Origin of the sequence: Xanthomonas cassavae CFBP 4642 (genome assembly GCF_000454545.1) — a bacterium.
In the GTDB taxonomy this organism is placed as follows: domain Bacteria; phylum Pseudomonadota; class Gammaproteobacteria; order Xanthomonadales; family Xanthomonadaceae; genus Xanthomonas; species Xanthomonas cassavae.
The window spans coordinates 4,401,171-4,456,748 of the sequence record NZ_CM002139.1 but is presented as its reverse complement, the minus strand read 5'-3'; the positions used below and the strand labels follow the sequence as shown (position 1 = coordinate 4,456,748).

51 protein-coding genes, 1 other RNA gene and 1 pseudogene (2 of these 53 running past the window's edge) are annotated in these 55,578 nt (G+C 64.9%); 21 read left to right on the top strand and 32 right to left on the bottom strand.

Features of this window, described 5'->3' with window-relative positions; genetic code table 11:
• From atpG to XCSCFBP4642_RS0119745, 4 genes are all read left to right on the top strand, one after another.
• Positions 1–727, top strand: partial view of a F0F1 ATP synthase subunit gamma gene (atpG, locus tag XCSCFBP4642_RS0119765; protein ID WP_029221297.1) — the 3' portion only. It extends 137 nt beyond the left edge of the window; the window shows 727 of its 864 coding nt (coding positions 138–864); the start codon falls outside the window, past its left edge; its stop codon occupies positions 725–727.
• Positions 728–870: 143 nt separating this feature from the next.
• A complete protein-coding gene (gene atpD, locus XCSCFBP4642_RS0119760) occupies positions 871–2,277 on the top strand; it encodes a F0F1 ATP synthase subunit beta (protein ID WP_029221296.1) in 1,407 nt (468 codons plus the stop codon).
• Positions 2,278–2,419: 142 nt separating this feature from the next.
• The gene (locus XCSCFBP4642_RS0119755; protein ID WP_002814084.1) at positions 2,420–2,842 is read left to right on the top strand and encodes a F0F1 ATP synthase subunit epsilon; all 423 of its coding nucleotides are present in this window, start codon (positions 2,420–2,422) and stop codon (positions 2,840–2,842) included.
• A gap of 230 nt (positions 2,843–3,072) precedes the next feature.
• The gene (locus XCSCFBP4642_RS0119745) at positions 3,073–3,660 is read left to right on the top strand and encodes a chorismate mutase (RefSeq protein ID WP_029221295.1); all 588 of its coding nucleotides are present in this window, start codon (positions 3,073–3,075) and stop codon (positions 3,658–3,660) included.
• Positions 3,661–4,056: 396 nt separating this feature from the next.
• Here XCSCFBP4642_RS0119745 and XCSCFBP4642_RS0119740 read toward each other — a convergent pair whose 3' ends face one another.
• Positions 4,057–4,440: a GtrA family protein gene (locus tag XCSCFBP4642_RS0119740; protein WP_029221294.1), complete on the bottom strand. Its 384-nt coding sequence runs from the start codon at positions 4,438–4,440 to the stop codon at positions 4,057–4,059.
• A 146-nt stretch (positions 4,441–4,586) separates the two neighbouring features.
• Between XCSCFBP4642_RS0119740 and glmU the strand changes: the two genes are divergently transcribed.
• Positions 4,587–5,951: a bifunctional UDP-N-acetylglucosamine diphosphorylase/glucosamine-1-phosphate N-acetyltransferase GlmU gene (glmU, locus tag XCSCFBP4642_RS0119735; protein WP_029221293.1), complete on the top strand. Its 1,365-nt coding sequence runs from the start codon at positions 4,587–4,589 to the stop codon at positions 5,949–5,951.
• 314 nt (positions 5,952–6,265) lie between these two features.
• Here glmU and XCSCFBP4642_RS0119730 read toward each other — a convergent pair whose 3' ends face one another.
• The 7 genes from XCSCFBP4642_RS0119730 to XCSCFBP4642_RS0119700 form a co-directional block, all read right to left on the bottom strand.
• Positions 6,266–7,612 (bottom strand): sensor histidine kinase, encoded by a 1,347-nt coding sequence (locus tag XCSCFBP4642_RS0119730; RefSeq protein ID WP_029221292.1) that lies wholly within the window; start codon positions 7,610–7,612, stop codon positions 6,266–6,268.
• 8 nt (positions 7,613–7,620) lie between these two features.
• Positions 7,621–8,958, bottom strand: coding sequence for a sigma-54-dependent transcriptional regulator (locus tag XCSCFBP4642_RS0119725; RefSeq protein WP_029221291.1), 1,338 nt, complete (start codon positions 8,956–8,958; stop codon positions 7,621–7,623).
• A gap of 147 nt (positions 8,959–9,105) precedes the next feature.
• Positions 9,106–9,510, bottom strand: a complete 405-nt coding sequence (locus XCSCFBP4642_RS0119720; protein ID WP_033899430.1) for a hypothetical protein — start codon at positions 9,508–9,510, stop codon at positions 9,106–9,108.
• Positions 9,511–9,632: 122 nt separating this feature from the next.
• On the bottom strand, positions 9,633–10,859 hold the full coding sequence (locus XCSCFBP4642_RS0119715) for an ABC transporter permease (protein WP_029221289.1): 1,227 nt from the start codon (positions 10,857–10,859) through the stop codon (positions 9,633–9,635).
• Between the two features lie 55 nt (positions 10,860–10,914).
• The gene (locus XCSCFBP4642_RS0119710; protein WP_029221288.1) at positions 10,915–12,216 is read right to left on the bottom strand and encodes an ABC transporter permease; all 1,302 of its coding nucleotides are present in this window, start codon (positions 12,214–12,216) and stop codon (positions 10,915–10,917) included.
• A gap of 11 nt (positions 12,217–12,227) precedes the next feature.
• Entirely contained in the window at positions 12,228–12,947 is a 720-nt protein-coding gene (locus XCSCFBP4642_RS0119705) for an ABC transporter ATP-binding protein (RefSeq protein WP_029221287.1), read from the bottom strand.
• Between the two features lie 37 nt (positions 12,948–12,984).
• Positions 12,985–14,256: an efflux RND transporter periplasmic adaptor subunit gene (locus XCSCFBP4642_RS0119700; RefSeq protein ID WP_029221286.1), complete on the bottom strand. Its 1,272-nt coding sequence runs from the start codon at positions 14,254–14,256 to the stop codon at positions 12,985–12,987.
• A 206-nt stretch (positions 14,257–14,462) separates the two neighbouring features.
• Between XCSCFBP4642_RS0119700 and glmS the strand changes: the two genes are divergently transcribed.
• The 3 genes from glmS (at position 14,463) to XCSCFBP4642_RS0119680 (ending at position 18,502) form a co-directional block, all read left to right on the top strand.
• A complete protein-coding gene (gene glmS, locus XCSCFBP4642_RS0119695; protein WP_029221285.1) occupies positions 14,463–16,292 on the top strand; it encodes a glutamine--fructose-6-phosphate transaminase (isomerizing) in 1,830 nt (609 codons plus the stop codon).
• Positions 16,293–16,677: 385 nt separating this feature from the next.
• Complete coding sequence (locus XCSCFBP4642_RS0119690) at positions 16,678–17,151, top strand: hypothetical protein (protein WP_029221284.1); 474 nt, start codon at positions 16,678–16,680, stop codon at positions 17,149–17,151.
• Between the two features lie 217 nt (positions 17,152–17,368).
• Positions 17,369–18,502, top strand: coding sequence for a hypothetical protein (locus tag XCSCFBP4642_RS0119680; protein WP_029221282.1), 1,134 nt, complete (start codon positions 17,369–17,371; stop codon positions 18,500–18,502).
• Positions 18,503–18,636: 134 nt separating this feature from the next.
• On the opposite strand, the gene XCSCFBP4642_RS28905 is transcribed toward XCSCFBP4642_RS0119680, so the two are convergent.
• The 6 genes from XCSCFBP4642_RS28905 to XCSCFBP4642_RS0119650 form a co-directional block, all read right to left on the bottom strand.
• The gene (locus XCSCFBP4642_RS28905) at positions 18,637–20,508 is read right to left on the bottom strand and encodes a peptidoglycan-binding protein (protein ID WP_029221281.1); all 1,872 of its coding nucleotides are present in this window, start codon (positions 20,506–20,508) and stop codon (positions 18,637–18,639) included.
• 106 nt (positions 20,509–20,614) lie between these two features.
• Entirely contained in the window at positions 20,615–21,373 is a 759-nt protein-coding gene (locus XCSCFBP4642_RS0119670; protein ID WP_029221280.1) for a hypothetical protein, read from the bottom strand.
• Positions 21,374–21,719: 346 nt separating this feature from the next.
• The gene (gene gloA, locus XCSCFBP4642_RS0119665) at positions 21,720–22,244 is read right to left on the bottom strand and encodes a lactoylglutathione lyase (RefSeq protein WP_029221279.1); all 525 of its coding nucleotides are present in this window, start codon (positions 22,242–22,244) and stop codon (positions 21,720–21,722) included.
• A gap of 253 nt (positions 22,245–22,497) precedes the next feature.
• Positions 22,498–23,658: a copper resistance protein B gene (locus XCSCFBP4642_RS0119660; RefSeq protein ID WP_425480202.1), complete on the bottom strand. Its 1,161-nt coding sequence runs from the start codon at positions 23,656–23,658 to the stop codon at positions 22,498–22,500.
• Between the two features lie 257 nt (positions 23,659–23,915).
• Positions 23,916–25,697: a copper resistance system multicopper oxidase gene (locus XCSCFBP4642_RS0119655; protein ID WP_029221277.1), complete on the bottom strand. Its 1,782-nt coding sequence runs from the start codon at positions 25,695–25,697 to the stop codon at positions 23,916–23,918.
• Positions 25,698–25,919: 222 nt separating this feature from the next.
• The gene (locus tag XCSCFBP4642_RS0119650) at positions 25,920–26,357 is read right to left on the bottom strand and encodes a CopL family metal-binding regulatory protein (RefSeq protein ID WP_029221276.1); all 438 of its coding nucleotides are present in this window, start codon (positions 26,355–26,357) and stop codon (positions 25,920–25,922) included.
• Between the two features lie 92 nt (positions 26,358–26,449).
• Here XCSCFBP4642_RS0119650 and XCSCFBP4642_RS0119645 point away from each other — a divergent pair, with 92 nt between their 5' ends.
• From XCSCFBP4642_RS0119645 to XCSCFBP4642_RS0119635, 3 genes are all read left to right on the top strand, one after another.
• Entirely contained in the window at positions 26,450–27,553 is a 1,104-nt protein-coding gene (locus XCSCFBP4642_RS0119645; RefSeq protein WP_029221275.1) for a PLP-dependent cysteine synthase family protein, read from the top strand.
• Positions 27,554–27,649: 96 nt separating this feature from the next.
• Positions 27,650–29,674, top strand: a complete 2,025-nt coding sequence (locus tag XCSCFBP4642_RS0119640; protein ID WP_029221274.1) for a M3 family metallopeptidase — start codon at positions 27,650–27,652, stop codon at positions 29,672–29,674.
• A gap of 181 nt (positions 29,675–29,855) precedes the next feature.
• Complete coding sequence (locus tag XCSCFBP4642_RS0119635) at positions 29,856–30,494, top strand: SH3 domain-containing protein (RefSeq protein ID WP_053329602.1); 639 nt, start codon at positions 29,856–29,858, stop codon at positions 30,492–30,494.
• A 3-nt stretch (positions 30,495–30,497) separates the two neighbouring features.
• Here XCSCFBP4642_RS0119635 and XCSCFBP4642_RS27645 read toward each other — a convergent pair.
• From XCSCFBP4642_RS27645 to XCSCFBP4642_RS0119615, 5 genes are all read right to left on the bottom strand, one after another.
• A non-coding RNA gene (locus XCSCFBP4642_RS27645) (sX9 sRNA) lies at positions 30,498–30,573 on the bottom strand.
• Positions 30,574–30,802: 229 nt separating this feature from the next.
• Complete coding sequence (locus XCSCFBP4642_RS0119630) at positions 30,803–31,258, bottom strand: GIY-YIG nuclease family protein (protein ID WP_029221272.1); 456 nt, start codon at positions 31,256–31,258, stop codon at positions 30,803–30,805.
• A gap of 80 nt (positions 31,259–31,338) precedes the next feature.
• Positions 31,339–34,155 (bottom strand): peptidoglycan-binding domain-containing protein, encoded by a 2,817-nt coding sequence (locus XCSCFBP4642_RS25985; protein ID WP_029221271.1) that lies wholly within the window; start codon positions 34,153–34,155, stop codon positions 31,339–31,341.
• Positions 34,156–34,181: 26 nt separating this feature from the next.
• A complete protein-coding gene (locus XCSCFBP4642_RS0119620; protein ID WP_029221270.1) occupies positions 34,182–35,015 on the bottom strand; it encodes an ankyrin repeat domain-containing protein in 834 nt (277 codons plus the stop codon).
• A gap of 356 nt (positions 35,016–35,371) precedes the next feature.
• Positions 35,372–36,274 carry an ankyrin repeat domain-containing protein gene (locus XCSCFBP4642_RS0119615; RefSeq protein ID WP_029221269.1) on the bottom strand — a complete coding sequence of 301 codons (903 nt, stop codon included), beginning with the start codon at positions 36,272–36,274 and terminating at the stop codon, positions 35,372–35,374.
• Positions 36,275–36,435: 161 nt separating this feature from the next.
• Between XCSCFBP4642_RS0119615 and XCSCFBP4642_RS0119610 the strand changes: the two genes are divergently transcribed.
• Positions 36,436–36,615 carry a hypothetical protein gene (locus XCSCFBP4642_RS0119610; RefSeq protein ID WP_029221268.1) on the top strand — a complete coding sequence of 60 codons (180 nt, stop codon included), beginning with the start codon at positions 36,436–36,438 and terminating at the stop codon, positions 36,613–36,615.
• A 119-nt stretch (positions 36,616–36,734) separates the two neighbouring features.
• Here the strand turns inward: XCSCFBP4642_RS0119610 and fabB are convergent, their stop codons facing one another.
• Both fabB and fabA read right to left on the bottom strand, forming a co-directional pair.
• Positions 36,735–37,943, bottom strand: coding sequence for a beta-ketoacyl-ACP synthase I (gene fabB, locus XCSCFBP4642_RS0119605; protein WP_029221267.1), 1,209 nt, complete (start codon positions 37,941–37,943; stop codon positions 36,735–36,737).
• Complete coding sequence (fabA, locus tag XCSCFBP4642_RS0119600; protein WP_033899422.1) at positions 37,943–38,458, bottom strand: 3-hydroxyacyl-[acyl-carrier-protein] dehydratase FabA; 516 nt, start codon at positions 38,456–38,458, stop codon at positions 37,943–37,945. The genes fabB and fabA overlap by 1 nt, the downstream gene beginning before the upstream one ends.
• Before the next feature lie 343 nt (positions 38,459–38,801).
• On the opposite strand from fabA, the gene dinB reads away from it, so the two are divergent.
• Both dinB and XCSCFBP4642_RS0119590 read left to right on the top strand, forming a co-directional pair.
• Entirely contained in the window at positions 38,802–39,878 is a 1,077-nt protein-coding gene (gene dinB / locus XCSCFBP4642_RS0119595; protein ID WP_029221265.1) for a DNA polymerase IV, read from the top strand.
• A gap of 124 nt (positions 39,879–40,002) precedes the next feature.
• Positions 40,003–40,662: a phosphoglycolate phosphatase gene (locus XCSCFBP4642_RS0119590; RefSeq protein ID WP_029221264.1), complete on the top strand. Its 660-nt coding sequence runs from the start codon at positions 40,003–40,005 to the stop codon at positions 40,660–40,662.
• Between the two features lie 280 nt (positions 40,663–40,942).
• Here XCSCFBP4642_RS0119590 and XCSCFBP4642_RS0119585 read toward each other — a convergent pair whose 3' ends face one another.
• Positions 40,943–41,335 (bottom strand): TfoX/Sxy family protein, encoded by a 393-nt coding sequence (locus XCSCFBP4642_RS0119585; protein ID WP_029221263.1) that lies wholly within the window; start codon positions 41,333–41,335, stop codon positions 40,943–40,945.
• Positions 41,332–41,814: a GAF domain-containing protein gene (locus XCSCFBP4642_RS0119580; RefSeq protein ID WP_029221262.1), complete on the bottom strand. Its 483-nt coding sequence runs from the start codon at positions 41,812–41,814 to the stop codon at positions 41,332–41,334. Before XCSCFBP4642_RS0119580 ends, XCSCFBP4642_RS0119585 begins: the two co-directional genes overlap by 4 nt.
• A gap of 302 nt (positions 41,815–42,116) precedes the next feature.
• Between XCSCFBP4642_RS0119580 and bioD the strand changes: the two genes are divergently transcribed.
• Positions 42,117–42,791 carry a dethiobiotin synthase gene (gene bioD / locus XCSCFBP4642_RS0119575; protein ID WP_029221261.1) on the top strand — a complete coding sequence of 225 codons (675 nt, stop codon included), beginning with the start codon at positions 42,117–42,119 and terminating at the stop codon, positions 42,789–42,791.
• Between the two features lie 343 nt (positions 42,792–43,134).
• The gene (locus XCSCFBP4642_RS0119570; protein WP_029221260.1) at positions 43,135–44,034 is read left to right on the top strand and encodes a LysR family transcriptional regulator; all 900 of its coding nucleotides are present in this window, start codon (positions 43,135–43,137) and stop codon (positions 44,032–44,034) included.
• On the opposite strand, the gene XCSCFBP4642_RS28900 is transcribed toward XCSCFBP4642_RS0119570, so the two are convergent.
• From XCSCFBP4642_RS28900 to XCSCFBP4642_RS0119540, 6 genes are all read right to left on the bottom strand, one after another.
• Positions 44,018–44,332 (bottom strand): hypothetical protein, encoded by a 315-nt coding sequence (locus tag XCSCFBP4642_RS28900; protein WP_152527308.1) that lies wholly within the window; start codon positions 44,330–44,332, stop codon positions 44,018–44,020. The genes XCSCFBP4642_RS0119570 and XCSCFBP4642_RS28900 overlap by 17 nt on opposite strands.
• Positions 44,333–44,463: 131 nt before the next feature.
• Positions 44,464–44,988, bottom strand: coding sequence for an SRPBCC family protein (locus tag XCSCFBP4642_RS0119560; protein ID WP_200859717.1), 525 nt, complete (start codon positions 44,986–44,988; stop codon positions 44,464–44,466).
• A 181-nt stretch (positions 44,989–45,169) separates the two neighbouring features.
• A complete protein-coding gene (yghX, locus tag XCSCFBP4642_RS0119555) occupies positions 45,170–46,057 on the bottom strand; it encodes a YghX family hydrolase (protein ID WP_029221258.1) in 888 nt (295 codons plus the stop codon).
• 34 nt (positions 46,058–46,091) lie between these two features.
• On the bottom strand, positions 46,092–47,927 hold the full coding sequence (locus tag XCSCFBP4642_RS0119550; protein ID WP_053329601.1) for a tannase/feruloyl esterase family alpha/beta hydrolase: 1,836 nt from the start codon (positions 47,925–47,927) through the stop codon (positions 46,092–46,094).
• A gap of 551 nt (positions 47,928–48,478) precedes the next feature.
• Positions 48,479–49,498 carry an IS5 family transposase gene (locus XCSCFBP4642_RS0119545; protein WP_029219295.1) on the bottom strand — a complete coding sequence of 340 codons (1,020 nt, stop codon included), beginning with the start codon at positions 49,496–49,498 and terminating at the stop codon, positions 48,479–48,481.
• Positions 49,476–50,042, bottom strand: a complete 567-nt coding sequence (locus XCSCFBP4642_RS0119540; protein ID WP_029221256.1) for a lactoylglutathione lyase family protein — start codon at positions 50,040–50,042, stop codon at positions 49,476–49,478. The genes XCSCFBP4642_RS0119545 and XCSCFBP4642_RS0119540 overlap by 23 nt, the downstream gene beginning before the upstream one ends.
• Positions 50,043–50,138: 96 nt before the next feature.
• Here XCSCFBP4642_RS0119540 and XCSCFBP4642_RS29735 point away from each other — a divergent pair, with 96 nt between their 5' ends.
• A complete protein-coding gene (locus tag XCSCFBP4642_RS29735) occupies positions 50,139–50,732 on the top strand; it encodes a LysR family transcriptional regulator (protein WP_200859716.1) in 594 nt (197 codons plus the stop codon).
• Positions 50,714–51,058: a LysR substrate-binding domain-containing protein gene (locus XCSCFBP4642_RS29730; RefSeq protein WP_200859715.1), complete on the top strand. Its 345-nt coding sequence runs from the start codon at positions 50,714–50,716 to the stop codon at positions 51,056–51,058. The genes XCSCFBP4642_RS29735 and XCSCFBP4642_RS29730 overlap by 19 nt, the downstream gene beginning before the upstream one ends.
• A gap of 166 nt (positions 51,059–51,224) precedes the next feature.
• On the opposite strand, the gene XCSCFBP4642_RS0119530 is transcribed toward XCSCFBP4642_RS29730, so the two are convergent.
• The 3 genes from XCSCFBP4642_RS0119530 to XCSCFBP4642_RS0119520 form a co-directional block, all read right to left on the bottom strand.
• On the bottom strand, positions 51,225–51,560 hold the full coding sequence (locus tag XCSCFBP4642_RS0119530; RefSeq protein WP_029221255.1) for a phasin family protein: 336 nt from the start codon (positions 51,558–51,560) through the stop codon (positions 51,225–51,227).
• Positions 51,561–51,751: 191 nt separating this feature from the next.
• Positions 51,752–52,105, bottom strand: coding sequence for a 6-carboxytetrahydropterin synthase QueD (gene queD / locus XCSCFBP4642_RS0119525; RefSeq protein WP_029221254.1), 354 nt, complete (start codon positions 52,103–52,105; stop codon positions 51,752–51,754).
• 135 nt (positions 52,106–52,240) lie between these two features.
• Positions 52,241–53,629: a DEAD/DEAH box helicase gene (locus XCSCFBP4642_RS0119520; RefSeq protein WP_029221253.1), complete on the bottom strand. Its 1,389-nt coding sequence runs from the start codon at positions 53,627–53,629 to the stop codon at positions 52,241–52,243.
• A 90-nt stretch (positions 53,630–53,719) separates the two neighbouring features.
• Here XCSCFBP4642_RS0119520 and XCSCFBP4642_RS30900 point away from each other — a divergent pair.
• The 3 genes and pseudogenes from XCSCFBP4642_RS30900 to maiA form a co-directional block, all read left to right on the top strand.
• A pseudogene (locus XCSCFBP4642_RS30900) lies at positions 53,720–53,821 on the top strand (fumarylacetoacetate hydrolase); the annotation flags it as partial.
• Between the two features lie 189 nt (positions 53,822–54,010).
• The gene (locus tag XCSCFBP4642_RS0119515; RefSeq protein ID WP_029221252.1) at positions 54,011–55,000 is read left to right on the top strand and encodes a fumarylacetoacetate hydrolase family protein; all 990 of its coding nucleotides are present in this window, start codon (positions 54,011–54,013) and stop codon (positions 54,998–55,000) included.
• Between the two features lie 43 nt (positions 55,001–55,043).
• Positions 55,044–55,578, top strand: the 5' portion of a protein-coding gene (gene maiA, locus XCSCFBP4642_RS0119510; RefSeq protein WP_029221251.1) for a maleylacetoacetate isomerase. 128 nt of this gene lie beyond the right edge of the window; only the first 535 of its 663 coding nucleotides appear in the window; it begins with the start codon at positions 55,044–55,046; the stop codon falls past the right edge of the window.

Sequence of the window (55,578 nt, the reverse complement as noted above, 5' to 3'; positions counted from 1 at the left end):
GCAGGCGATGAAGCAGGTGATCGGGCATCTGGCGCAGGCCAGCACCGATTTCCAGCATCCGTTCCTGGTCGAGCCCGAGCAGGTCAAGCGGGTCGGCTACATCGTGATCTCTTCCGATCGCGGCCTGGCCGGCGGTCTGAACAACAACCTGTTCCGCAAGATGCTGGGCGAAGTGCGTCCGTGGCAGGACACCGGCGCCGAGATCGACGTGGTGACCATCGGGCAGAAGGCGTCGGCGTTCTTCCGTCGCGTCAAGGTCAACATGGTCGGCAGCGTGACCCACCTGGGCGACAGCCCGCAGGTGGAGCAGCTGATCGGCGTGATCAAGGTGATGATCGATGCCTTCATCGAGGGCAAGGTCGACCGCGTGTATCTGGTCTACAACCGCTTCGTGAACACGATGACGCAGAAGGCCAGCTTCGATCAGCTGCTGCCGCTGCCGGCCGCCGAGCACAAGGTGGCCCATCACGATTGGGACTACCTGTACGAACCCGATGCCGCCACCGTGCTGGAGCACGTGATGACGCGTTACATCGAGTCGCTGGTGTACCAGGCCGTGCTGGAAAACGTGGCCTCCGAACATGCCGCGCGCATGGTGGCGATGAAGGCCGCCAGCGACAATGCCAACAAGATGATCGGCACCTTGCAACTGGTCTACAACAAAGCGCGTCAGGCGGCGATCACTCAGGAAATTTCGGAAATCGTCAGCGGCGCGGCCGCTGTGTAAGCACGGCCGGGATTGGGGATTCGGGATTGGTAGGAGCGCAGCGGACTGCGCCCTTGCGAATCCCCAATCACGAATCCCAAATCACAAATTCAACGAGATGGCATCGGCCACTCGGACAGAACAAAGCTAACCGGAGCAGCAAAATGAGTCAGGGCAAGATCGTTCAGATCATCGGCGCGGTCGTCGACGTCGAATTCCCGCGCAATGAAGTGCCGAAGGTGTATCACGCACTGAAGGTCGACGGCACCGAAATCACCCTGGAAGTACAGCAGCAGCTGGGCGACGGCGTGGTGCGCACGATTGCGCTGGGCTCCACCGACGGCCTGAAGCGCAACCTGGTCGCCACCAACACCGAACGCGCTATCTCGGTGCCGGTCGGCGCCGGCACGCTGGGCCGCATCATGGACGTGCTGGGTCGCCCGATCGACGAGGCCGGCGACGTGCAGGCGTCGGACCATTGGGAAATCCATCGCGGCGCGCCATCGTATGAAGACCAGTCGTCCAGCACCGAGCTGCTGGAAACCGGCATCAAGGTCATCGACCTGATGTGCCCGTTCGCCAAGGGCGGCAAGGTCGGCTTGTTCGGCGGCGCCGGCGTCGGCAAGACCGTCAACATGATGGAACTGATCAACAACATCGCCAAGGCGCACTCGGGTCTGTCCGTGTTCGCCGGCGTGGGCGAGCGTACCCGTGAGGGCAACGACTTCTACCACGAGATGAAGGACTCCAACGTTCTGGACAAGGTCGCGATGGTGTACGGCCAGATGAACGAGCCGCCGGGCAACCGTCTGCGCGTTGCGCTGACCGGCCTGACCATGGCCGAGTACTTCCGCGACGAGAAGGACGCCAACGGCAAGGGCAAGGACGTGCTGTTGTTCGTGGACAACATCTACCGCTACACGCTGGCCGGTACCGAAGTGTCCGCGCTGCTCGGCCGCATGCCGTCGGCCGTGGGCTATCAGCCGACCCTGGCCGAAGAAATGGGCGTGCTGCAGGAGCGCATCACCTCGACCAAGAGCGGTTCGATCACCTCGATCCAGGCCGTGTACGTGCCTGCGGACGACCTGACCGACCCGTCGCCGGCGACCACCTTCGCCCACCTGGACTCGACGGTGACGCTGAGCCGTAACATCGCCTCGCTGGGTATCTACCCGGCCGTGGATCCGCTGGACTCCACCAGCCGTCAGATGGACCCGCTGGTGATCGGTCACGAGCATTACGACACCGCCCAGCGCGTCCAGCAGACCTTGCAGAAGTACAAGGAACTGAAGGACATCATCGCGATCCTGGGCATGGACGAGCTGAGCGAAGAAGACAAGCAGTCGGTGTCGCGCGCACGCAAGATCGAGCGCTTCTTCAGCCAGCCCTTCCACGTGGCCGAAGTGTTCACCGGCTCGCCGGGCAAGTACGTCTCGCTGAAGGACACCATCCGCGGCTTCAAGGCGATCTGCGACGGCGAATACGACCACCTGCCGGAGCAGGCGTTCTACATGGTCGGCAGCATCGAGGAAGCCGTCGAGAAAGCCAACAAGATGAGCGCCAAGGCGTAAGAGCCGGGATTTGGCATTCGGGATTCGGGATTTGGTACGGCGGTGATTGGGACGGTGGATGAGGATGGGAACGACGGTGAACGCCGCTGTTGCCAATCCCCAATCCCCAATCCCCAATCCCCGCCTCACAACGCGAGGCACCATGAGCACTATCCGTTGCGACATCGTCAGCGCCGAGAAGGAAATCTTCCACGGTGAGGCGACGCTGGTCGTGGCCACCGGCGAGCTGGGCGAGCTGGGCATTGCGCCCAAGCACGCGCCGCTGATCACCCGCCTGAAGCCGGGCAAGGTGGTGGTAACCACCGCCAGCGGCGAACAGCTGGACTTCGCCATCTCCGGCGGCATCCTGGAAGTGCAGCCGCAGGTGGTGACCGTGCTGGTCGACACCGCGGTGCGTGCGCAGGACATCGACGAAGCTGCCGTGCGCAAGGTCAAGGAAGAGGCCGAGCGTCTGCTGGCCAACCGTGGCGACACCGTGGACGTGGCCCAGGCACAGCGTCAGCTGGCCGAGGCAACGGTGCAGTTGCAGGCGCTGGAGCGCTTGCGCCGCACGCTCAAGCACTGATCGAACACATGCCCGTCGCCGGGCAGGTGATGCGATTGAGCAGGAGTGCCGCACCCTGGTGTGGATCCGAAAGAAACGCTGGCCTTCGTGCCGGCGTTTTCGTTTTTGGAGAGTCTGTTGCGCGGCCGGCCGCATCGGGCGGCCGGGAGCGCGCACACTGCCTGCCACCGCGCCGTGCTGCGCATCGGGCGCGCCATGGCAGACAATATCCGTGAGTCGAGGAGCACCGCATGACCCGCTTGACCGAAGGCCTTCGCGGTTACGCAATCTCCGCCACGCTTGCCGTGACGCTGCTGGGCTGTGCGTTGCCTGCGCGCAGCCAGCCGTCATTGGACCCGCTGCTGGGCCGCATCGTGCAGCGCAATGCCATCGGGGATGCGGTGGCGTTGAGCAAGTGGGACAGCGGCAAGCCGGTACTGGATCAGACGCGCGAGGCGGCGGTGTTGCTGAGCGTGCGCGATCAGGCCTCCGTGCATGGACTGGAGCCCGATGACGCGGTGCGCTTCTTTGCCGCGCAGATCGAAGCGAACAAGGCGGTGCAATACGCACTGCTGAATCATTGGCACGAGCGGGGCCGCGCTCCGGAGACCGCCCGGCCGGATCTGGTCGCGTTGCGCACGCGGCTGGATCAACTGCAAGGCGAGTTGCTCGATGCACTGGCCGCCGCAGGGCCGGCACGGGCGGCCCCCGAGTGCCCGGCCAGCACCGCGCGTGCGGCCGCGCACTATGCCGCGCAGTGGCAACTGGACGCGTTGCATCGCGCGGCACTGGTACGCAGCCTGGGCGATTTCTGCCAACCGGCAGGCAACAAGTCCTAGTGGGCGGTGATCGATCGGGTGGATGGCTGCAGCTAGGCCGATGATGCAGTGACGCGTGATGGCCCACGCGTGGGCGGCTGGCCTGGGGACGGGTGATCAACCGGCTTGCGGTCAGGAGTGTCTGGCCGCTCCATCTGTTCGTGGTGGAGGTCTTTGCCGCATCTCCCGAATGCCGCGAACCCCCGCGTTGTGCAGCGGCGTCGGATTCGACGCGGGAAAACGCCTAGTTGTAACGTCCTCTGCGACCGACGGAGCGATGTGGTCGAACGACAGTGCCATGTCATGGCGTCTTCGTTGGCTGCGCTCCATGTCGACAGCGAGCGCACGCGACAGGCTCAGGTCGAGCGCACGCTGGGTGCTGCCATGCGGCCGGTCGCTGGGGGCGCTTGTCTTGCCTCAGCGGTACACCACGTGCCGGCCCAGAAAGAACGACACAATCGCCAACCCGCCTTCGACCAGCGGTTTGGCCAGCCAGGCCTGACCCAGGCCGAGCAGATCCACGGCAGTCGACAGCAGCCAGGTGCTGATGAGCGTCAAGGTCAGCCACATCACCGCAAAGCGGCGGAAGCGCTGCCAGCCCAGGCGAGCGCCCTCCTGGCGGGCGAAGGTGTAGCGGCCGTTGAGCCAGAAGCCGAGCAGTGCACCGCTGACACGTCCGAGCAGGTTGGCAGGCGCTGCGGGCATGCCGGCGGCGGTGGCGGCAATGAAGATGCTGCAATCCACGGCCAGCTGCAGGGCGCCGATCAGGGTGAACTGGCCGCCTTGGCGAAACAGGCTCATGCGTGCCGGACGTGGGGAAAGGGCGCCCATCCTAGCGGGGGCAACGCTTAAAAACGTGTCATCGCGTGTTGATGGCATGCAGCGACCACGCCGCGTTGCGGCACTGCGACTAGAATTCGGGTCTGTCCTGCAACCGGAACGTAGTGATGACTTTGCCCCTGCACGTTGTGATCCTGGCCGCGGGCGAGGGCAAGCGCATGCGCTCGGCGCTGCCCAAGGTGCTGCAACCGCTGGCGGGCCAACCGATGCTGGCGCACGTGATCGCCACGGCGCGGCAGCTACAGCCGGCGGCGATCCACATCGTGTACGGGCACGGCGGCGACCAGGTGCGTGCGGCGTTTGCCGCGCAGGACGATCTGCACTGGGCCGAGCAGCGGCAGCAACTGGGCACCGGCCATGCGGTCCAGCAGGCGATGGATGCGGTGCCCGATGCGGCCACCGTGCTGGTGTTGTATGGCGATGTGCCGCTGATCCGCAGCGAAAGCCTGCTGCAGTTGCTGCATGCGCCCGGCCGCATGGCGGTATTGGTCGCCGAACTGGCCAACCCCACCGGCTACGGGCGCGTCCTGCGCGATGCCGAAGGCAAGGTGGCCGCGATCGTCGAACAGAAGGACACCAACGACGAGCAGCGGCGCATCCGCACCATCAATACCGGCATCGTGACCGCCGAATCCACCGCGCTGCGTCGCTGGTTGAGCGGCCTGTCCAACGACAATGTGCAGGGCGAGTTCTATCTGACCGATATCTTCGCCAGCGCGGCCGCCGACTTCACCCCGGCCGAGATGGTGCATGTGGCCGACCCGCAGGACGTGGAAGGCGCCAACGACCCGTGGCAGCTCGCCCAGCTCGAGCGCGCCTGGCAACTGCGCGCCGCACGCGCGTTGTGCCTGGAGGGCGTGCGCATGGCCGACCCCGCGCGCGTGGAGCAGCGCGGTACGGTCAAGGTGGGCCGTGATGTGCAGCTGGATATCGATGTGATCCTGGAAGGCGATGTGACACTCGGCGATGGCGTGGTGATCGGCCCGTTCGTGCGCCTGCGCGACGTCAACCTCGGCCCCGGCACGCAGGTGCGTGCGCATTGCGATCTGGAAGGGGTGGTCACCGAAGGCGCGGTACTGGTCGGGCCGTTCGCACGCCTGCGCCCGGGCACGGTGCTGGCCGATGGCGTGCATATCGGTAATTTCGTCGAGACCAAGAAGGTCACCATGGGCGTCGGCAGCAAGGCCAACCATCTGACCTATCTGGGCGATGCGGTGATCGGCAGCAAGGTCAACATCGGTGCCGGCACCATCACCTGCAACTACGATGGCGTGAACAAGTCGCAGACCACCATCGGCGATGGCGCCTTTGTCGGGTCCAACAGCGCGCTGGTGGCGCCGATCGCGATTGGTGCCCATTCCACCATCGGTGCCGGGTCGGTGATCACGCGCGATGCGCCGGCGGGTCAGCTCACGGTGACGCGTGCACGGCAGACCGTGATCGAAGGCTGGGAACGGCCGACCAAGAAATAGGCTGCGCTGCACCCCGGATCGCAGCGAACAGCGCTGGCGCTGATTGCGCTTGGTGGCCGCGACCCATCGGAAGCGCGCGACAGCGCCGCGGTTCTCATGGCGACGCGTCAAGGCGGCTAACGGGCTCAGCAGCTGTGTCGTGCCGCATGGATGCGTAGGAGCGCTCCTGGGCGCGACAGGCATTACCGGTAACGCCATCGCGCCCAGGGGCGCTCCTACCACGTGCGCGAGGCGCGTCCGCGACCGGCGGCCTGATGCAACGCATGGGTTGCATGGATCTCAAGCGCTATTCAATCCTGAGCGCCTTGCTGCTTTCAGGCCGCCAACGGCAACAGCAAGGTCACGCACAGCCCGCCGTGTTCGCGGTTATGCAGCGAGATGCGGCCGCCATGCGCTTCGGCAATTTCGCGGGTGAGCGCAAGGCCAAGGCCGGTGCCATTGCGCTTGGTCGAATAGAACGGCATCAGTGCGTTGTGCAGCACTGCTTCGTTCATGCCGTTGCCGCGGTCGAGCACTTCGATGCGCAACCACTGCGGCACGCGCGTGACCCGCACCGCGACATCGCTGTTGGGCGGCTGTGCCTCGCTGCAGGCTTCGTGCGCATTCTTGAGAAGATTGAGCAGCGCCTGCTCGACCTGCGCGGCATCGATGCGGCTGGCGATATCGCTCAGCTCGCCCTGCAGCTGGAACGGGATCTGCTGCCGCAGGCGCTCCAGGAATGGCGCCCACTCGATGGTCTGCAATTGTGGCTGTGGCAGCTTGGCAAAACGCGCATAGCCGCGGATGAAACCTTCCAGATGGCGCGCGCGTTCTTCGATGGTTTCAAAGACAGTGCCCAGGCGGTCGATGCGTTCGCGCCGCAACAATTCCGCGCCCGAATGCGCCAGCGAGGCGATCGGCGCCAGCGAATTGTTCAACTCGTGGCTGATCACCCGGATGACCTTCTTCCAGGTCTGCACTTCCTGGCGGCGCAACTCGGTGGTAAGGGTGCGGATCAGCAGCAATTCGTGGCCGCGGCCGTTGAGGTGGAAGCTGCGCCGTGACAGGTGATAGATCTGCTCGTCGTCTTCGTCATCGCCGTCTTCGCGTACTGCGAACAGGCAATCGCCGCCGCGCGCCAGGGCATCGCGCAGTTCGCCGGGCATGCGTTCGAGCACATCGTCCAGATGCTGGCCTTCGAGCTTGCGCCCGTCGTGCAGCAGCTTGCGCGCGGCGTTGTTGGAAAAGCCGATCCGCCGCAGGCTGTCGCCGCCGGCAATGACGAGCAGCATCGCCACCGGCGTGTTCTGCAGCATGGTGTCCAGCATCAATTCGCGCTGTACCAGGTCGCGCCGCTGCGCACGCAAGACGTCACCGAGTTCGGCATGCGCCTGCACCAGCTGTGCCAGCTCGTCGTTGCCGCGCCAGTACACGCCGAAGGTGTACTCGCCGTCGCGGTAACTGCTGGTGGTGCCGGCCAGGGCGCGGAACAGCGAGCGCATTGGTGCGGTGGCGCGGCGCAGGCTCCACCACATCGCCGCCAACAGCACTACCACCGAGATCGCGGCAACCTGCCAGCCGTGGTCCAGCCAATAAGCGGTGAACCAGGGCAAGGCGGCCGCCAGCGCCAGCACCGGCAACAGGCGAAGAAATAGCGAGGACGTAAAAGAGCGTGTCCACATACCGGGCTTCATTCCGACTTGATGCCGTAACGGTCCATGCGCCGGTACAGCGCCTGTCGGCTCAGTCCCAGGTCGGCAGCGGCCTGTGCGATGACGCCTTGCGCGCGTGCCAGTGCCTGCTCGATGCGTGCGCGGTCGGGCTCGCTCGCCGCAGGCGCCAGCGGCGCTGCGGTGCGTGGCAGGTTCAGGTCGGTGGCTTCGATGCGTGCGCCTTGTGCCAGCAGCGCCGCACGTTGCAGCACGTTGCGCAGTTCGCGCACGTTGCCCGGCCATGCGTGCCGTTGCAGCGCATCGCGCGCCTGCGCCGACAAGGGCGTGCCGACGGCCAGGAAGTGGTCGGCCAGGGGCACGATGTCGCCCGGGCGCTCGGCCAGTGCGGGCAAGGCGATTTCCACGGTGTTGAGGCGGTAGTACAGATCCTCGCGAAAGCTGCCGTCGCGGATCATCGCTGGCAGATCGGCGTTGGTGGCGCTGATGACGCGCACCTTGGCATGGCGCTCGCGGTTGGAACCCAGCCGCTCGTAGCGGCCGGTCTCCAGCACGCGCAGCAGCTTCATCTGGCCCGCCAGCGGCAGATTGCCGATCTCGTCCAGGAACAGCGTGCCGCCATCGGCGGCTTCGAACTTGCCTTCGCGCGCCTTGTTGGCGCCGGTGTAGGCACCGGCCTCGGCGCCGAACAGTTCCGCCTCGATCAACTCCCCGGGCAGTGCGCCGCAGTTGAGCGCGATGAACGGGCCGTGCCTGACGGCGGAGTTGGCCTGGATGATCTCGGCGATCTTCTCCTTGCCGCTGCCGTTGGGGCCGGTGATCAGCACCGGCAATTCCGAGCGGGCCACCTGGCAGGCCAATGCAATCGCGCGCTCGCTGGCAGGGTCGGCGAACACCGCGCCGCGCAGGTCATAGCGCTGGGTGAGTTGCTCGCGGCCGCGATGCTCGCGTTCGCGGCGACGCTGCAGCTCGCGACGTGCCTCGGACAGTTCCAGCAGGTTGTTGACCGTGGTCAGCAGCCTGGTGTCGTCCCAGGGCTTGGCGATGTAATCGGCTGCACCGGCCTTGACCAGGCCGACGGCGCTGCCCAGATGCGTCCAGGCCGTGAGCAGGATGACCGGCAGGTCCGGATGGCGCTGGCGGATCTGGGTGAACAAGGCTTCGCCTTCCTCGCCGGAGGTGGTGTCGGCGGTGAAGTTCATGTCCTGGATCACCAGGTCGAAGGCTTGCGCATCCAGTAGCGACAATCCGGCCTGCGGCGATGACGCATGCATCGATTCGATGTCATGCAGCGAGAACAGCACGTCCAGTGCGGTGGCGACCGCTGTGTTGTCGTCGATGATCAGGATCTGCGGCATCGCGTTGCTCGGGAAGGCACGAAGGGGTATTGGCACAGAATACTGTGCAGGACGACGCTACAACCCATTGCCGGGCAGTGAGTCGGCAGTTGTGAGGCAATACCGGTGGCGGACGCATGTGGCCGCTGCGGCGGCGCCTGGGCCACGCTAGCGTGGCGTGGGCGGCAACGGCGCGACGGGCGGCAGCAAGGGCGCATAGCGTGCCGCTGTCCAGGTCAGACGCAGCTGGACGCCATCGCGCAGGACCTCCACGACGATGGGCTTGCCCGCAGCGGCACGCAGCGCGTCCAGCAAGTGCGCCACCGCGGTGATCTGGGTCCGGCCCGCCGTGCGCACGCGGTCACCGCGCTGCAACTGCAGGTCCAGCGCCACGCTGGCCTGGGTGACCAGCAAGCCATCGCCGGTGGTGACGAGCTCAAGAACCTGATCGTTGTGGCGCCAGTTGAGCCGGGTGTCATTGACGACAAGGACCTCGTGGGTCGAAGCGCCGGCCTTGGTTACGGCATGCGCCTGGCCGGCGGGGACAACACAGAGGGCTACAAGGACGATCAGTGCCGGTGTCGCAAAAAAGGTGGCCATATGGATGTCCGGTTCGGAATGGTGGTTGCAAGAGACCGAGGGTGGCAACGCCGGCCTCATCCCGGCCACCAGGGGCCGGGATGGGGCGCTGATCATCATGCGCTGCGGGTGGCAACGGCCGGTGGTACCGCGGCTGCGCGGCGGGCCGGCCAGAACACCGCCAGCTGGCCGAGCATCCATAGCAGCAGCGCGCCAATCGGCAGGTAGATCGCCGGCAGTCGCGGCAATTCGTAGCGTGCCATCAGCCAGACGTTGATCGAGTAGGCCATCAGCATGCCGAGCACGATGCCGACCGAGGCGAGCAGGAAATTCTCGATCTGGAAGTAGCGCAGGATCTGGCTGCGCGTTGCACCCAGCGCACGGCGGATGCCAATCTGCTTGGTGCGTTGCTGCACCCAGAAGCTGGCCAAACCAACGATGCCTAGCGCAGTGACGATCAGCAGGGCGATGCACACCGCGCCAAGCAGCCAGATCATGGCGCGATCATTGCGGAAGTACTTGTCGCGGATTTCGGTGTAGGTCTCTTGTTTCAGCACTAGCCGGCTGTTGTCCACCTTCATCAAGGCGACCACCGCCGCCTTCAGCACCTCTGGCCGTCGAAGAGGATCGCTGACACGCACGAGGTATTGCCCATCAGTGTACGGAGGACGGATAGGCAACAGCATCGAATAGTCCTTTGCCGACAGTCCATTGACATTGTTCGGCCGCGCCAGGGTGCGCACGATTCCGACGATACGCAGCGGGACATCGCCAGAGTAAATGGTCTTGCCGAGCGCGCCATGGTCGGGGAACATCTTGTCCGCCGCTCCCTGCGTCAGAATGATCGCCGCGCCCTTCTTGCGGACCTCATCGTCGTTATCGGCTTTTTCCTGGCTGATGTATTCGTCGGGGCTGAAGTCGCGGCCGGCATTCAATTGCAGGCCAAGTGTATCCAGGCTGCCTTCGCTGACCAGGTACTGCGCGGCATTGAGCGTGGAGCGTTCCTGCTCCGGGGTCAGGGTCAGCCCCGTGTTGGACGAGTAATTGACGAAGGGGATTTGGTTGGTGATGACCGCATTGCGCACGCCGGGCACCGCGCGTAGCGCTGCCAGATCCTCCCGGGTACGCGCATCGGCATTGGCCTGCGGACCGATGCCGTCCAGCTGGATGCTGAGCAGCTCCTGTTCGGCGATGCCGCTTGCGCTGTGGAGGGTGTCCAGGCGATTGCCGATCAGGAACAGCGAATTGCAGATGATGGCGCAAGCCAGTGCGATCTCCAGCACGATCAGTGCGGCGGCCGTCTTGTGGCGGCGCAAGGTGGAGACGATAGGGCGGATGTCCATGGGCTTACCTTGAATATAGGGAGCGTGGCCCGCCGCGGTGCGGCGGGCGGGAGGTTCAGGACGACTTCAACTGCAGCGCCGGTGCGACCTGGATGGCGCGCCAGGACGGCAGGATGCCGGCGAGCAGACTCGCGGCGATCGCCATGGCGAACGTCAGCAGCAGCATCGTGATATCCAGGTGCGCCAGCGCGGCGTAATCCACCGGTTGCTGACGCACGGCCCACAGCCCCAGCCACGCCAGCACAAGTCCGCAGATGCCACCGGCCAGGCCGATGGTCCCTGCCTCCACCAGACACTGCGCAAAGATTGCGCCGCGCGATGCGCCAAGCGCGCGCCGCACACCGATCTCTCCGCTGCGGCGCAGGAATTTCGCCAGCAACAGGCCTACCGTGTTGAGCAGGCACACCACCAGAAAGCCCATGGCCAGCCACAGTTGCAGGCGTACGTCGCTGGGCACGACCTTGTTGTGGTCCAGCCATTCCATCACGTTGCGCAGGCGCACATTGTTCGGCCGGGTAAAACGCCCGGCGGCACGTTGTTGATCGGAATAATTTTCGAGGTAGGCCTTGTAATCGCTCGCCTGCTTGGCATTTTCCAGCTCCACCCAGTACTGCACCCAGCTACAGGGCGCGTTGAGCGCGGCGGAGTCGCCAGCCTCGACCTTGCCGTAGCAGTTGGTTCCGCCAAAATGACTCAACTTCAGATCAATCGCTACGCTGAATGGAATGTACAACTGCTCATCCGAGCCGTAGGTTTCGGTGATGTCGTAGAAGCGTGGGTCGATCTTCCAGTTATCCAGCACGCCTACGATCCGAAAGGTATTCTTGTCCACGCGCAGCTCGCGTCCGACGCTGTTGCCACCATCGAACAACTTTTCGTTCAACGACTTGCTGATCACTGCGACACGTTCGTGCCGTTCGTCGCTGACGCTTGCCCAGCCTTGGCCATATAGGAACGGTACGTCGAACATCGGAAAGAAATCGGCCGAGCTGTAACGCGCATTCAACTTGAACGGGGATAATCCGCTGCGCTGTGGCTCGATCGCGACATATCCACCCGTCATTATCGCCTGGCGCATGGCGCGCTTCTCACGCAGCAGCGCTTCGGCGTCGAAGCGGGTGGACTGGTAATCGGGCTCCTCTCCCGGCTGATAGCCGGCCTTCGGTTGCGCATCGACCTGCACATAGAACAACCGGTCGCTCTTCTGCGGGATCGGATCGCCCGACAACACATAGAACACCGTCAACGTCGTCATGCTGGCGCCGATGCCCAGCGCAATGGCCAGCACCATCAATGCGGTGAGGACCTTGTTGCGGCGAAAGCTGCGCAGCGCGAGAGTGAAGTAGTAGCCGAACATGGGCAGGCTCCTTAGTCGGCCAGGGTTGCAGCGGCGCTGGGCGCGCGCATCAGGCTGGGATTGCGTTCCAGATCGGTGGCCTGACCATCGACGATATGCACGTTGCGCTGCGCGCGTGCAGCCAGTTCCGGGTCGTGGGTGACCATGACGATGGTGGTGCCCTGGCTGTTGATCTCTTCCAGCAGTTCCATCACGCCGCGTGCCATCTGCGAATCCAGATTGCCGGTGGGTTCGTCGGCCAGCAGCAGGCGCGGGCTGCCTGCCAGTGCGCGCGCGATCGCCGCGCGCTGCTGTTGGCCACCGGACAGCTCGGTGGGGTAATGGCGCAGCCGCGAGCCCAGGCCGACCTTGGTCAGGGCGTCTTCGATACGCTGCTTGCGCTCGGCGGCCGGCATGCCGCGGTAGCGCAGCGGCACATCGACGTTGTCGAACAGGTTGAGGTCGGGAATCAGGTTGAAACCCTGGAAGATGAAGCCGATCTTCTGGTTGCGCAGCCGCGAACGTGCGTCGTCGGACAAGTGGCTGACGTCTTCGCCATCGAGCAGGTACTGCCCGCTGGTGAAGGTTTCCAGCAGCCCGGCCAGATTGAGGAAGGTGGTCTTGCCCGAGCCGGACGGCCCGGTCACGGCAACGAACTCGCCTTCGCGCACATGCAGGTCCAGCGAGCGCAGCGCGTGGGTTTCCACCTGTTCGGTGCGGAAGACCTTGGAGACCGCTTGCATCTTGAGCATTGCCGATTCCTTTGCGAAAAGTAAGAAGTGAAAAGAATTAGTGGACGGTGACGCGCGGTGCGTCGCCGAAGTTGTCTGCGCCGGACACCACCACGCGGTCGCCTGCCTGCAGGCCGGACAGCACCTGCACTTCGCCAAGGCTGCTGACACCGAGCTTGACCGGGCGGCGCGCGGCGGTGTTGCCATCCATCACGTAGGCATAGCTGCCGCCGGACTGCTCGACGAAGGGGCCGCGTTCGACCTTGAGCACGTTGCGGCGCGTATCCAGCAGCACGCGTGCGCTCATGCGCTGGCTCTGGCGCAGGCCGGGCGGTTGTTTGTCGGTGAAGCGGATGCGTGCGGTGACTTCGCCGTTGACCACCTCCGGCGACACCGCCGAGATGGCGCCGGGAAACGGTTCGCCGCTGCCGCTGGTCAGCTGGGCCGGCATGCCGATCGCCAGATCGCGCGCGAAGCTTTCCGGTACCTTGATCTCGACTTCGAACTTGGACAGATCCACCACGCCCAGGATCGGCGCATTGGCCGCCACCTGGGTGTGCTGCACCGCCTGCACCTGGCCGACCTGGCCATCGAACGGCGCCAACAGGGTGAGCGCGTCCACCTGGCGCTGCACTTCGGCCACCACGGCGCGCTGGCGATCGGCCAGCAGGCGCTTGTTGCGCGAATCCAGGTCCGCGCCCCGGCTCTTCAACGCCGCATCGCGCTGGGCGTGCTGCAGGTCGATGTCGGTCTTCTTCAGGGTGTCCTGGGCCTTGGCCAGTTCCACCTGCGGCACCGCGCCGCCATCGAAGCCGCGCTGGTAGCGCTCCAGGTCGCGTGCGGCGGCCTGCCGGTCGATCTTGGCCTGGTCGGTGAGCTTGCCGGCAGTGGCGCGCGCCAGCGTGGCATCCAGGGCCGCGCGGCTGGATTCGGCTTCCAGCCCGGCCAGGGTGGCCTGCTCCTGTGCCAGCTTGCTGCGCAGCTCGGGGCTGTCGATGCGCGCCAGCTCCTGGCCCTGCTTGACCACATCGCCCGCCACCACGCTCAACGTCACCGTGCCGGCGGAGATGGCGTACAGCACCGGGCTGTTGGCGGCGATCACCCGGCCATCGGCGGCGATGTCGCGGACCAGGACGCCCTGGGTGACGGTGGCAATGCGCACCCGGCTGGCATCGAACGAGCGGCTGCCGGCGCTCCACGCGGTGATCGCCCAACCGATACCGGCCAGCACCGCCAAGGTCGCAATGCCGGGCCACAGCCAGCGACGCCATGGCGCGGCGAGAGCGGGTGTGCGGATGAGGTGGTCCTGGGCGGAGGTGTCACGAATCATGGCGGGCGTGCTCGGTGGCGTCACGGTAATAAAGCAGGCGCCGTGCCAATCGCCAAGTAACTGAAATGGCTTGGATTTGTGGCGAAGCTGGGAGTGTCCGCAGTGTCCGCAGACACTTGGGCGGACACGCTGTCCGGTCGCGGTCATGCAGTGGACAAGAGCGGACACGCTAAAATGCCGCTCTTCCTTCCTAATGAGCTGTCCCTATGTGCGGCATTGTCGGAGCGATCGCCGGGCGCGACGTGGTCCCGGTCCTGATCGAAGGACTCAAGCGGCTGGAATATCGCGGCTATGATTCTTCCGGCATTGCGGTGCTCGATGGCGACCAACTGCGCCGGGTGCGCCGTACCGGGCGGGTGGCCGAAATGGCCCAGGCCGCCCAGGCCGAACGCTTCGGCGCCACGCTGGGCATCGGCCATACCCGCTGGGCCACGCATGGCGGCGTGACCGAAGCCAATGCGCATCCGCACATCAGTGCCGGCATCGCGCTGGTGCACAACGGCATCATCGAAAACCACGAAGAGCAGCGTGAGAAGCTGCGTGCGCTCGGTTATGCCTTCGAGTCGCAGACCGACACCGAAGTCATCGCGCATCTGATCCATCACCATCTGGGCAGCGCAGGCGACCTGTTGACCGCGCTGCAGCGCACCGTCAAGGAGCTCACCGGCGCCTACGCGCTGGCGGTGATGAGCCAGGCCGAACCGGAGCGCTTCGTCTGCGCGCGCATGGGCTGCCCGCTGCTGATCGGCGTGGGCGAGGGCGAGACCTTCGTCGCTTCCGATGTCTCGGCCATCGTGCAGGCCACCCGCCAGGTGATCTTCCTGGAAGAGGGCGACACCGCCGAGCTGCGCCGCGATGGCGTGCGCATCTTCGACGGCGACAACGCACCGGTCGAGCGCCCGCTGCATCTGTCGGATGTGTCGCTGGCCTCGCTGGAACTCGGCCCGTTCCGCCACTTCATGCAGAAGGAAATCCACGAACAGCCGCGCGCACTGGCCGACACCATCGAGGCGGCGATCGATGCCAAGGGCTTCCCGGCGTCGCTGTTCGGTGCCAATGCAGAAAGGGTATTGCGCGACATCGAAGGCGTGCAGATCCTGGCCTGCGGCACCAGTTACTACGCCGGCATGACGGCGCGCTACTGGATCGAAGCCATCGCCGGGCTGCCATGCAGCGTGGAGATCGCCAGCGAGTACCGTTACCGCGCCGCCTATGCCAATCCCAAACATCTGATCGTCACCATCTCCCAGTCCGGCGAAACGCTGGACACGATGGAAGCGCTGAAGTACGCCAAATCGCTGGGGCATCTGCACACGCTATCGATCTGCAACGTGCCCGAGAGCGCGATCCCGCGCGCCAGCGAGCTGGTGTGCTACACGCGCGCCGGTGCCGAGATCGGCGTGGCATCGACCAAAGCGTTCACCACGCAGCTGGCGGTGCTGTTCCAGCTGACCGTGGTGCTGGGCAAGTTGCACGGGCGCGTCAGCGACAGCGAAGAAGCCGATTACCTGGAGCAGCTGCGTTTCCTGCCCGGCAGCGTGCAGCACGCCTTGAACCTGGAGCCGCAGATCATGGCCTGGGCCGAGCGGTTCTCGCCGAAAGAGAACGCCTTGTTCCTGGGGCGCGGCCTGCATTACCCGATCGCCCTGGAAGGCGCGCTCAAGCTCAAGGAAATCTCCTACATCCACGCCGAGGCGTATCCGGCAGGCGAGTTGAAGCACGGCCCCTTGGCGCTGGTGGACGCAGCCATGCCGGTGGTGGTGATCGCACCGAACGACCGGCTGCTGGAGAAGGTCAAATCCAACATGCAGGAAGTGCGCGCGCGCGGCGGCGAATTGTTCGTCTTCGCCGACCAGGACAGCCACTTCAGCGAGTCCGAAGGCGTGCACGTGATCCGCACGCCACGTCATGCCGGCGTGCTGTCGTCGGTGATCCACACCATTCCGGTGCAACTGCTGGCCTACCACACCGCCCTGGCACGCGGCACCGACGTCGACAAGCCGCGCAACCTGGCCAAGTCGGTGACGGTGGAGTAGCAAGTGGCAGGTGGCCAGGCACTGTGATCGACCGCATGCGGGGGGCAAGCACGCGGTGGCCGGATGTCGAACCGTTGTCCGGGGCAGGTGTGGAGCGCATCGCTCGATGGCCGGGCGAATGTGTAACCGAGCGCGCGCTCGGTAGACAGCGAGGAGGGCGCGGCTGAGCGTCTTGCCTTGCGCCAGTAGCGTCGAAGCCCAGGCTAACGGCGCCGCGCTGATGGCGCAGCGCACGTGCATCGAGCCTGCCAGGGGCGCTGGCAACGCCGCGCACCGCCTGCCGGCGACCTGCTTCGCGTTGGCAGACGGGAGCCCAGGCTGCCAGCAGTTTGGCCCAGCTTATGCATACGCTTTGTGCGAGGGTCACCACCACGCAGGAGGACGTATGCACGAGTCTTTCAAACAGGGGGCGCCGGCCGAGCTGTGGCAGGCGTTGGTGCGCGAAGCAGGCGAGCGGATTGCACGCCCGCTGGACGAATCGCGCGAACACTATCTGGTCTTCGTGCTGCTGCGCTTCCAGCGCGATGCGCATCTGCTGTCACGCACGCAAGCGCTGGCCTGGCTGCATGCGCAGGAGCAGGTGGGCAGCGTGCGTGCAGACTTGCTGCGCGATGTCGGTGATGGATGTCTGTTGATCGCAGGTCTGTTTCCCGGCGTCGCGCAACGGCGCCGCCTCAGTGTGGACTACTTCATCGATCTGGGACGTGGCGCCTACTCCGATGTGGCAGACACCCGCTGCAGCGATGCCGGCCTGTTTGCACAACTGGCCGACAGTTATCGCGAACTGGTCCGTATTCTCGCTGCCTTGCGCACGCCGCGTTGTTGGCAGCCCGGTGCTGGCGGGATCCTGCATGCCTGATGTTTGAGGTCGGGCAAGGGCGGTCCCCACACATGCGTGGGGGCCGCCCCGACTGCGATTGCCAGCGGTCTCGCGCACACTACCCCGGCAGGCCGATCTGCCGGGTGGGGTGCCATTACCCTGCCGATCACGGCACTGCGCAGTCGATGACCATCGCGTCGATGCGCTGCATGGGGGACATGCAGCGCATCGCCATCATCCATATGGACGGGGATTCATGAAGACGTGTATCGCGGCGGTGCTGTTGGCACTGCCTGGGCTTGCCGTTGCACAGGACGTGCCGCCAGGCTATGCCGGCCAGGGTGGAATGACGCTGCAGGAGATCGATCCCGTCACCTATGCATATCACTACGACCACGGTTTCGTGGGCGAGGATGCAATGGGTTGGGATCCTGCGCTGCAATTCACCTGGTCGCGCATCGCCGCCGCCGAGGTCTGCGCACAGCAGGCGCCTTCCGATGCATTGATCGCAAAGCTGGTGGAGCAGTACGGTAAGGATGCGGTGGTACACCAGACCAATGGCATTGGTTTCCATGAAGCGCAGATGCGTGCCGCCGGCACGTTTTGCACGCCGACGCGTAGTGCGGAGGCCACTGCAGCAGTGCCTGCATTTGCAGGCGGAGATTTTTCCACGGCAACCGCCTATGCGACGGCGGCCGAGGCGGGGACGGTGGTGGTCGCGGAATCGACTGATTCGACCACTGGAAACCTGGAAGGCGCGCTCATGCCCTCCGCAGATTGGGCGTTGCAGCTGCCATTACAGGCGCAGCTCAACGTGGGTTCGAACGGTCAGCCCAATGGCGATGAAATGCTGCGGGTGGTGCGGCGTGGCCACACCGGTGCCTTGGTTGGGGTCCAGATTGCCGCCAGCTTGTTTGCCCGTGGCGTAGTGGCCTCATCCTTCAGCAAGGATCAGCTGAAAGGTGAAAAGATCAAGAGTATCGGCAATCCTGGATATGCACTGCAACGCGATGCGGTCAACGCGCAACTGAAGGCCTACTTCAGCGGCCACCCGTCCGCGATCCCGGTTCATCCGTTTCCGCTGCAGGTGGTCATGTCCGATTGGGTGTTGGTCTATCAGAGCCTGAGCGATACCGCGTCACCCTACGAGTTGCGTTACAACGTCAGCATCGGTGGAGAGCGGAGTGGGTTGTTGAAGCGCAAGGCAAGCCCGGTCCATCTGGTCTGTGTACCGACGCCACGCACTGCCTCGCTGGAAGAGTGGGAGGCAAACGACTACGCGCTGGTCAAACAAGCCGCACAAGCCTATAGCGATGAATGCGCAGCGAAATTCGCCGAGCGCTTGCCGCAATGGTTTCCGGACAAAGAGGCTGTTGCGGCCTCCAACTGAGCATGGGATCGTTCAACGACGGACATCAGATCCCTGCGGCGATCCGGAAAATTTCGCTGTGAGCGTATGCTTGAACCCGAACGGGCACTGATCCAACGATCAGTGCCCGTTCGGGTTTCCGGAATGCAGATCTATCAGGCGCCGCCGCGTGCCTGGCTGCGTTGCTGCTCTTGCTGCTCTTGGACCCATGTTTGCGTTTGCGACTGCGCGTCCTGCCGTACGGCATTGCTGGTGTGTTCCAATGGGCGTTCTGCAGCCGATGCCTTGTCCGCATAGATCCGCTGGTGCGCCGGATCGCTTGGCTGACCCTGTACCGCGAACAGTCCGGTGCCGTCCTTGCTCTGCATCACCGCATCGATGCGCTGCAAACCGCTGGCCTTGGCTTCGAAGGCCAATGAGCCCGCTGCATTCTCCAGTGCACGACGGTCGGCGAACGCATTCGGACCCAGCTGTTCCAGCTTGCTTACGGCCTGGTTGTATAGCGGATGATCGGGATTGGTCCTTTCCGACAGCAACGGCGCTTTCTCGGCCTGCTTCAATGCCTTGAACGTATCGCCGCCAACGATGCCATCATCCTGCAGTCCGCGTGCACGCTGGAATGCCTTGACCGCTTCAGCCGTCCGTTGACCAAAGGTACCGTCGGCTTTGAGTTCGTTGCCATTGGCGTCCTTGTAGCCCAGCTGCTGCAAGGTCTGCTGCAGTTTCTGAACCTCCGCGCCATGCGCCTTGTCACGCAGTACCCCGGATGTCTCTGCGGTCGTCTGCGCATGCACAGGTTTGTGTGGGTTGCCGTCGTGAGACTGATGTCTGCTCTGGCTGCGGTCCTGCAGTAACTCGCGTGCCTCGGACAGCGGGTCGCTGGCATAGAGCTTGACGCCCTTGGCGTGCTTGCGTTCAAGGTAAGAATCCAGCGAGCTGAGCTCGACGCCCTCACCGCCACGCGATTGGCTGATCTTGAGCTCGCCATCCTTGGGGTCGCGTACCACCATGGTGATGTGGTCGATGCCCTTGTAGCGTCCTTTGTCCCAACTCTGTGGGCCATTGTCCTCGCCGATGATCATGCCTTCTTTGAGGTTCTGGGCAGTGACATTTTTGCCTTCGATCAGCACGCCCGAGCGATGTTCGGCCTTGCGCAGCAGTTCGGATGCACTGTCGAAACCAGGGCTGAACTTTTCGTCCTTGGTGAAAATGGCCTTGCCGGCGCCCTTGTTGATCTCCTCCATGGTCGCGTTCTGCATCTCGACCACCCAGCCAGAACAATCGACCCTGCCTTCATCGGGATCTTTTGCGGCAAGGCCGTACTTGACGTGATCGTACTTATGGGTCAAGTCGTAGGCGGCATGGAGCGCGATGCCTTGTGCTACAGCTTTTTCTGGCTGGGTAGGTGCGGACTGCGCTGGCGCAGAGTGCGACGGTGCCTGCTGTCTGTCCGAAACCGGCTCGATTCCTTTTTCAGGAATACGGATACGGTCCATCTTCGTATCCCAGTACTGCACGAACGTCTGCGCCATGTCCTTGTCGGACATGCGCCGGAACGTTGCCGAATCGACACCCGTCAGGGATTTCAGTTCTTTTTCGCCGACATTGTTGAGGATGTTGGCGCGCGTGCTTTCGAGTCCAAAGGATCCGGTGGCGATGGCGGTCTGCAAAGAGCGGTAACCACCGGCGCCTTGCTGATGCGCCAGATACATGTCCAGGCCGTCAGGCGCAGGTTTGCCCGACAGGTAGGGCCGGCCATCGCGTTCGTGCCGGTCGACCAGACTCGTCCGGTTATCCAGATACAGCCGCGCGGCTGCATCGGTGTTGACCACTGCATCCAGCTCGCGTCCAGCGATCCCGTATTGTGCGGCGGTCGGAGGCGTGAACTGAAACAGTCCTTTTGCACCACCGGCTCCGCGGCTGGCCAACGCGTCGAAGACGCCGCCAGTCTCTACGTGGGCAAAACGCAGGAAGTCGTCACGCGGGATCTTTCGCTCGGCCGCTTCGCGTTCGATGATGTCGAGCACTTGGGCTCGTGAATAATTCGTCGGCATCGCTCAAGGTCCTTGATTGAGTGCTGCAGCCACGTGGCTGCAGCGGTACGCCGCCCGAACCAATTCCTTTGGTTCTGTATCAAGGGGTCGGCAAATACGATTTCTGGGCCGCATCGTAACGGTATACGACTGTTTCGTCACCCGCGTTCGTCGGAGGGTTGGCCGAGACCTTTACCTGCAAGGCGGGCAGCCCGGCCTGTGGAACAAACTCAAGCGTGCTGGTGTTCTTGATGCAGGGAATCTTTCCAGGCGCGTCCTCTCCACAACTCGCACCATTGTCTTCACCGGCCGGGAGATTGCCGATGTACGTCCAATGCTTGTCGTTGACGTCCTCGGTTTCCTTCGGGTTGAACACGAGTGCGTCGTAGGAAAGGATCCGTACGCCCGACTGCAGGCTCCAGGTCGGCACGGCCAGCACCAGGCGGCTGTCGTCGGTGACGAAGGTCTGTGGCTTACGTGTCGTGTCGACGGTGTTGCCCTGTTCCATGCCGCCGAACTCGCCAATGTAGGGTTCTGCCCCAAGCAGCTTCCAGGGCGTTTTGCTTCCCGGTTCGCTGGTCACGAAAGTGGCGTGGGCCAAGGTCACCTTGGTGCCTGGCGCGGGGTAATGATTCTCGCGCTCGGCGCCATGAAGTTCGGGCGTCTCCCAGGCGAAGCCGGTGTAGTAACGCGTACCGCCGAGTTCGAATTGAAAGCCGTACCAGTAATTGATCCAGCTGCCATTGGCGACTTTGTAGGACGTTGCGCCGTCGCCATCGACGTTGCTGATGAAATACAGCACGCTGTCCTGGCGGGGCGGCTGGAGCTGTTGGGTTGAACCCTGGGTTGCATCCTGCATGGGAGAAGCATCTTTGTCTGAAGGTCGTGCGGCGGTACGGGCCGCGGGGGGAGTCGCCTTTGACGCTGCGGCATCCGGTGGCGCCGGCCTGCAGGCGGCAATCGTTGCTAACGCAAGGATCAGTGGAATCTTCCTGACGAGCATTCGGGTGCATCCATTGCGGAGGGCGGCGAAAGTCTACTCCAGCGCGGCATTGTGTCCAGTCGTCGCGCCAGGCGTTGCCAGACCAGGACGCCTGTCGGGTGGGGGCGTCATGGCAGGGATGCGCAAGCCTTCAGCGCTAAGTGCTGGCGGTTGAATGACCATTCCGCTGCACTGTGAGGGTTCGCGGGTGTGGCTTGCGTAGTTATGCCAACGGGGTATTGGAAATGATCTCCACCCAATAGCCATCCGGGTCCTTGATGAAGGCCAGGTGCTTCATGCGGCCATCTTCCAGGCGCTTCTGATAGGGCACGTTGAGGCTGTCGAAGCGTGCGCAGGCGGCGTGGATGTCCGGCACCGAGACGCAGAGATGACCGAAGCCGCGCGGGTCGCTGTTGCCGTCGTGATAGACCGGCCCGTCCTGAGTCTCGGTGCCGTGGTTGTGGGTGAGCTCCAGCACGCCGGGGATGCCGGCCATCCACAGTCGCCGCGCGTCATCCTGATCGGGAATGGCGGTGGTGTCGGGCACCAGCGCCAGAAAATACAGGCTGAAGTTCGCATCGGCGAAATGACGGGCATCGAGCAGGCGGAAGCCCAGCACGCGGGTGTAGAAATCTAGCGAACGCTGGGCGTCCTTGACGCGCAGCATGGTGTGGTTGAACACGAAGCCACGCGTGTCGGCGGGGGCGGCGCTGGCGCCGGGTACCTGTTGCAGGTCGGTCGAAGGCATTGTGGTTTCCTCGAGTGGATCGGGTGCGCGGGCCAGGTGCGCAGGACGGGAAGTTTAGCGGGACGCGGGTGGGCGCCATGTCTGCGGCACGCAATGGCGTGTTGCACCACGGCGTGTGGATGTGCGGCGTGTTGGAAGTAACCTTGCACGGCGGATTGCCAGTTCGCCCGATCGATCGCGGCCCACGCTCGCCTGCAGAAACAAGCGGGGGTCGGCGCAACTGGCACCGCGATGACGCAGCCGTGCACCGGCGTCAGAACCAGAGACGGATGCCGGCAACGAACTGGCTGTCGCGTGGGCGCTCGCCTTCCAGCGTGGCGCGTCGTGCGGCATCGCCGAAGCTGCGGGTATGCACCCAGCCGATATACGGTGCAAAACGGCGGGTGAACTCATAGCGCAGCCGTACCCCGGCGTCCACCTGCTCCAGGCCACTGCCGATCCCGCGCCGCTCATCGTCGGTGAGGGCGATGTCCGCTTCCACGCGTGGCTGCAGGATCAACCGATTGGTGAGCAGAACGTCGTACTCGCCTTCCAGGCGCAGCGCAGCGCGGCCGCCACTGCCCAGAGACAGCGTGGCTTCGGTTTCGAACTTGTAGGGCGCCAGGCCCTGTACGCCAAAGGCGGCCCAGCTGCGGCGATCACCCGGGGCAAGATCCTGGCGTGCGCCGACCAGCAGATCCCACCACGGCGAGATCGCGTGACCGTAAAAGGCCTCAAACGACGCGGATTGGGTGCGGACGCTGTCCCGCGCGCCCTCGCTGCGTAACCACAGGCGGTCGATGTCGCCGCCGATCCAGGCGCGTGCCTCCCAGTCCTGGCCGGTGCCGCGATCGGTATCGACCGCTTCCATGCGATCGAGCAGGATGTAGTGGTTGATGCCTGCGCCGTGCATCGCGTGTGCCTGCAGTGGCGAAAAGGCGGCGGCAATCTCTTCGGCGGTCGGTGTCGGAATCGGTTCGCGTGGCAGCCCCGTGCCAACCGGCGATGCAGGCGTCGGCGCGGCGTGTGCACGATGGTCCATTGAACGATGCTCCATGCCGTCGTGCGCGCTCGAGCCGTGCTGCATCGCGTCGTGGGTCATCGGAGCAGGCCGCGGTGCGCGGTGATCCTTCACCTCGTGATGCATCTCGCTCTTTATCGAACCCTGTAACGTCGCGCCGTGCTCCGTTGCCTCAGCAGCCTGGTCGGCGGAATCGTGGCCCATCGCCTCCATCGCACCGTGTTCCATCTCGGCGCGATGCATGGCGCCATGGTCCATGCCGGCATGCGACATCTGCGAATGATCCATTGGCGCTGCGGTGTTCTGGTCTACCGGCCGACCGTGCTGATGCTGCGGTTGTGCAGCCCCCGTCGCTGCCGGCGCCGCCGAGGATGCAGCAGCATCGTTCGCAGCAGTGCCCGAGGTCTCCGTCATCGCCTGCGCTCCACCAGGGTGCTGATCGTGCGCAGGCGTCATCGCAGGCATGGTTTCCTGCGAAGAGGTCGACGCAGCAGCCGTCGCTGCCTGCGAGTCTTGTGCAGCGGGTGCGCCTGCTGTGTCGCCGGCCTGCAGCGCTGCTGCATGCGCGCCATGCGCAGCGGCGTTCAGCGCATCATGCGTGTGGTCCTGCGCGGCCAGCGATGCGCTGAACAACCAGGTGCCCACCACCAGCAGACGTAGCGCGAGCATGCTCATGCCTCCACCCGCACTTCGCGCATCATGCCCGCTTCCATGTGGTACAGCAGATGGCAGTGATAGGCCCAACGGCCCAGTGCATCGGCGTGGACGCGATAACTGCGGCGCGTGCCCGGCGGCATGTCGATGGTGTGCTTGCGGACCTGGAAATTGCCATCGGCATCTTCCAGATCGCTCCACATGCCGTGCAGGTGGATGGGGTGCTGCATCATGGTGTCGTTGACCAGCACCATGCGTAGCCGCTCACCGTAGCGCAGCCGCAGGGGCTCGGCCGAGGCGAACGCCACGCCGTCGAACGACCAGGCGAATTTTTCCATATGCCCGGTCAGATGCAGTTCGATCTCGCGCCCGGGTTGGCGGCCATCCGGATCTTCGAACAGGCTGTGCAGGTCGCCGTAGCGCAGCACACGACGGCCGTTGTCGCGCAGGCCCACGCCGGGGTCGTCCAGGCGCGGTGCGGTGGCATTGCTGCGCATGTCGATCAGGGGGTTGCCGTCTTCGCTGGCGGCGTGGTGCGGGGTGGTGTCGTGCGCCTGGGCGGGATCATGCGAGTGCATGGTGTGCGTCCCGTGCGCCGCCTGCATGCCGGGTGCGCCGTGCATTGCCGGGAGTGTGTGGCGCATGCCATCGCCATGCCCCATGTCCTGCATGGTCAGGATCGCGCGCGGGTCCAGCGCCGGAATCGGTGCCTGCAGGCCGTTGCGCACCGCCAGCGTGCCGCAGGCAAAGCCGGTGCGTCCCATGTCCTGCGCAAATAGCGTAAAGGCGTCCTGGCCGGTGGGTTCGACCAGCACGTCGTAGGTCTCGGCCGCGGCAATCCGCAGCTCGTCCACGCTGACCGGATGCACGTACTGGCCATCGGCCGCGACCACGGTCATGCGCAGGCCGGGGATGCGGATGTCGAAGTAGGTCATCGACGAGCCGTTGATGAACCGCAGCAACACCTTTTCGCCCGGCGCGAACAACCCGGTCCAGTTGCCGGCAGGCGCCACGCCGTTGAGCAGGTACGTGTAGGTGTTGGCGTTGACGTCCGACAGGTCGGTCGGGGTCATGCGCATGCGCCCCCACATGCCGCGATCGGCCAGCGTTGCCCGCAAACCATCATCGCGCGCATCGCGCAGGAAATCGCCCACCGTGCGCTGGGCGTAGTTGTCGTGGCTGGGCATCTGCTTCAAGCGGCGAAACAGCGCGGCCGGATCCAGGTCGGTCCAGTCAGAGAGCAGCACCACGTGTTCGCGATCGCAGCGGTACGGCGGCGGTGCCAGCGGGTCGATCACGATGGCGCCATACAGGCCGGCCTGCTCCTGGAACATGGAATGGCTGTGGTACCAGTAGGTGCCGGATTGACGCAGCGCGAAGCGGTAGTGGTACTCCTGGCCCGGCGCAATGCCGTCGAAGCTCATGCCCGGCACGCCGTCCATGTTGGCCGGCAGCAGCAGGCCGTGCCAATGCAGCGAGGTGGGCTGGTCGGGCAGGGTGTTGCGCACCCGCACGCTGACGGTGTCGCCCTCGCGCCAGCGCAGGATCGGTGCCCGCAGGCTCTGGTTGACCGTGATGGCCGGGCGCGTGCGCCCGGTGAGATTGACCGGCCGCTGGCCGATCTGCAGCGAGTGGCGACTACCGTGCAGCACCGGCGTGACCATCGCGCCGGCAGCGCGTGCATCGCCGCGCCACAGGCCGGCGGCTGCCACACCGCCCAGGGCCAAGCCCTGCACGAAACGGCGCCGGCTGATTCCGTGGTTGGCGGTTGGAGTGAAGACAGGAGTATCGGACGACATGACACCTCCGGTGCGCCCACCGGACTGGCAGACGCAACGCATCGCTGAGAGATCCCGCATCCATCGATGCAGGGCGAAGAGCGATCAGGGCAGCCAACACACCCGCGCGAAACGGCAGGGGCATGGACGACGCGGGAAGCGGGCGTGAACATGCGGGGCGGGAAGATCCCCGCGACCGCTGCACGTACCCGCCGCCGAGCGCCGCCGTGGTGTCGGCTGCGCTCAGCCGATGGGAGGTCGAACCGGCTGGTCGGGTACCGGGCTACCACGCCCGTCGGCCGGAATCGCCGGCAGTGCCGGGCGGCCGGGCAGGCCGGCAGGTATCGCCGGCAGGGTCAGCAAGGCCAGGTTGCAGTGTTGCAGGCAGTCGCAGCTGCCCAGCCTGCAGCAGTCGGCCGCGTGCGCATGGTGGGACGCGTTGTCGGGCCGGGTCGGGGCCAGCGGCGCCATGTCCTCATGACAGGGCATGGCATCGGCGCTTGCCGCATGCCCCGCCCCATGCGCAGCCGGCTGCGGCATGGCCAGCTCCGGCATCGCCATGCCCACCGACGCCCACGCGCCGGTGGCCGTGTTGGCGACCAGACACAGGCACAGCAGCAGGCGGAGCAGGCAATGCAGCACAGGCGCTCGCGGCGGAAACAGATGCGGCCAGCATACCATCGGCTCCGGACTGTCCGCCCGATGACCGCCTGCCGCGGGTGTGCGCCTGGCGGCGGTAGAATTGGCGTCTCTTTCGCATCACGTCCGTGCCCATGTCGCAGCGCCAGTGGGTGGCCGCCGCCATCCAGAAGATCGAGGCCGATTTCAACCGTTCGGCCGATACCCATCTGATCCCCATGGATTTGCCAGGCTATCCGGGCATCGACCTGTACTTCAAGGACGAGTCCAGCCACCCCACCGGCAGCCTCAAGCACCGGTTGGCGCGGTCGCTGTTCCTGTACGCGCTGACCAATGGCTGGCTGCGCGCGGGCCGCCCGGTGATCGAAGCCTCCAGCGGCTCCACCGCCGTGTCCGAAGCGTATTTCGCGCGCCTGCTGGGAGTGCCTTTCATCGCGGTGATGCCGGCCTCGACCTCGCCGGAAAAGATCGCCGCGATCGAGTTCCAGGGCGGGCGCTGTCATTTGGTGGAGCGCGCCTGCGACCTGGACAGCGCCTCGCACCAGCTCGCACGCGAGACCGGCGGGCACTTCATGGACCAGTTCACCTACGCCGAGCGCGCCACCGACTGGCGCGCCAACAACAACATCGCCGAATCGATCTTCAAGCAGCTGGCCGAAGAGCCGCACCCGATTCCGGAATGGATCGTGTGCAGCCCCGGCACCGGCGGCACCAGCGCCACCCTGGGGCGCTATGTGCGCTACCGGCGCCACGCCACCCGCATCCTGTGCGCCGACCCGGAAGTGTCGGTGTTCTTCGATGGCTACTGCCGCGCGGTGGACGGGCAGTGCCCCAAGGAATTGATCATCACCGGCGGCTCGCGTATCGAAGGCATCGGCCGGCCGCGGGTGGAGTCCAGCTTCATTGCCACCTGCGTGGATGCGATGGTCAAAGTGCCCGACGCGCTGAGCCTGGCGGCCATGCGCCACGTCAGCGCCACCCTGGGCCGCCGCGTGGGCGGTTCCACCGGCACCAACTTCGTCGGCGTGCTGCAGGCCGCCCAGCGCATGCGCGAGGAAGGCCGGCAGGGCTCCATCGTCACCATCCTGTGCGATGCCGGCGAGCGTTACGCGCATAGTTACTACGACCCGGCCTGGTATGTGGCGCGCGAGATCGACACCGCCGACAGCGACGCGGCCATTGCCAGCGCAGTCAACGGCGGTGTGTTGCCGCCGCTGCCTTGTGCTGCGCTGGAATGACCGCCATATCGTTGCGGTAGATGGTGCACGCGCCCGCGTACACCGCCGCGTGCCGCTTGTCCCTTCCCCTGATCCAGTCCATCGCCGGAGCGCTCCATGACCAATCCCTTGCTCGACCTCTCCGGACTGCCGTCCTTCGATGCGATCGGTCCAGAGCATGTGGGCCCGGCGATCGACCAGCTGCTGGCGCAGGCCGAGGCGGCAGTGAAGGCGGCCGAACAGGTCGGCCCGGTCAGCTGGGACAGCTTCGTGGTGCCGCTGGACGACGCCACCGAGCGGCTCTGGCGCGCCTGGGGGCAGGTGGGCCATCTGCAGGCAGTGATGAACACCCCCGAGTTGCGCGAGGCCTACAACAGCAACCTGCCCAAGGTGAGCCGCTTCGGCAGCGCGCTGGGCCAGAACCTGGCGCTGTACGCGCAGTACAATGCGCTGGCGCAGTCGTCGGAAGCTGCGCACTACGATGAAGCCCGGCGCAAGGTGCTGGACAACGCGCTGCGCGATTTCCGGCTCGGCGGTGCCGAGCTGGACGACGCCGCCAAGGCGCGCTTTGCGCAGATCCAGGAAGAACTGTCGGCACTGGCGGCGAAGTTTTCGCAGAACGTGCTCGATGCCACCGATGCCTGGTCGTACGTGACCGAAGACGACACCCAGCTGTCGGGTCTGCCGGCCGAAGTGATCGCTGCCGCGCGCGCGGCCGCAGAAAAGGACGGCGTGCCAGGGTGGAAGTTCACCTTGCAGATGCCGTGCTACCTGCCGGTGCAGACCGATGCCGATAGTCGCCAATTGCGTGCAACGCTTTATCGCGCCAACGCCGAGCGCGCTTCCGAGTTCGGCGACGCGGCGCTGGACAACAGCGCCAACATCGATCGCATTCTCGCGCTGCGCGCCGAGCTGGCGCAGCTGCTCGGCTTTGCCAGTTACGCGGAGTATTCCATCGCCATCAAGATGGCGCAGAGTCCGGCTGAAGTGATGGGGTTCCTGCGCGATCTGGCGGTGCGTGCCAAGCCGTATGCGCAGCGCGACCGCGCCGAACTGGACGCCTTCGCCCGCGACGAACTCGGCCTGGACGCACTGCAGGCCTGGGACCTGGCCTACGCCAGCGAAAAGCTCAAGCAGGCCCGCTACAGCTTCTCCGAGCAGGAAGTGAAGCAATACTTCACCGAGCCGAAAGTGCTGGCCGGCCTGTTCGATGTGATCCATAGCCTGTACGGGCTTACGGTCAAGCCGGACAGCGCGCCGGTGTGGCATCCGGATGTGCGGTTCTACCGGCTCGAAGATGCGCAAGGCGCGCTGGTCGGCCAGTTCTATCTGGATCTCTACGCGCGCGAAGGCAAGCGCGGCGGTGCCTGGATGGACGATTGCCGCAATCGCCGCGACACCGCCAACGGCGTGCAGACGCCGCTGGTGTATCTGGTGTGCAATTTCGGCCGCGGCAGTGGCGATGCACCGGCCACGTTCCGGCACGGCGAAGTCACCACGCTGTTCCATGAAATGGGCCATGGCCTGCACCAGTTGCTCACCTGTATCGGCGAGCTCGGTGTGGCCGGCATCAACGGCGTGGAGTGGGACGCGGTGGAGCTGCCCAGCCAGTTCATGGAGAACTTCTGCTGGGAATGGGAGCGCGTGCAGACGATGACCGCGCATGTGCAGACGGGCGAACCGCTGCCGCGCAACCTGTTCGACCGCCTGCTGGCCGCGCGCAATTTCCAGAGCGGCATGTCCACCGTGCGCCAGCTGGAATTTGCGTTGTTCGACATGCAGCTGCACAGCAGCTTCGACCCGGTGCACGACAGCGTGCTGCAGCTGATCGAACGCGTGCGCGACGAAGTGGCGGTCAATCGTCCGCCGGCGTGGAATCGCTTCCCGCATCAGTTCAGCCATATTTTCGCAGGCGGTTACGCAGCCGGCTATTACAGCTACAAGTGGGCCGAAGTGCTCAGCGCCGATGCCTATGCCGCGTTCGAAGAGGCGCCGGAACAGGTCGCTGAAACGGGTGCACGTTTTCGCTTCGAGGTGTTGTCGCGCGGTGGCAGCCGCAGCGCGGCCGACAACTTTCGCGCCTTCCGTGGGCGTGCGCCGAGCATCGACGCATTGCTGCGGCACAACGGCATGGCGGGATGAGCCTGTCAGTCGCGCAGCTGCCGCCGCTGGCAGGTGCGCCATTCCCACTGCCTGCGTTCGCAGTGCAGTGAGGCGAGCGTCTTGATAAGCGCAGCAGCGTGGCACGCGGGCGACCGATGCGCGAATGGACCAGCACATCAAGGCGAGTGCAGTGCAGCGACGTTTGTCATGGAGTGTAGGGTTGTTGATTGCAGCGGCGGTACCGGCCGCTGCGCAGCACACCGGTCACGCCAGCAGTCTGGCCGGCCTGCGCGCGGGCCCTGGCGAGGAATACCGGCGCGTGGGTGAAGCCGGCGCAGGCAATACGCTCACCGTTTACGGGTGCCTGAACAATGGCAGGTGGTGCGATGTGCGTGCGCCCGATGCGCGCGGCTGGATGCCTGCGCAGGTGATTGCCTTGGATCGCAGCAATCTCGCTCGCGTAGTCCCGAGGATCGCGTTTTCGCTGGATCCCTATTGGGACGCGCATTATCGCGGCCGCGAATGGACCGTGGAGAGCGAACGTGCGCTGTGGCGCAACCATGCACCGGAGAGCTCGCCTGATCTGGAGGTGCTGGCGCCCGGCGAGGGCTCTGCGCAGAGCGGCGAGCCGTCCATTGCCAGGCGCGTCAAGCAGGAAACACGCGAAAACACCGAACGGACCAATCGCGAACGCGCCGAAATCGACGCGGCCAGGACTGCGCAGCGCAAGCGGGAGCGCGCGCGGATGGAGTGTCGCAGCAGGCAGCGCGCTGCCGAGCAGCAGGTGACCAAGGAGTCGAATGGCCAACCTGTCGGCATCGGGGCCTTGAGGGAGGATTGCGACCGGCTGCAGGAGTAGAGCGGAAACAGAGCGCCGCGGGCAGTCGTCAGGTGGGCGTGGACGCTACGGTCAGAACCGGTGTGGACGCGTGGTCCATGACGATTCCGAGTACCGACCGCGCCTCCACCTGGCGGTTGCGCATTGGCGGCTGCGCAGTTGTGTTGTTATCCGCTCTTGGGCAGCACGCTCAGGCAATGCTGCACGGGGGCATCCGGTCACGTGTGCGTCAATCGCCGCTGCAGGCGGACTTTGGCGCAGCTGGCGCCAGCGCAGAGGGTGCAGGTGCGCACCGGGCCGGCGCGGATGCGCGCCTACGGCCTGGCTACTCAGGTGGCCTGCACGTCAAACGGGTTCGGTATGTTGCTGCGCCGGGCTCGACGTTCTCCCACCTGCGGCAGCTCGCCGGGAAAGCCACAGGCGTACCCGTCCAGGTCGAGCCACTGCGGATTCAAGGTCTCAACCAGCCGCCGTTGCCACGCATGCGTCCAACGGCGGATCGCGTTCGCGCGTGCTCGCGCCGCTGCGGGGTCGTTCTGCACTTCGAACCACACCAGCAGCAGCGGCATTACCTGGCGCCGGGGCAGCGTCGCTTCTTGTTGCGCCATGAGATGCCGGCACTGCCCGGTCACGGCGGCCAAGTCGCTGGCCACGTCGATGTAGAAGGCATCGCGCCGTGCATGCGCCAGCAGGTACACCACGTGAGGGCCATGCAGCAGGCCATGCCAGTCGGCATGCGCGAATGCAGCAAAGGCTGTTCTTGCAAGGGCGCGCGTGTCCGTCATTTCCACCGCCTATTTCGCGCCGGCGCCCAGGCACGCAGGCAGTCGGGTCGACACTGGCGCGCAACCGGGGTGCCTTGCCTTCATATGACCGGTCCCGGCGGCGTTGGCTGATCTCGGCTGGCGTGCGCAATCGCCTCTTGCTGCCGCACCGTTTCGAGTGCGTGCGCCTGAACTTGCTGCATCGATTCCTGTACCGATGGTGCCGTACCGGTCAGGGGCATATTCACGCGCTTGGTGATGTCGTCGTAGTTCTGTGCAAAGAAGTTCTCGTTGACCACATCCACCCGCCCGCTCCAGCCAGGTCGGAAGCCATCGATGTAGACGGCTGCGGTGACCTGGGTCAGGCGGTCCTCCGGCAGCGGCGTGCCCTTGGCATCCAGTCGATTCTTGACATCTGCATACAACGCATGGCCTGGATGCGCAGGGTCGCTGAAGGCAAGCAGCCCCGGTGATTGCCGTCCGTGGTCGCTTCCCACGGTCGCCTGCTCGCGTTGCGTATCGGCGTTTTCTTGCTCTGCCAGCCGCGCATGCTCCTGCTGCTCCGTCTGCTCCCTGTGCAGTTGCCAGTGGCGTTGCTGTTCCAGCGACTGTTGCTGATGCTGCGCAGCGAGGTCCGGTTGCGCGCGCTCGGATGCGTTTGCCACCGATGCAGCCACAGCTGTGGCCGCGGTGTCATGCGAGGCGGGCGCACTGTGCTGTGGAACCATGTCGCGCTGCGCGACGGCTACCCCGGCTTGCTGTTGCACCGCTGCAAGGGTGTGGTGATCGGCGATGCCGTTGACGTCGTCCATGCCATGCATCAACTGAAACGCCTGCACGCCGCGCTGGGTAGGCTGATCGTAGAAGCCGTTGATGTCCATGGGCGTCTTGATCCGTTCGTTGATGCCCAGTTGGATCAGGCTAGCCTGTAGCGCCTGCACCCCGGCGCCGCGGTCGCCCGGTCCGAGCGCAGCGCCTTGCGCCTGGGCCTGATCCGGCGCGGCCTGCGCGCGCGCCTTGCGTTCGACATCCTGGATGAGCGCATCCAGGATGGGCACCACCGTCTCGGTCATCAGATGCCGTTCGGTGGCCTCGTCCAGGCTCTGGCCCAGTTTGCCGGCGAACTCGCCGGTCCTGACCAGATTGAACAGGCCTTGCGGAGTGGTCGGGTTGTGCGTGGCGTAGGTGGCCACCGCGGCCGTGGCCACACCGGCCTGCTTGGCGTAGATCTCAGGCGCCAGCGCGGAGGCCGCCCCGGCATACCGCCCTGCCGTGTCCAGCAGCGCGTTCGCCTGGGCGCCCGCTGCAGTCCAACTGGCGTGCTCGGCCTGCCCAACCTGGCTGGCGGCCGTACCGAGCGCCTGGCCTGTTTCATGGCCACGCTGCCGGATCTGCCGGGCGTCATCGGCCGCTTCGTTCAAACGCTGTGTGGCCTGGTTCTGCCCGCGTTGTTCCGCGGCCGCACCGGCCTGCGCCAGGCGCTCGGCCTGTGCATTGAGCTGTGCGTCCAACGCCTGCGGCAGCATCCCGCCCAGGCCACGCAGCGCCGCCGCGCCTAGCGAAGCCGCTTCGCCCTGCGCCTGGCCCTGCAAACGCGCTGCGCCGGCTTGCACCTGCCCCAGGGCCTGCCGCCCCTGCGCGGCGAGTGCACCGGCCTGCTCCATACCGTCTCCCGCGGCGGCCCCCAGTTGCTGGGTGGTCGCCTGGCGGACCTGCGCTGCGGCCTGCGCCGCGCGCTGGGCCAGGTCGCCCGCGGCATCCAGCGCCTGGCCTGCCACGTGGCCCGACTCCGCGACCACCCCGCCCAGGCCGCGCCCCACGCGGACACCTTGCGAGGTGGCATGCAGCGCATCCAGCGCCGGGCCGGCGAAGTTGGACACATCCCGCAGCGACAGACGCGCAGGGCGATCGACGATGCCTTGGCCATCGGCTGCATGCTGCTTGGCCGCCAGCAGCGGTTGCATCTGGCCAGCCGCCAACGGCAACTCGCGCAACAGCTGCGCGGTGTTGCCGTGCTGCAGCCGGTCCAGGAACGCGTGGGCTGCCGGTTGCGCGTGGGCCGGCAACGTTGCATCCAGCTGGCTGGCCAGCAAGGCCTTGCCTTGCGGCAACTCATCGAGCACGGTGCAGGTTTCCTTCAGTACCGCGCCCAGTTCTGCGCGCCGGAACGCATCCAGGCGATGGATATTCTGCTGGATGCCGTCATTGAGGACCTCGCCGGTGACCTGGTAGGCGATGACACTGTGTCCGGGGTCGTAGACCGGCAGCCCATTTTCCTGGGCAAACCGCTGGGCGGTGAGCGGATGCAGGCCGGCGGCATTGAAGGTGGTGGTACGCATACCTGTCACAGCTGCGGCCGCCGAGGCCATGCCGCCGCCGAGGGAGTGGCCGGTGATTTCGAAGTCGAGCTTTTGATCTTTCAAGGCAGCTGCAAGGCGCATCGCGCGGTCGTAGTAATCGGTCCTCAAGCCCACCGACTGCGGGAAGTTGTTGGCAACAAAATCTTCGCTGCCGGTGGGGCGTAGCCCATCCGGCGTCAGGACTTCGCCGGCCGAGCCCTTGTATGCCACCGTCGGCTTGTAGCCGGGGCCAAGGATGGCCGGATCGGGGAGGTAGATTTCGGCCCGGAAGCCGGACTCCTTCGGACGAAGCAATTCTTTGATCTGATCATCGGTCATGTTCAGCTGCGGCGCGTACTCACGCAGTTTGTTCAGATGCTCACTGGCGCGGATCCATCCGGCACCCGGCTGTCCTTCGCCTTTGGCCGAGTCGTACACATCGTCGGAAAGTCCGGCCATTTCACGGTCGTGATAGAGCGTTTGCAGTTTTTCGGCTTGCTGCCGGGCCTGTGGATCGCTGCTGGTCCGCAGTTGCTCGAGTATGGCGCGCTGCTGCTGGTGGTCTGCGAGAGCATGCATCTGAAAATTCCTTCTTCAGTGATCGATCAAAGTAACGGAATGTCTTTTTCTTCGGAGGGGAAGCCGAAGGCTTTGCGCATGCTGCGGTAGTTCTCGGGCAGCGGCGGTCGTTGAATGCCACGCTGCAACAGAAATTGCTGGCACTTGCGCTGCCAGGTTGGTTCAGTTGGATTGCCGGGGTGCCAAAAGATTGCTGAAATTACGCGTTCGTCGCTGAAACTAGCGCCGTGGTTGATTAGCCAATATGACTGTTCAAACCCACCTCGTCCTGCATACTCCAACAGCATCGACCTACCCTGACTCTCCGCGTTCACATCCGCCCCGCGTTCCACCAGCAGTTTCACGTTTTCCCACTTATTTTGGGTAAGAAATGCTTGCAAAAGCAACGTTTCATTGTTTGCATTTCTCGTGTTCGGATTGCCGCCGTGGTCGAGGAGGAGCTTCAAGTAGATCGGATCATCTTGTTTGGCAGCCCACACCATGGCATTGGCATGATTCGTTGGAGTGCTGCTACTCCCGGGCTCGGGTGGATACGGCTTTGCAACGTTGGGGTTCGCCCCATTCTCCAGCATCGCCCGCAACCCCTCGGGGTTCTGCGTGAGGATCGGCCACATCAGCAGTGGGTAGCCATCCTTGGAAAAGATCACATCAGGATCGACGTGCTCCTCTTTCATCAACCGTCGCACTTCCTTGACGTTGCCATGTTCGGCGGCCAGTGCCAGCGCCTGTGCCTTGGGATCGGGGAAATACGAGCGCAGCGGATACGCCGACTGCTGCGCAGGCGCAGGCAAGGACACGCCGCCGCAGCTGGCACAGACCAACAACAACGACAGTACGACGATTCGTAGCAACCTGGACACAGCGCATCCTTATGAAGCGGCATGGCGATGAAGCGGCAGGGCGGCCAGCGCGCACTTGCCGGCGGAGTGGTGGTCCTAGCCTAGCCCTTGCATGCCAGCTGCGCAAAGCGCGTAGGAGAGAGTACGGCGCTCTTTTAACTTGAGACGGAGATCCGTAAGACGCAAAAGACAGTTTGGAAGACCTCCAGCGCAATCCAGGCAGAAATTGGTTTCGTGGAGCATCGACAAAGAGAGTCGGGGCCTTGGTCGCGACGTATACCTCTTCGACTAGCCTAGCCATCCAGCGGTCGTGATAGAGCGTTTGCAGTTTTTTGGCTTGCTGCCGGGCCCGTGGATCGCTGCTGGTCCGCAGTTGCTCAAGTGCGGTGCGCTACTGTTGGTGGTCTGCGAGAGTTGGCATCTGCAAAATCCTTCTTCAGTGATCGATCAAAGTAACGGAATGTCTTTTCTTCGGACGGGAATTCGAAGGCTTTGCGCATGCTGCGGTAGTTCTCTGGCAACGGCGGTCGTTGAATGCAACGCTGCAACAGAAATTGCTGACACTTGCGTTGCCAGGTTGGGTCGGCTGCATTGCCGGGGTGCCAGAAGACTGCTTCGGTTACATACTTATTGGAAAAATCAGCGCCATGCTCCAAGAGCCAGTGGACTTGCTGAAAACCGCCGCGAGTAGCGTATTGGAAAATGATCGGCTGGCCGCGCGTTTCGCCATCAACGTCCGCGCCTCGTTCGATTAGTAATTTCACATTCTCCCACTGGTTCTTCGCGATAAAAGCTTGGAATAAGAGAGTTTCGCCATTGGAGTTGCGAGTATTCTGGTCGCCGCCATGATCGAGCAGTAATTTCAGATAGACCGGATCTTCCTGCTTGGCGGCCCAGACCATCGCATTGTCTTCGTAGCGCCCTTTGAATCGCGTCGTATCCTGCTGCGGGTGTAGCTTGCGTGCATTGGGGTCTGCTCCATTCTCCAGCATTGCCCGCAACCCCTCGGAGTTCTGCGTGAGGATCGGCCACATCAGCAGTGGGTAGCCATCCTTGGAGAAGATCACATCCGGATCGACGTGCTCCTCTTTCATCAACCGTCGCACTTCCTTGGCATTGCCATGTTCGGCAGCCAGCGCCAGCGCCTGTGCCTTGGGGTCGGGGAAATACGAGCGCAGCGGATACGCCGACTGCTGCGCAGGCGCAGGCAAGGACACGCCGCCGCAGCTGGCACAGGCCAGCAACAACGACAGCACGACGATTCGTAGCAACCTGGACACGGCGCATCCTAGTGGGGCAACAAAGCGACCACCACGCACTTGCCAGCCGAGTGGTCGGGCTAGCCTAGCCCTTGCATGCCAGCTGCGCAAAGCGCACAGCATGGCGCGGGGCGCCCCGCCCAGGCTGCGCGTCCCGCGCTCACATCTTGCGAGGTGGCAGGGTGCGCATCCTGCGCGGGACCGGCGAAGTTGCAGACATCGCGCAGCAATACATGGGCAGGGCGATCAACGATGCCTTATCCATCGGTTGCATGCTGCCCGGCCGGCAGCAGCGGTTGCATCTGGCCAGCCGCCAACGGCACCGCGCGCGCGCGATTGGTCAGGACAGCAGATACCCGTGAAGAGGATCGACGGCACAGGTTTCCCGCCGTCGCCCAGCATGGCCGTCGAAGTGCCAGCGCGAGCGATAGGCAAATGTCGAACACGCAGGCACGTGCCTGTTCGACATCCACTTCGGTCATCACACCCGGCCAAACACCAGCGTGCCATTGGTGCCGCCAAAGCCGAAGCTATTGGACATCACCGTGTTCAGGGTCGCCGCCTGCGTCTGCCGCAGGATGGGGAAGCCTTCGGCACGCGGATCGAGTTCATCGATATGCGCCGAGCCGGCCATGAAACCGTCGCGCAGCATCAACAGGCAGAAGATCGCTTCGTGCACGCTGGCCGACCCTAGCGAATGACCCGACAGCGCCTTGGTCGAGGACAGCGGCGGCACGTTGTCGCCGAATACCTCGCGCACCGCGCCCAGTTCGGTGACATCGCCCAGCGGCGTGGAGGTGCCATGGGTGTTGAGGTAATCGATCGGGCGATCCAGCCCCTGCAATGCCATGCGCATGCAGCGCACCGCGCCTTCGCCGCTGGGCGCGACCATGTCCGCGCCATCGGACGTCACGCCGTAGCCGATCAACTCGGCATGGATACGCGCGCCGCGTGCAATCGCGTGGTCGTAATCCTCCAGCACCAGCATGCCGCCGCCGCTGCCGATGACGAAGCCATCGCGCTGTGCATCGTAGGGGCGCGAGGCCACCGCAGGGCGGTCGTTGAAGCCGGTGGACAGCGCACCCATCGCATCGAACATCACGCTCATGGTCCAGTGCAGTTCCTCGCCGGCACCGGCGAACATCACGTCCTGCGCGCCGTGGCGGATCAGGTCGGCCGCCGCACCGATGCAATGCGCCGAGGTCGCGCAGGCCGCCGACAACGAGTAGCTCAGCCCGCGAATCTTGAACGCGGTGGCCAGCGATGCAGAGACCGCCGAGCACATCGTGCGCGGCACCATGTACGGTCCAACCTTGCGCACGCCGCGCGCGCGCAACAGATCGGCGGTTTCCACCTGCCATTGGCTGGAGCCGCCGCCGGAGCCGGCAATCACGCCGGTACGCACGTCGCTGACCTGTTCGGCGCTCAGGCCGGCATCGGCGATCGCATCGCGCATGGCCAGATACGCATACGCCGAGGCGTCGCCCATGAAGCGTTTGAGCTTGCGGTCGATCAATGCGTCCAGGTCCAGCGCCACCGCGCCGCCCACCTGGCTGCGCAGGCCGGCCTCGGCGTGATCGGGCAGGGCGGTGATGCCGGAACGGCTCTCGCGCAGGGCGGTGGAAACGGTGTCCAGGTCATTGCCCAGGCACGAATTGATGCCCATCCCGGTGACGACAACACGGCGCATCAGAAGCTCTCCGTCGAAGTGAACATGCCCACGCGCAGGTCCTTGGCGGTGTAGATCTCGCGCCCGTCCACCAGCATGCGCGCATCGGTCTGCGCCATCACCAGTTTGCGGTTGATCACGCGGCTGACATCGATCTCGTAGCTCACCAGTTTGGCGCTCGGCAGCACCTGGCCGGTGAACTTGACCTCCCCGCAGCCCAGCGCGCGGCCGCGGCCGGGCGCGCCGATCCAGGTCAGGAAGAAGCCGGTCAGCTGCCACATCGCATCCAGCCCCAGGCAGCCAGGCATCACCGGGTCGCCGATGAAGTGGCAGCCGAAGAACCACAGGTCAGGACGCACGTCCAGTTCGGCGCGGATCACACCCTTGCCATGCGCGCCGCCGCTGTCGCTGATCTCGGTGATGCGGTCGAACATCAGCATCGGGTCGTTCGGCAACCGGCCGCTGTCGGGTCCAAACAATTCCCCGCGCGCGCTGGCCAGCAATTGGTCGCGCGAATACGCACTTTGACGAGTCATGACGAACGTTTCCTGCAAGGAGCGAAAGGCGAGGGCGGGAAGGGTGCATGAGGCCACGCGGTTCAATCAAACGTTTTATCCGTACGCATGCGTGCTGTTTTCAGGCGATTGCGCAGTGCGGCACGCAGTCGCACAGGTGCGTGCCCTGACCCTTGGCGCGTACCCAATGCCTGGCCGGGAAGCTGTCATCGGCCGACGTCGCGGAGCAGTGGCGCGCGCCAACCCTGCTCGATCCTTGGCAGTCGCGCCCGTTTCGCACGTGCGGTCAGGGCCTGCACACGCGCAAGGCGTGAGACGCAGCTGATCTATCATGGGCCACTACCTGTGGAGAGACGCCAGCTTGATGCGCAAGATCGTGCACGTGGACATGGATGCGTTCTACGCGTCCGTGGAGCAACGTGACGATCCGGGCCTGCGCGGCAAGCCGGTGGTGGTGGCCTGGCGTGGTGCGCGTTCGGTGGTGTGCGCGGCGTCCTACGAAGCGCGCACCTTCGGCATCCGCTCGGCCATGCCAGCCCTGCGCGCCGAGCGTCTGTGCCCGGACGCGGTGTTCGTACCGCCGGATTTTGCGCGCTACAAGGCGGTGTCGCGGCAGGTGCGCGAGATCTTCCATCGGCACACCGACCTGGTCGAGCCGTTGTCGCTGGACGAGGCGTATCTGGATGTCACGCAGGCCAAGACCGGCATGCAGCTGGCCACAGAGATCGCGCAGCTGATCCGTAGCCAGATCCGCGAGGAAACCCAGCTCACCGCCTCGGCCGGTATCGCGCCGAACAAGTTCCTGGCCAAGATCGCCTCGGACTGGCGCAAGCCCGATGGCCAGTTCGTGATCGCGCCCAGCCGGGTGGATGCCTTCCTGCTTCCGCTCAAGGTCAACCGCATTCCCGGCGTGGGCAAGGTGATGGATGCCAAGCTGGCGGCGCTGGGCATCGTGACCGTGGCCGATCTGCGCCTGCGTCCGCTGGAAGAACTGCAGGCGCATTTCGGCAGCTTCGGGCACAGCCTGCATCGCCGCGCGCGCGGCATCGACGAGCGTCCGGTAGAGCCGGACCAGGAAGTGCAGTCGGTGTCCTCGGAAGACACCTTCGGCGAAGACCTGGCGCTGGAGGCGCTGGATCCGCACATCCTGCGCCTGGCCGAAAAAACCTGGCTGGCGACACGTCGCACCGAACGCATCGGCCGCACGGTGGTGTTGAAGTTGAAGACCTCGAACTTCCGCATCCTCACGCGCTCGCATACACCCGAGCAAGCGCCTGCCTCATTGGATGCGTTGGCGCAGATCGCCTTGGCGCTGACGCGGCGCGTGGAGCTGCCGGCCGAGACGCGTTTCCGCCTGGTTGGAGTGGGATTGAGCGGTTTCAGCGATGCGGAAGAGGGCGCGGTGCAGGGGCAGTTGTTTGGCGAAGTGCCGCAGGCGTAGGTCAATGCAAGGTGTGGACGTTGCATCAGTCTCTCCCTATTGGCCGAGATAACCGCCTCCGCGCTGACGTAGCGTAAATCCCGCACTGCGTACACTGACACGCTCCCCGCACGAGGCCTTCTGCATGTTTGCGTATCCGCTGGTGATTTTCGATCTGGACGGCACCCTGGTGGACAGTGCGCCCAACATCGCCGAGGCGCTCAACGCCACCTTGCAGGAGCTGGGCTTGCCGCAGTTCAGCGAATCCACCATCCGCAGCTGGATCGGTGAGGGTGTGCAGGTGCTGCTCGCCACCGCACTGCGCGAAGCCGGCGGCACCCATGATGCCGAGACGGAAATGCCGGTGATGATGCGGCACTATGCCGCCAGCCTGCTGCACGCCCCGCAGCGGTATCCCGGTGTTGCCGAGGCATTGCACGGCCTGCGTGACGCCGGTGCAACATTGGCGCTGTGTACCAACAAGCCCTCGCGCTTCATCGCTCCCTTGCTGGAACACCTGGGTATCGCCGCGCTGTTCAGTGCGGTGCTCGGCGGCGATTCCTTGCCGCAACGCAAGCCCGACCCGGCGCCGTTGCTGCACCTGGCCAGGCAGTTCCAGCTCGCCCCGCAGCACTGCCTGATGGTTGGCGATTCGGGCACCGACGCGGCGGCGGCAAACGCGGCCGGCATGCCGCTGGCGATGGTGCGTTACGGCTATCTGCGCGGCTTCGATCCGCAAACGTCCGGTGCGGTTGTCCTGGTCGACGATATGCGCGAATTGCTTGCGTTACACACCGCAGGCTGACGCCTCTGCGCACTTCGTGCTGCGGGAGGTAAGCGCTCCTGGGTAAGTACTGACTGCTCCAACGCGCCGTCGGTAGCGGGTGTCGCCGTGCAGTGCCTGCGTCAGTACTGCTGCATTGAATCCCTGGTCACGGCAGACGCGCTGCGCGTGCTGCTGCCGGCATCAACTCGCCGTCAGTGGCGGATGGCAGACCCTGGTGACAACTTCGCCCGGCCGCGTCCTGCAGCTTGCAGGCAGTGCATCACGGTATGTCCCGCGCTGGGCGCTACATGCCGGCAACTCACTCGTCGTGCGTCGCGTCCATGCGCACATCGTCATCGGGCGCGTCACCGGCATCGGCATGCGCCTGGTCGCTGTCGGCACGCGCGTAATGCACGGTTTCCACCGGCCCGGAAACTGCGCGGCCGCGGACCGGCAGCAGTGCGCTGGCCGCTTCGTATTCGGCCAGCAAGACATGCCGGCGTGCTTCCGGCACGTCCTGCCAATGGCAGTCGGCCAGTGCGCCTTCCAGCGAATACAGCAGGTTGAGGCTGGGCTTGAACCCGGCGCGGCGCACCTTGACGAAGGCGCCCACCGCACCGACCGCCTGCAGATCCTGTTGCGTGCGCAAGCCGACCTGGCGCAGCCACGCTGCGCTCTTGGGGCCGATGTTGCGCAGACGCTCGGTGGTCACGCCAGCGCGTCCACAAAGACCTGCGCGATGGCTTCCAGGCCGCGCTGGTCGTCTTCATCAAAGCGGTCCAGCTCCGGGCTGTCCAGGTCGAGCACGCCGACCAACGCATCGCCCTTGATCAACGGAATCACCAGCTCCGAACGCGAGGCCGAATCGCAGGCGATATGCCCGGGGAAGGCGTCCACATCGGCAATGCGCTGGCTTTGCCGGGTGCTGGCGGCCGCCCCGCAGACGCCCTTGTCCAGCGGAATGCGCACGCACGCCGGCAGGCCCTGGAATGGCCCCACCACCAGCTCGCGGCCGTCGTAGAAGTAAAAGCCGGCCCAGTTGAGCGACGGCAATGCGTTGAAGATCAGCGCGGCCAGGTTGGCGGCATTGGCGATCCGGTCCGGCTCGCCGTGCACCAGGGCCTGGGCCTGGGCGGTGAGCTGGGCATAGTGTTCCGGCTTGCTGCCGGTCAGCGATGAAGTGGTGAACATGCGCGAAGTTTAGCAGCGGCGGTCTGCCGCGGCGTTGCGACGGTAGCGACGGCGATGGCGGTAGCGATGGCGGTGGCTCGGCGCGGCAGCAGCGGACACTGTTTCCCAGCGGCATCGCCACCCGAACACGCATGTCAAAGGCTGACGATCCCGATCCCGATCCCGACCCCGATCCCGCCTCCCGCCTCCCGCCTCCCGCCTCCCGCCTCCCGCCTCCCGATTCCCGATTCCCGATTCCCGATTCCGCCGCGCTATGCTGCGTGCCCTCACGGCAATGGCGGCGCGGCCGCAGGATCAGGCGCATGCAGTCCCAGGCGTTCTACGTGACCGGCACTGATACCGGCATCGGCAAGACCATGGGCAGCACCGCCCTGCTGCATGCCCTGCGCGCACGCGGCCACACCGCGGTGGGAATGAAGCCGGTCGCCAGCGGCTGCGAAAATACGCCGCAGGGGTGGCGCAACGACGATGCGCTGGCATTGCAGGCCGCCAGCGATCCACAGCCGGAGTACGCCACGCTCAATCCCTATGCCTTGCCCGCGCCACTGGCGCCGGAACTGGCCGCTGCCGATGTGGGGGTGACGTTGTCGCTGGAGCCGATCGTCCATGCTTTCGCGCAGTTGCGCGCGCAGGCGCAGGTGGTGGTGGTCGAAGGCGTTGGTGGCTGGGCCGCGCCGCTGAGCGCCGAACTGGATCAGGCCGATCTGGTGCGCGCGCTGCAGGTGCCGGTGGTGCTGGTGGTGGGGGTGCGGCTGGGCTGCATCAACCATGCGCGCCTGACGGCCGCAGCCATCGCGGCCGACGGGCTGGCGTGCGTGGGCTGGATCGCCAACGAGGTGGATCCGCAGACGGAGCGGGTCGAAGAGAACATCGCCATGCTGGGCCAGCGGCTGGCGATGCCGTGCTGGGGACGAATCCCCTGGCGGCCGGGCGCCGATGCCGCCAGCCAGGCGCGCGGGCTGCAGCTGCCGGTCTAGGCGGCGATGGGTATCCGTGCGGCGGAACAACAGGCCTGCCTGCGCCGTTCGAGGTCATGCTCAGGCCCATTTGCAAGGGATGTGGAGTCAACGGAACGTCCATGGATCGTCCCTTCTGTGGCATATCCCTGGTTCACCGGCGTAGGGGGCGTTGCCATTCCACAGCGCTTGGAGGCATGCGCTGGCAGGCGTACCCGACGGTCAGGGTTGGGTGGGACAGCCGAATCGGGACCAGTTCGACACGCGTGTTCATTGCAAGGGATGGACGTGACCCGCTTCGTCCTTCATCGCGTGAGGACGATGAATGTGAGGAATACTGGACACACTTCCAGGAGACAGAAATATGAAAGCTATCAAGTCCCTGGATTTGAATCTGTTGAAAGCTCTCGTCGCCTTGCTGGACGAGCGCAGTGTGACGCGTGCGGCTAGCCGGCTGGGGGTGACGCAGCCGGCGATGAGCGGCATGTTGACACGCCTGCGTGAGACCTTCGGCGATCCGCTGTTCGTGCGGGCGCAGCGTGGCATCGTGCCGACGCCGCGGGCATTGGAGCTGGCCGCCCCGGTGCGTCAGGTGATGAGCGAGGTTGGCGCCCTGCTGCAACCTTCGATCTTCGATCCGTCAACGGCACGGCAGACCTTCACCGTCGCCGCCACTGACTATGCATTGCGGGCGATCGCAGTGCGCTTGCTGTCGGCTTTGAAACAACATGCTCCGCATATGCGAATGGCGCTAATGCCGGTGGAGGATGGGCGGATGCCGATGCAGTTCGAACGGGGCGAGATCGACGTGGCGCTGGTAACGCCGGATGGCGCTCCGCCGGATCTGCATTTCCGCAATCTGTTCGTCGAGCGATATGTGTGCGTGCTGCGCAACGATCATCCGGCGCTTCGCGAGCGCAAGCGCCTCACGCTCGACCAGTTCTGTGCCCTGGATCATGCGCTGGTGTCGTATTCGGGGGATAGCTTCCGGGGCGTGTCGGACGATGCTCTGGAAGCGCTCGGCAGGCAACGGACGGTCAGTTTGTCGGTCAAGAGTTTTCTGATCCTTCCCGAGATTCTGCGTGCCAGTGACATGGTTGCACTCTTGCCAAGTCGCCTGGTCCAGGACATGCATGGATTGACCGTGTTCGACCCGCCGTTCGATGTGCCCGGCTTCACCAAGATTGCGGTGTGGCATGAGCGCACTCATCTGGATCCAGCCCAGCGCTGGTTACGCGAATTGCTCTTTACTGTCTGCGCGTGAAGGCGTGAATCAGCGCGGTGGCCGAAAACTTTCTTGCGCTGATCCAGGCCATCGACGTGGCGGTCAACCATCGCGAGGTGATCGGCAGTGTGAGCTTGACCATCATGGGTGATCCCATCGCGCCCAGACCCAATCTGTTCGTTGCTGCCATGCTGCATTCCTGGTGATTCTGGATCCCGCCGGCCAGGGCCGGGAATGAACGCCCGAGCGGATTGATCGCGGAAACGACCATCGACCGGCGATCTCCCCCAGTGCTGAGGTGTCCTTGAGCGAAGCGCTCGATATTGGGCGGGCTCATCCTTCGGTGGTCGGCGAAGGTGGGTCGACCAGATTTTCCCGTCAGCGGTGAAAGCGAGGGCAGTGTTGACGTGAGGGATTTCTTCCATTGGAACCGGCAACGCTCGCTGCTGCGAAGCGATTGCGTTTTCGTTACCGAGTCTTGGTGTTGCGCGCCGCGTGGACCAGGCCATCCAGCCAGTCCTGATGCCCATTGATCATCGGGTTGGGTTTGGCAACGTGCAGTTCGACGGCCGGTCTGCCTTTCTGGGTCTCCTGGGTGAGGATGCGCACGCGGCCACCGTCGAGGTCCTCGACCAGCCAGGCGTGATGCACGTCCAGGCGGTCATCGGCACCCACTTCGCCGGCCCAGCCGTGCCAGGCCACGCGACCAGGTTGGCCGGCCGCTGGCGGCACGTATTCGTTGCACCGCGCCTCGACCGGGAAGCCGAAGGTCTTGAAGGAGAAGCGGTCGCCCTCGGCCAGCAGCGGCCCCCTGCCGTCGTGGAAGCGCACCTTCGCCGAGTTGGCGTAATAGGTCGGCCACTTGGCCGGTTCTGCCAGCAGCGGCCACACCTCGGCGGCACTCAGACCGGCGACGATGACCTCGTTGGAGGCGAAGTTCTCAGTGAAGCCCGGGACGTAGCCTTCGGGCCAGATGATGGCGTTCATGGTCATGGAAACACTCCTGGAATCGGTGAGTAGGCCGGGCTGCGGCTCGGCCGTACAGGAGGCATTCCGCGCCGCGAAGCCTCCCGGTACATCCGTCCTGGTGAAGACGGCAAGGAAATAAAACCAATCCTATATTTTTATTTTTTACATCACGACAACTGATATCACGGTGGCGCCGCGTGACCACTCAAGTCAGATGGCGCCGGAACCAGGCCAGGGTGCGATCCCACGCCAGCGTGGCCGCCGCCTCGTCGTAGCGTGGCGTGGAATCGTTGTGGAATCCGTGGTTGGTACCCGGATAGACATAGGCTTCGTAGGTCTTGCCGGCTGCTTTCAGGGCCGCCTCGTAGGCCGGCCAGGTGGCGTTGACGTTTGGGTCGGTCGCGGCAAAATGCAGCAACAGCGGCGCCTGGATGCGCGGCACGTCCTCCGGCTTGGCCTGGCGGCCGTAGAACGGTACGGCTGCGGCCAGCTCCGGGTAGACCACGGCCGCCGCGTTGGAGACACCACCACCGTAGCAGAAGCCGGTGATCCCGATCTTGTCGGTGGTCAGCTCGCTGGCCTTCAGGTACTCGACGGCGGCGAAGAAGTCGTTCATCAGCTTTTGCGGATCGACCTGCTGCTGCAGTCGCCGGCCTTCGTCGTCGTTGCCGGGATAGCCGCCAACCGAACTCAGGCCGTCCGGCGCCAGCGCGACGAAGCCCGCCTTGGCCACACGCCGCGCCACGTCTTCGATGTAGGGATTCAGACCGCGATTTTCGTGCACCACGACGATGCCGGGCACCCTACCGGTCGCTTTGGCCGGCCGCACCAGATAGCCGCGTACCTCTCCGTGGCCGTTCGGCGAGCGATAGCGGGTGTACTCGGCATGGATGTCCGGATCAGTGAAGGCGATCTGCTGCGCCAGCGCGTAGTCCGGGCTCAGCGAGGCCAGCATCGCGGCGGCGGTGAGACCGCCGACGGCGAACTTCGCCGCGCGGTCGAGAAAGTCGCGGCGGCGCAGGCGCCCATGCACGTAGCCGTCGTACAGTTCCAGCAGTTCGGGGTGGAAATCCTTGGCGGTAAGTCGATTCATGTGCGCCTCCGGGTCGGTGGTAGTACAGCGGGCGCTAGTGCGCCGCGGGCTCGTAGGGGGCGAAGAAATCGGCGCCGTACCAGTCAGGCATGCTGAAATCGCTGGCCGGGCCGCGCCGGTAGCTGGTGGCAAGCGTGGCATCGCCTTGCCCGTCCCAGACCGCGACATAGGGCCATGGATAGACCGGGCGACTGCGCTCCACCGCGGCCGCTGGGGAGCGTGTGGGCCCGAGCGCGGCAGCCTGTGCACCAGGCACTGCAGCCGGACGCTGGCCCATGCCGCCAGGGCGGCCGCCGGTGCCGCGCGGCGCGCCAAAATCGCTTGCGGCGGCCTGCGCCGGCTGGCGTGCCTGGATCGAATCCGGCGCCTTTCCCCCCTCGACCCAGGCCAGCATCGGCGTGAGCAAGTCGATCAGGTGTGGCCCTTCGCCGTTGGCGCAGTGGTACATGCCAGGCAGGACGTACAGACGCGCGAAGGCGTCGGTGCGTCCTGCGCCCATGAATCGCCGCACGGCCGTGTAATAGGCGATGCTGTTGAGTGGCGAGATATGCGGATCCGACCAGCCGTGCCAGACGATCAGCTTGCCGCCTCTGTTGGCGAAAGCCGATAGATCGGGATTGGTGGCGTCGAACAGTCGATGACGCGGCCGCAGCCGGTCGAAGGTGGCCAAATCAAAGCGCATGTCGGCCAAACTGAAGCGTGCTGGTGGCGCTGTCTCAAAGGCCATATGGCGCAGCACTGGCAGGCTGACTTTCTCGCTGAAAATCATGTCACTGGCCGACTGCGGGACGTAGACACCTGCCCAGGCGAGTTCCGAACCGGGCTGTGGCCCGCCAACCGTCAGCGCCTTGCCGGTGACGGCATCGTGCGGGCCGTCGTAAAACTTGCGGGCCACTTCTGTCTCGGCCGCTGTCAGGCAGGCCGCGGTATCCGTGGCACCGGCCGGGCACCGTACCGCCGCGGGGTCGAAGTGGCATGCCAGCGGATTGCCGATCAACCCGTCCGCCAGCCCATCGAGTTTGTCGCAAGCGGCGAGCACGGCCTTGTGCAGAATCGGCAGGCGGTCCGCCAGCAGGATCGGCTTGCCATCGGCGCCGGTGTTGGCGCGGGCTTGCCAGGCGTGGAAGACGGCATTTTGCGCCATGAAATTCAGCGCGCCGGCGCCGGCGATGATGCCGTCGAAGTCGTCTGGGTAGCGCTGTGCCTCGATCAGTGCCTCGCGTCCGCCGTCCGAGCAGCCGGTGAAATAGGCGTACTTTTGTGGCTGGCCATAGAACGCTCGGATCAGCGCCTTGGCCGCGACCGCGGTCAGGTGTTGGGCGCGATAGGCGAAGTCGGCGCGCTTGACCGGATCCTGGCCAAAAGACCCGTCCTGGTCCTGGTGACCCATGTCGGTGGCGGCCAGTACGAAGCCACCGCTGTTCAACGGCGCACAGCCATCGGCAGCACCGACGTTACCACCGATGCTGCCGCACAGACCGCCGCAACCGACCTGTAGGTAGCGCTGAGACCAGCTTTTAGTTGGCAACTGCACGGCGAAGGTAATCGCGGGGGCGAGCACGCCTTCGACCGCACAGACGGCCGTGCCAGCCCGATTGGTGGTTTCGACGGCGGCGGTGATGTGGCTGCCCGCACCGCCGATGGTCACCAGGTCGACGCTGGCAAGATCGGCGCAGGCAGCCTTGGCCGAGACCACATCTGGCGCGGCGGACGCTGCTCGGGGCGCGGCGGAACGGGCGGCGGGTGCATCGGACAGGGAAGGGGCTGGCGGACGGGCGCAGCCCTGCAGTCCCAATGCCATGGCAGTGACGAATGCAGCCAGCGTCAACGCAGCGGGCAAACCACGGTCGTGTTTCGGAAGACGGCACATGATGGGGAATCCTCGTGATCGTATGGGCGGCCAGTCGGGACGATGCGAAAGACGCCGACATCGACAGCCCGACCTGCCCGACGGATTGATATCGGCAAAACGCTGCCGGTGTCCACCGGCGGCGTGGACCGGAGAATGCCTGGCCTGGCGCGGATCGTGCTGCTCCTTCGGGATTGAAGGCGTTTGCCGCCAGGGCAGATCAGGTGGACGGCAACGTCGATGGTGTGGGACTGAGCTCGGATGGAGCGCTTCCAGGCATAACCGGACAGATGCGTCAGCCGATGCGGATCTCGCCAGGGATGGCTGGCGAGTGCGCGGCGGCGAGTAGTCATTGGCGGCCAGGGGCTACTCCCGACGTGGACGAGGGCTGTGGGCGGCACCGCCTATTGGTAGGCGCCAGCCGAATAAGTCAAGGGCACCTCGAATAACCATGCCGGAGTCGATGTGGCGCATGCATGGAGGTGACGATGCTTGGAAACATCGCTGACATGGTCGGCCAAGCTCTCAGCTCGCCGACGCTGCGCGCGAGGCGTTCTTCTGGCCTGCGGCATTCATACCGGCCGCATCCCGGCCTGCTGCAATCGTGCCAGACGCAGCAGGTTATGGCCGGCAACCTTCAATCCGATGACCACCTTCGCACGTGCCAAGCCGAGCGTGCGTAGACACTTGCCACCTTGTTGCGTCAGTCGCGCGAATGCGTGCTCGACAAACACCCGATCTTTCGCGATGCGCTGATTGCGCCGCTGCTGGGCCGAGCTCAATGCGTTGCCGCGTGTACCTTTGTGCTGGATGTCCACACGATATCCCTCTTGCTTCAAGCGGGCTTCACGGTCCCGGTCGGCATAAGCGCTATCGGCACGAAGTATGCGTGCGGTATTACCCGCATCCAGCAACCGCTCGAAGTACCGGCTGTCATGCACGTTCGCGCTGCTGACCTCGTGCACGCGAATGAATCCCCAGCGACGATCGACATTGGCGTGCAACTTGTAACCGTAATAGGAGCTGCCGTGCTTGCTCGTCCAGCGCGCATCCACGTCCTTCTGCGCGCGCTTGGCATCGCTCCAATCCTCCGGGATGTCGTTCTGCTTGATGCGCGCGTTTTCCTCGCGCGTGTTGCGCTGGATCGGCGCACTGACGATGCTGGCATCAATGATCTGCCCGCCACGGGCAATGTAACCGGCGCGCGCCAGTTGTCCGCTGATCGCCGCATCGATATCTCCGATCACGTCATTGTTCTTCAGCCGCTCGCGCCATACCCAGATCGTCTTCGCATCCGGCACCTTGCCGCTCTTCTCCAGACCGACGAACCGAACGAAGCTACGCCGATCCAGCAACTGATACTCCAACGCATCGTCGGAAAGGTTGTACAACTGCTGCAACAGCAACACCCTGATCATCACCTCAGTCGGCCACGCTGGCCGGCCACCCTTGGCCTTCGGCCCGAGCGACAGCCTCGCATCCACCGCACGGGCAATACCGCCAAAGTCGATGTGACGCGACAACACGGCCAGCGGATCACTCAATTGCTGACGTTTAGCATCACGTTCTTCACCGGCGAACAAACTGATCATCTGTAGCACCCTCCGCTAGCATCGCATTACGTCTATGATGACAGGATACTGGGGTTTTTAGAGGTTCCCTCAACTCATAGCTGTGGCTGTAGATTTCCAGGATGTTGCCGAACGGGTCTTCCATGTAAACCATACGGTACGGTTTTTCGCCAGGAAAATACGCGCGTACCGGCATGCGCTGCTTGCCGCCGGCGGCCACGATCTTGGCGGCCAGCCCCTCGACGTCCGGATCCTGTACGCAAAAGTGAAACACTCCGGTCTTCCAGTATTCGAAGTTGTTGGCAGGCCTTTCTGCATTGGTGAACTGGAAGATTTCCACACCGATGCGGTCGCCGGAGGACAGGTGAGCAATGCGCAACGTGCCCCAACCTTCGCCGAATACATCAGTGCACATCACGCCGATGGCGCTGTCGTCCTCGCTGATGGTGGTCGGCGGCATGAGCAGGTACCAACCCATGACCTCGGTGTAGAACGTGACGGCGGCATCTAGATCGGTCACGGACAGGCCGATGTGCGAAAAACTGCGGGGGAATGTCGGGGACATGACGATGGCCTCTTGATGGAAACAAGTGCGCAAGCGTAGGCGGATGCATCCTGCGTTTGATCTAATAAGCCCTTATCGCCGTGATAAAAGTTCGTTATGAAAAATCCGCACTGGCTGCGCTCTTTCGCCACATTGGTCGAAACAGGCGGCTTCACGCGTGCGGCAGAGCGGTTGGGTGTGACGCAAGCTGTCGTCAGCCAGCATGTGCGTCATCTGGAGGATGCATTCGGCCCATTGTTGATTCGCCATCCCCGACAGATCGAACTGACGCCCGCAGGCATGGCCTTGCTGGAGTACTGCGACGAGATCGAGGTGGCCGACAGGCGTCTGAAACTTCGACTCGCCGACGCCAGCGCACGTAGCGGGGAAATCAGCCTCATCACACCCGGCAGCGTGGGACTCGCTCTCTATCCGCGGTTGCTAACCTTGCAGCAGTCTCACCCAGGGTTGGTCATCCGTGATCGTTTTGCCCCCGACTCTGAAACGCACCAGGCGGTCCTCGGTAGGCAATATGAATTGGGACTTGTCACGCGCAAGCCGGACGACCCGCGCCTGACTGCCACGTCCTTTATCGAGGAGCCATTGGAGCTTGTCGTGCCGGTCGATGCCGCAGTGGCAGGCTGGCAGGATCTGGAGCGGCTGGCTTCATCGATCACCCTGAAGGCCAGGCAATGGCCACCCGCCTGCTGATGCGCCATTTTCCCGGCAATCCCGGCATTCGCAGTGTGCCTTGCCATGGCTTCAGTAATCAGATCGCGCTGATTCTCGAACCGGTCGCCCGTGGTCTGGGTTTCACCGTGATTCCCCGCCACGCGCGTCACGCCTTCGCGCAGCCGCAGGCCATTCGGGTAATCGAGTGTGGCGAGCCTGTGGTGGATACGCTTTGGCTGATACACCGGGCGGAATGGCCGCTTTCGACCCGTGCCGAGTGGGTGCTGGAGCAACTCAGGGCGATGTCAGCGTGCGATCGGCATCGTGCAGAACACGGCGCAGTGCAGCCTGAGCGATCAGCGTAGAAGTCGGCGGCCGACGGTTGGATCGCCCGCAGTGCGCCTGGGCGTCTTCGGTCCGGTGCCGGGCTGAGGTCGTGGACCATAAAAAAGCCCAACAGAGGGAGGGATCTGTCGGGCCGGATCGCACGGGGGGAGGGACCCATGCAAAGACGCTGAATTTTGGTGGCCGTTACTTGCGCCGGGTCTTGCCTGCCGCACCGGCCGTCTCGCTGCCGGTATCGAACTGCTGCTTGGCAAACTGCCCAAGCGCGCTGGATATCTTCAATCCCATTCCGACCACTTCCTGGTTGATCGATGCCAGCCGTTCCAGGTTGTCGCGGGCCAGTTGCAGGCCCTTGGGCCAAAGCGTCTGGTAGGCACCCAGGTCGCGAGCCTGCGCGAACTCACCGAAGAAGCTGGTGGTCGCGTTGACGTTCTGTTCCAGCGTGTCCAACGCCAACTGGTTGGCACGTGCTGCGGCAGACGCGAACTGACTGGTGAAGCTGTTTTCGAACTGCGCCGACATTGCGAACCCCTCGGGGAAGGCCGTGACCGTTTGTTGCGTTGCAGCATACGCGGATATTGCTGCGATGCAACACGTTTCCTGAAGTTTTTCCAACTGTCGATCGGATTGTTTTGAATTCAGCGGCTTGGCGGTGGTTCTGAAACGACAAAGCCGCCTGGCAGGCGGCTTCGGGTCAAGCAACTGCGCAGGGGTCAACCGCGATAACGGCAGCCGGAGGTGCAGGTCTCGTGCACCACGATCTCGCTCAGCTGCGGCAGGGCCGGCTTGAGCTGGTTCCAGATCCAGATCGCCAGCCGCTCGCTGGTCGGGTTTTCCAGCCCCTCGATCTCGTTGAGGTAGTGATGGTCCAGGCGGTCGTAGATCGGCTGGAAGGCGGCCTTGATATCGCCGAAGTCCATGATCCAGCCAGTCTCGGCGCCCGGTTCGCCACTGACATGCAGCTCGACCCGGAACGAATGCCCGTGCAGGCGGGCGCACTTGTGGCCGGGCGGCACGTTGGGAAGCCGATGCGCGGCTTCCAGGGTGAATACCTTGAAGATGTCCATGACGATGATTCGGCAAACAATGGGAGGGAAGGGCGCGTGCCGGCCCGACGCCGGATCACGCAAAAGCCTGGGCAGGCCGCGGCGGACAGAACAAGGGCCGCATCGCGGCCCCTGTGGTCAACCGACGCTCACCGCTCAGGCGCCGCGGTTGGCCGGCCGGCCGTTGCCGCCCCGCCCGCCATCGCGACGACCGGCGCCTGCACCGGCATTGGCCTGACGCGGCCCGCCGCTGCGCTGGCCGCCCGGCTTCTTCGGGCCGGCATGCGCATGCGCCTGACGCGGTGCATCGCCGTGCGGACGACGGGCGTGGCTTTTGCGCGGGGCGCGATCGCCACCCGGCTGCTCGGCACGGCCCGGCGCGCTGTTGCCCCAGCGGATCGGGGTCTGCGGCTCGTAGCCCGGCACGTCGCGGATGTCCACATCGCGGCCCAGCATGCGCACGATCTGGCGCAGCAGCTTGGCTTCGTCCTGCGCCACCAGCGAGATCGCCTCGCCGGTGGAGCCGTTACGGCCGGTGCGGCCGATGCGGTGCACGTAGTCTTCGGCCACCATCGGCAGGTCGTAGTTGATGACCTTCGGCAGCTGGTCGATATCGATGCCGCGTGCGGCGATATCGGTGGCCACCAGCACGGTCACGCGGCCGGCCTTGAAGTCGCTCAGCGCGCGCATGCGCTGGCCCTGGCTCTTGTTGCCATGGATCGCCGCGGTCTTGATGCCGGACTTCTCCAGGAACAGCGCCAGCTTGTCGCTGCCGTGCTTGGTACGCGCAAACACCAGGGTCTGCTCGCGGCTGTCCTGCGCCAGCAGGTGCAGCAGCAGATCGCGCTTGCGCGCGCCATCGACCGGGTGCACGCGGTGGGTGATGCTCTCGGCCACGGTGTTGCTCGGGGTGACCTGGATCTGCATCGGGTTGCGCATGAACTCCAGCGCCAGCTGCTTGATGTTCTCTTCGAAGGTCGCCGAGAACAGCAGGGTCTGGCGGTTCTGGCGCGGCAGCTTGGTCAGGATGCGCTTGATCGACGGCAGAAAGCCCATGTCGAGCATGCGGTCGGCTTCGTCCAGGATCAGCACTTCGATGCCGGACAGGTCCACGCTGCGGCGCTCGATATGGTCGATCAGCCGGCCCGGGCAGGCGATCAGCAGGTCCACGCCACGACGCAGCGCGTCGAGCTGGTTGCCCATGCCCACGCCGCCGTAGATCACCGCGCTGGGAATGCGCAGGTACTTGCTATAGCCGCGCAGGCTGTCATGCACCTGGGTGGCCAGCTCGCGGGTGGGGGTCAGGATCAGTGCGCGCGGCTTGCGCGGGCCATTGACCGGCTGCGGCGAGGTGCCCAGGTGCTGCAGCAGCGGCAGGCCGAACGCGGCAGTCTTGCCGGTGCCGGTCTGTGCGCCGGCCAGCAGGTCGTGGCCTTCCAGCACCAGCGGGATCGCCTGCTGCTGGATCGGGGTGGGGGTTTCATAGCCCTGCTCGGCCAACGCGCGCAGCAGGAAGGGCGCCAGGCCCAGGGATTCAAAAGACATCAGGAAGCTCCAAGTAAAGCGTCGCCACCAGGCCGGGCCCGGAGCGCAAACGCATTGCAGATGCAAAAAGGTGAGGCTCGGAGCGTTCCCGTGAACCGCGCTGCGAGATGGTGGATCAACCCGATCAAGACGCGATGGGTTTGTCGGCACCACGAAAGGCGTCGGGTGGGGCGGGCGAGCGGATCGATCGATCGATCCTGGCCTCGCCGGCGGTCCCAAAGGGAAACGGACGGCCGCATGCAGACCCGGCAAGTGTACGCGCGATTGGCGCGCTGCACAAAAGTTCCTGCCAGCGGTTGGGGTGCGGGTCAGTTGTTTCAGGTGTAACGGATGTTGCAGCAGGTCGTACAATCGGCCGATCCGTCACTGCACAGGAAGGTCATGAAGCTAGGTTCCCTGAAGGAAGGCGGCCGCGACGGCAGCCTGATCGTGGTCTCGCGCGACCTGAACAAGGCCGTACGTGCCACCGGCATTGCGCCCACCCTGCAGCGCGCGCTGGAGGACTGGAGCAATAGTGCGCCGCGCCTGAATGCCCTGGCCGACGCGCTGGAGGACGGCAGCGCCGACGGCGTGTTCGACCTGGATCCGCAGGCGCTGGCCGCGCCGCTGCCGCGCGCCTACGAATTCGTCGATGGCAGCGCTTACCTGCCGCATGTGGAGCGCGTGCGCCGCGCCCGCAATGCGGAAGTGCCGGAAAGCTTCTACACCGACCCGCTGATGTACCAGGCCACCAGTGCCGGGTTCTATGGACCGCGCGATGCCATCAAGGTGATCAGCGAGGACCATGGCATCGACCTGGAAGCGGAGATTGTGGTCATCACCGACGATGTGCCGATGGGCGCCTCGCCCGAGCAGGCGGCCGCGCATATCCAGCTGATCGGTCTGGTCAACGATGTCTCGCTGCGCACCCTGATTCCGGCCGAGCTCGCCAAGGGCTTTGGATTCGTGCAGTCCAAGCCGCGCTCGGCGTTGTCGCCGGTGTTCGTCACCCCCGACGAGCTGGGCGCGGCCTGGCGCGGCAACAAGGTGCATCTGCCGCTGGTGACCCATGTCAACGGCGCCTGGTTCGGTGCACCGGAAGCCGGCAACGACATGCAGTTCGACTTCGCCCAGCTGGTGGCGCACGCGGCCAGGACCCGGCCGCTGTCGGCCGGCACCATCGTGGGTTCGGGCACCATCGCCAACCAGGACACCACGCTGGGCGCGTCATGTTTCGCCGAACAGCGCGTGGTGGAAACCTTGCGCGACGGCACGCCGAGCACGCCGTTCATGTCCTTCGGCGACGAGGTGCGCATCGAGATGTTCGCCGCCGACGGCAGCAGCATCTTCGGCGCGATCGAACAGCGCGTCGAACGGCAGCCGCTGCCGTGACGCAGTCTGCAGCGGCGCCGGGCTGCCGCAGCGGCGCCCACCCATGAGCGCGGCCCTGGAGCTGTTTTCGTACTGGCGCTCCAGCGCGGCCTACCGCGTGCGCATCGGGTTGCAATTGAAGGCGCTGGACCACCTCATCCATCCAGTGCACCTGGTGCGCGATGGTGGCGAGCAGCATGCGCCGGCCTACGTGCAGCTCAATCCGCAGGAACTGGTGCCCACGCTACGCCATGGCAGCGTGGTGATCGCGCAGTCGCTGGCGATTCTGGAGTATCTGGAAGACGCGTTTGCAGACACCGCCGCGCTGCTGCCATCTGCGCCGGCCGACCGTGCTCGCGTGCGCGCGCTGGCGCAACTCATCGCCTGCGATGTGCATCCGCTCAACAACCTGCGCGTCACCCAGCTGCTGGAGCGCGACTTTGCGCTGGACGCCGCGCAACGCCTGCAGTGGACCCGGCACTGGATGCAGCGCGGGTTCGCCGCACTGGAAGCGCAGCTGGCGCGCGATACGCACACCGGGCGTTTCTGCCAGGGCGACGCACCAGGCCTGGCCGACTGCGTGCTGATTCCGCAGCTCT

Bases quoted from the DNA above. Each gene is read 5' to 3' on its own strand.
- atpD (WP_029221296.1), top strand. From the start codon at position 871: ATGAGTCAGGGCAAGATCGTTCAGATCATCGGCGCGGTCGTCGACGTC.
- XCSCFBP4642_RS0119755 (WP_002814084.1), top strand. From the start codon at position 2,420: ATGAGCACTATCCGTTGCGACATCGTCAGCGCCGAGAAGGAAATCTTC.
- XCSCFBP4642_RS0119745 (WP_029221295.1), top strand. From the start codon at position 3,073: ATGACCCGCTTGACCGAAGGCCTTCGCGGTTACGCAATCTCCGCCACG.
- XCSCFBP4642_RS0119740 (WP_029221294.1), bottom strand. From the start codon at position 4,440: ATGAGCCTGTTTCGCCAAGGCGGCCAGTTCACCCTGATCGGCGCCCTG.
- glmU (WP_029221293.1), top strand. From the start codon at position 4,587: ATGACTTTGCCCCTGCACGTTGTGATCCTGGCCGCGGGCGAGGGCAAG.
- XCSCFBP4642_RS0119730 (WP_029221292.1), bottom strand. From the start codon at position 7,612: ATGTGGACACGCTCTTTTACGTCCTCGCTATTTCTTCGCCTGTTGCCG.
- XCSCFBP4642_RS0119725 (WP_029221291.1), bottom strand. From the start codon at position 8,958: ATGCCGCAGATCCTGATCATCGACGACAACACAGCGGTCGCCACCGCA.
- XCSCFBP4642_RS0119715 (WP_029221289.1), bottom strand. From the start codon at position 10,859: ATGGACATCCGCCCTATCGTCTCCACCTTGCGCCGCCACAAGACGGCC.
- XCSCFBP4642_RS0119710 (WP_029221288.1), bottom strand. From the start codon at position 12,216: ATGTTCGGCTACTACTTCACTCTCGCGCTGCGCAGCTTTCGCCGCAAC.
- XCSCFBP4642_RS0119705 (WP_029221287.1), bottom strand. From the start codon at position 12,947: ATGCTCAAGATGCAAGCGGTCTCCAAGGTCTTCCGCACCGAACAGGTG.
- XCSCFBP4642_RS0119700 (WP_029221286.1), bottom strand. From the start codon at position 14,256: ATGATTCGTGACACCTCCGCCCAGGACCACCTCATCCGCACACCCGCT.
- glmS (WP_029221285.1), top strand. From the start codon at position 14,463: ATGTGCGGCATTGTCGGAGCGATCGCCGGGCGCGACGTGGTCCCGGTC.
- XCSCFBP4642_RS0119690 (WP_029221284.1), top strand. From the start codon at position 16,678: ATGCACGAGTCTTTCAAACAGGGGGCGCCGGCCGAGCTGTGGCAGGCG.
- XCSCFBP4642_RS0119680 (WP_029221282.1), top strand. From the start codon at position 17,369: ATGAAGACGTGTATCGCGGCGGTGCTGTTGGCACTGCCTGGGCTTGCC.
- XCSCFBP4642_RS0119670 (WP_029221280.1), bottom strand. From the start codon at position 21,373: ATGCAGGATGCAACCCAGGGTTCAACCCAACAGCTCCAGCCGCCCCGC.
- gloA (WP_029221279.1), bottom strand. From the start codon at position 22,244: ATGCCTTCGACCGACCTGCAACAGGTACCCGGCGCCAGCGCCGCCCCC.
- XCSCFBP4642_RS0119660 (WP_425480202.1), bottom strand. From the start codon at position 23,658: ATGACGGAGACCTCGGGCACTGCTGCGAACGATGCTGCTGCATCCTCG.
- XCSCFBP4642_RS0119655 (WP_029221277.1), bottom strand. From the start codon at position 25,697: ATGTCGTCCGATACTCCTGTCTTCACTCCAACCGCCAACCACGGAATC.
- XCSCFBP4642_RS0119650 (WP_029221276.1), bottom strand. From the start codon at position 26,357: ATGGTATGCTGGCCGCATCTGTTTCCGCCGCGAGCGCCTGTGCTGCAT.
- XCSCFBP4642_RS0119645 (WP_029221275.1), top strand. From the start codon at position 26,450: ATGTCGCAGCGCCAGTGGGTGGCCGCCGCCATCCAGAAGATCGAGGCC.
- XCSCFBP4642_RS0119640 (WP_029221274.1), top strand. From the start codon at position 27,650: ATGACCAATCCCTTGCTCGACCTCTCCGGACTGCCGTCCTTCGATGCG.
- XCSCFBP4642_RS0119630 (WP_029221272.1), bottom strand. From the start codon at position 31,258: ATGACGGACACGCGCGCCCTTGCAAGAACAGCCTTTGCTGCATTCGCG.
- XCSCFBP4642_RS25985 (WP_029221271.1), bottom strand. From the start codon at position 34,155: ATGCATGCTCTCGCAGACCACCAGCAGCAGCGCGCCATACTCGAGCAA.
- fabB (WP_029221267.1), bottom strand. From the start codon at position 37,943: ATGCGCCGTGTTGTCGTCACCGGGATGGGCATCAATTCGTGCCTGGGC.
- fabA (WP_033899422.1), bottom strand. From the start codon at position 38,458: ATGACTCGTCAAAGTGCGTATTCGCGCGACCAATTGCTGGCCAGCGCG.
- dinB (WP_029221265.1), top strand. From the start codon at position 38,802: ATGCGCAAGATCGTGCACGTGGACATGGATGCGTTCTACGCGTCCGTG.
- XCSCFBP4642_RS0119590 (WP_029221264.1), top strand. From the start codon at position 40,003: ATGTTTGCGTATCCGCTGGTGATTTTCGATCTGGACGGCACCCTGGTG.
- XCSCFBP4642_RS0119580 (WP_029221262.1), bottom strand. From the start codon at position 41,814: ATGTTCACCACTTCATCGCTGACCGGCAGCAAGCCGGAACACTATGCC.
- bioD (WP_029221261.1), top strand. From the start codon at position 42,117: ATGCAGTCCCAGGCGTTCTACGTGACCGGCACTGATACCGGCATCGGC.
- XCSCFBP4642_RS0119570 (WP_029221260.1), top strand. From the start codon at position 43,135: ATGAAAGCTATCAAGTCCCTGGATTTGAATCTGTTGAAAGCTCTCGTC.
- XCSCFBP4642_RS28900 (WP_152527308.1), bottom strand. From the start codon at position 44,332: ATGAGCCCGCCCAATATCGAGCGCTTCGCTCAAGGACACCTCAGCACT.
- XCSCFBP4642_RS0119560 (WP_200859717.1), bottom strand. From the start codon at position 44,988: ATGACCATGAACGCCATCATCTGGCCCGAAGGCTACGTCCCGGGCTTC.
- yghX (WP_029221258.1), bottom strand. From the start codon at position 46,057: ATGAATCGACTTACCGCCAAGGATTTCCACCCCGAACTGCTGGAACTG.
- XCSCFBP4642_RS0119550 (WP_053329601.1), bottom strand. From the start codon at position 47,927: ATGTGCCGTCTTCCGAAACACGACCGTGGTTTGCCCGCTGCGTTGACG.
- XCSCFBP4642_RS0119545 (WP_029219295.1), bottom strand. From the start codon at position 49,498: ATGATCAGTTTGTTCGCCGGTGAAGAACGTGATGCTAAACGTCAGCAA.
- XCSCFBP4642_RS0119540 (WP_029221256.1), bottom strand. From the start codon at position 50,042: ATGTCCCCGACATTCCCCCGCAGTTTTTCGCACATCGGCCTGTCCGTG.
- XCSCFBP4642_RS29735 (WP_200859716.1), top strand. From the start codon at position 50,139: ATGAAAAATCCGCACTGGCTGCGCTCTTTCGCCACATTGGTCGAAACA.
- XCSCFBP4642_RS29730 (WP_200859715.1), top strand. From the start codon at position 50,714: ATGGCCACCCGCCTGCTGATGCGCCATTTTCCCGGCAATCCCGGCATT.
- XCSCFBP4642_RS0119530 (WP_029221255.1), bottom strand. From the start codon at position 51,560: ATGTCGGCGCAGTTCGAAAACAGCTTCACCAGTCAGTTCGCGTCTGCC.
- queD (WP_029221254.1), bottom strand. From the start codon at position 52,105: ATGGACATCTTCAAGGTATTCACCCTGGAAGCCGCGCATCGGCTTCCC.
- XCSCFBP4642_RS0119520 (WP_029221253.1), bottom strand. From the start codon at position 53,629: ATGTCTTTTGAATCCCTGGGCCTGGCGCCCTTCCTGCTGCGCGCGTTG.
- XCSCFBP4642_RS0119515 (WP_029221252.1), top strand. From the start codon at position 54,011: ATGAAGCTAGGTTCCCTGAAGGAAGGCGGCCGCGACGGCAGCCTGATC.